Origin of the sequence: Saccharopolyspora karakumensis (assembly GCF_004349225.1) — a bacterium.
GTDB classification, from domain to species: domain Bacteria; phylum Actinomycetota; class Actinomycetes; order Mycobacteriales; family Pseudonocardiaceae; genus Saccharopolyspora; species Saccharopolyspora endophytica.
This window is the reverse complement of the sequence record NZ_SMLA01000008.1, coordinates 115,344-169,612: the sequence shown is the minus strand read 5'-3', so window position 1 is coordinate 169,612 and position 54,269 is coordinate 115,344. Positions and strand designations below refer to the sequence as shown.

46 protein-coding genes and 1 pseudogene (1 of these 47 only partly in view) are annotated in these 54,269 nt (G+C 68.3%); 11 read left to right on the top strand and 36 right to left on the bottom strand.

Features of this window, described 5'->3' with window-relative positions:
• Positions 1–81: 81 nt before the first annotated feature.
• Positions 82–273 carry a ferredoxin gene (locus tag E1202_RS08500; RefSeq protein ID WP_132682015.1) on the bottom strand — a complete coding sequence of 64 codons (192 nt, stop codon included), beginning with the start codon at positions 271–273 and terminating at the stop codon, positions 82–84.
• Positions 274–497: 224 nt separating this feature from the next.
• On the opposite strand from E1202_RS08500, the gene E1202_RS08495 reads away from it, so the two are divergent.
• On the top strand, positions 498–1,667 hold the full coding sequence (locus E1202_RS08495; RefSeq protein WP_132682014.1) for an NAD(P)/FAD-dependent oxidoreductase: 1,170 nt from the start codon (positions 498–500) through the stop codon (positions 1,665–1,667).
• A gap of 131 nt (positions 1,668–1,798) precedes the next feature.
• Here E1202_RS08495 and E1202_RS08490 read toward each other — a convergent pair whose 3' ends face one another.
• From E1202_RS08490 to E1202_RS08460, 7 genes are all read right to left on the bottom strand, one after another.
• Positions 1,799–2,554, bottom strand: coding sequence for an SDR family NAD(P)-dependent oxidoreductase (locus E1202_RS08490; protein WP_132682013.1), 756 nt, complete (start codon positions 2,552–2,554; stop codon positions 1,799–1,801).
• 183 nt (positions 2,555–2,737) lie between these two features.
• Positions 2,738–3,049: an EthD family reductase gene (locus E1202_RS08485; RefSeq protein ID WP_132682012.1), complete on the bottom strand. Its 312-nt coding sequence runs from the start codon at positions 3,047–3,049 to the stop codon at positions 2,738–2,740.
• Between the two features lie 530 nt (positions 3,050–3,579).
• Positions 3,580–5,889, bottom strand: a complete 2,310-nt coding sequence (locus tag E1202_RS08480) for an arylsulfatase (protein ID WP_132682011.1) — start codon at positions 5,887–5,889, stop codon at positions 3,580–3,582.
• A gap of 22 nt (positions 5,890–5,911) precedes the next feature.
• Positions 5,912–7,258 carry an MFS transporter gene (locus E1202_RS08475; RefSeq protein WP_165943788.1) on the bottom strand — a complete coding sequence of 449 codons (1,347 nt, stop codon included), beginning with the start codon at positions 7,256–7,258 and terminating at the stop codon, positions 5,912–5,914.
• A 164-nt stretch (positions 7,259–7,422) separates the two neighbouring features.
• On the bottom strand, positions 7,423–9,744 hold the full coding sequence (locus tag E1202_RS08470) for an arylsulfatase (RefSeq protein WP_132682009.1): 2,322 nt from the start codon (positions 9,742–9,744) through the stop codon (positions 7,423–7,425).
• A 164-nt stretch (positions 9,745–9,908) separates the two neighbouring features.
• Positions 9,909–10,703 carry an SDR family NAD(P)-dependent oxidoreductase gene (locus E1202_RS08465; RefSeq protein WP_132682008.1) on the bottom strand — a complete coding sequence of 265 codons (795 nt, stop codon included), beginning with the start codon at positions 10,701–10,703 and terminating at the stop codon, positions 9,909–9,911.
• A gap of 40 nt (positions 10,704–10,743) precedes the next feature.
• Positions 10,744–11,367 (bottom strand): nuclear transport factor 2 family protein, encoded by a 624-nt coding sequence (locus E1202_RS08460; RefSeq protein ID WP_165943787.1) that lies wholly within the window; start codon positions 11,365–11,367, stop codon positions 10,744–10,746.
• Positions 11,368–11,742: 375 nt separating this feature from the next.
• Here E1202_RS08460 and E1202_RS08455 point away from each other — a divergent pair, with 375 nt between their 5' ends.
• Positions 11,743–13,452 (top strand): flavin-containing monooxygenase, encoded by a 1,710-nt coding sequence (locus E1202_RS08455; protein WP_132682006.1) that lies wholly within the window; start codon positions 11,743–11,745, stop codon positions 13,450–13,452.
• A gap of 5 nt (positions 13,453–13,457) precedes the next feature.
• Entirely contained in the window at positions 13,458–14,549 is a 1,092-nt protein-coding gene (locus tag E1202_RS08450; RefSeq protein WP_132682005.1) for a Zn-dependent alcohol dehydrogenase, read from the top strand.
• Between the two features lie 10 nt (positions 14,550–14,559).
• Here the strand turns inward: E1202_RS08450 and E1202_RS08445 are convergent, their stop codons facing one another.
• Complete coding sequence (locus E1202_RS08445) at positions 14,560–15,450, bottom strand: LysR family transcriptional regulator (protein WP_165943786.1); 891 nt, start codon at positions 15,448–15,450, stop codon at positions 14,560–14,562.
• 444 nt (positions 15,451–15,894) lie between these two features.
• Positions 15,895–16,965: a metallophosphoesterase gene (locus E1202_RS08440; RefSeq protein ID WP_207918513.1), complete on the bottom strand. Its 1,071-nt coding sequence runs from the start codon at positions 16,963–16,965 to the stop codon at positions 15,895–15,897.
• Positions 16,966–17,215: 250 nt separating this feature from the next.
• Between E1202_RS08440 and E1202_RS08435 the strand changes: the two genes are divergently transcribed.
• Positions 17,216–17,977 (top strand): hypothetical protein, encoded by a 762-nt coding sequence (locus E1202_RS08435; RefSeq protein WP_132682003.1) that lies wholly within the window; start codon positions 17,216–17,218, stop codon positions 17,975–17,977.
• A 357-nt stretch (positions 17,978–18,334) separates the two neighbouring features.
• Here E1202_RS08435 and E1202_RS08430 read toward each other — a convergent pair whose 3' ends face one another.
• The 4 genes from E1202_RS08430 to E1202_RS08415 all read right to left on the bottom strand — a co-directional run bounded on the left by E1202_RS08430 (position 18,335) and on the right by E1202_RS08415 (position 23,362).
• A complete protein-coding gene (locus E1202_RS08430; protein WP_132682002.1) occupies positions 18,335–18,646 on the bottom strand; it encodes a GAP family protein in 312 nt (103 codons plus the stop codon).
• Positions 18,647–18,776: 130 nt separating this feature from the next.
• Positions 18,777–20,816, bottom strand: coding sequence for a bifunctional aldolase/short-chain dehydrogenase (locus tag E1202_RS08425; RefSeq protein WP_132682001.1), 2,040 nt, complete (start codon positions 20,814–20,816; stop codon positions 18,777–18,779).
• A 36-nt stretch (positions 20,817–20,852) separates the two neighbouring features.
• Positions 20,853–22,304: a xylulokinase gene (locus E1202_RS08420; protein ID WP_132682000.1), complete on the bottom strand. Its 1,452-nt coding sequence runs from the start codon at positions 22,302–22,304 to the stop codon at positions 20,853–20,855.
• Positions 22,304–23,362 carry an NAD(P)-dependent oxidoreductase gene (locus E1202_RS08415; RefSeq protein WP_132681999.1) on the bottom strand — a complete coding sequence of 353 codons (1,059 nt, stop codon included), beginning with the start codon at positions 23,360–23,362 and terminating at the stop codon, positions 22,304–22,306. Before E1202_RS08415 ends, E1202_RS08420 begins: the two co-directional genes overlap by 1 nt.
• Before the next feature lie 75 nt (positions 23,363–23,437).
• Here E1202_RS08415 and E1202_RS08410 point away from each other — a divergent pair, with 75 nt between their 5' ends.
• Positions 23,438–24,187 (top strand): DeoR/GlpR family DNA-binding transcription regulator, encoded by a 750-nt coding sequence (locus tag E1202_RS08410; RefSeq protein ID WP_165943785.1) that lies wholly within the window; start codon positions 23,438–23,440, stop codon positions 24,185–24,187.
• 10 nt (positions 24,188–24,197) lie between these two features.
• Here the strand turns inward: E1202_RS08410 and E1202_RS08405 are convergent, their stop codons facing one another.
• Positions 24,198–25,490: an MFS transporter gene (locus E1202_RS08405; RefSeq protein WP_132681997.1), complete on the bottom strand. Its 1,293-nt coding sequence runs from the start codon at positions 25,488–25,490 to the stop codon at positions 24,198–24,200.
• Between the two features lie 645 nt (positions 25,491–26,135).
• Here E1202_RS08405 and E1202_RS31325 point away from each other — a divergent pair.
• The gene (locus E1202_RS31325) at positions 26,136–26,294 is read left to right on the top strand and encodes a hypothetical protein (protein WP_165943784.1); all 159 of its coding nucleotides are present in this window, start codon (positions 26,136–26,138) and stop codon (positions 26,292–26,294) included.
• Between the two features lie 39 nt (positions 26,295–26,333).
• Here the strand turns inward: E1202_RS31325 and E1202_RS08400 are convergent, their stop codons facing one another.
• Positions 26,334–26,582 carry a hypothetical protein gene (locus tag E1202_RS08400; RefSeq protein ID WP_132681996.1) on the bottom strand — a complete coding sequence of 83 codons (249 nt, stop codon included), beginning with the start codon at positions 26,580–26,582 and terminating at the stop codon, positions 26,334–26,336.
• 259 nt (positions 26,583–26,841) lie between these two features.
• Here E1202_RS08400 and E1202_RS08395 point away from each other — a divergent pair, with 259 nt between their 5' ends.
• Genes E1202_RS08395 through E1202_RS08380 form a run of 4 tightly spaced genes read left to right on the top strand, consistent with a single transcriptional unit; the run spans position 26,842 to position 31,554 of the window.
• Positions 26,842–28,164 carry an MFS transporter gene (locus tag E1202_RS08395; RefSeq protein WP_132681995.1) on the top strand — a complete coding sequence of 441 codons (1,323 nt, stop codon included), beginning with the start codon at positions 26,842–26,844 and terminating at the stop codon, positions 28,162–28,164.
• Positions 28,161–29,366, top strand: a complete 1,206-nt coding sequence (locus E1202_RS08390) for a CaiB/BaiF CoA transferase family protein (protein WP_132681994.1) — start codon at positions 28,161–28,163, stop codon at positions 29,364–29,366. The genes E1202_RS08395 and E1202_RS08390 overlap by 4 nt, the downstream gene beginning before the upstream one ends.
• A complete protein-coding gene (locus tag E1202_RS08385) occupies positions 29,363–30,535 on the top strand; it encodes an acyl-CoA dehydrogenase family protein (protein ID WP_132681993.1) in 1,173 nt (390 codons plus the stop codon). Before E1202_RS08390 ends, E1202_RS08385 begins: the two co-directional genes overlap by 4 nt.
• A gap of 29 nt (positions 30,536–30,564) precedes the next feature.
• Positions 30,565–31,554: a LysR family transcriptional regulator gene (locus tag E1202_RS08380; RefSeq protein WP_132681992.1), complete on the top strand. Its 990-nt coding sequence runs from the start codon at positions 30,565–30,567 to the stop codon at positions 31,552–31,554.
• A 429-nt stretch (positions 31,555–31,983) separates the two neighbouring features.
• On the opposite strand, the gene E1202_RS08375 is transcribed toward E1202_RS08380, so the two are convergent.
• From E1202_RS08375 to E1202_RS08300, 16 genes are all read right to left on the bottom strand, one after another.
• Positions 31,984–32,943 (bottom strand): electron transfer flavoprotein subunit alpha/FixB family protein, encoded by a 960-nt coding sequence (locus tag E1202_RS08375; protein WP_132681991.1) that lies wholly within the window; start codon positions 32,941–32,943, stop codon positions 31,984–31,986.
• A gap of 30 nt (positions 32,944–32,973) precedes the next feature.
• On the bottom strand, positions 32,974–33,753 hold the full coding sequence (locus E1202_RS08370; protein ID WP_132681990.1) for an electron transfer flavoprotein subunit beta/FixA family protein: 780 nt from the start codon (positions 33,751–33,753) through the stop codon (positions 32,974–32,976).
• 198 nt (positions 33,754–33,951) lie between these two features.
• Complete coding sequence (locus tag E1202_RS08365) at positions 33,952–36,030, bottom strand: 3-hydroxyacyl-CoA dehydrogenase NAD-binding domain-containing protein (RefSeq protein WP_132681989.1); 2,079 nt, start codon at positions 36,028–36,030, stop codon at positions 33,952–33,954.
• Positions 36,031–36,126: 96 nt separating this feature from the next.
• Positions 36,127–37,101 (bottom strand): NAD(P)H-dependent flavin oxidoreductase, encoded by a 975-nt coding sequence (locus E1202_RS08360; protein WP_132681988.1) that lies wholly within the window; start codon positions 37,099–37,101, stop codon positions 36,127–36,129.
• A 174-nt stretch (positions 37,102–37,275) separates the two neighbouring features.
• Positions 37,276–38,439, bottom strand: a complete 1,164-nt coding sequence (locus E1202_RS08355) for a thiolase family protein (RefSeq protein ID WP_132681987.1) — start codon at positions 38,437–38,439, stop codon at positions 37,276–37,278.
• Positions 38,440–38,613: 174 nt separating this feature from the next.
• Positions 38,614–39,762, bottom strand: coding sequence for an acyl-CoA dehydrogenase family protein (locus tag E1202_RS08350; protein ID WP_132681986.1), 1,149 nt, complete (start codon positions 39,760–39,762; stop codon positions 38,614–38,616).
• Positions 39,763–39,832: 70 nt separating this feature from the next.
• A complete protein-coding gene (locus tag E1202_RS08345; RefSeq protein ID WP_132681985.1) occupies positions 39,833–41,020 on the bottom strand; it encodes a CaiB/BaiF CoA transferase family protein in 1,188 nt (395 codons plus the stop codon).
• Complete coding sequence (locus tag E1202_RS08340) at positions 41,017–42,339, bottom strand: MFS transporter (RefSeq protein WP_207918512.1); 1,323 nt, start codon at positions 42,337–42,339, stop codon at positions 41,017–41,019. Before E1202_RS08340 ends, E1202_RS08345 begins: the two co-directional genes overlap by 4 nt.
• 37 nt (positions 42,340–42,376) lie before the next feature.
• Positions 42,377–43,171, bottom strand: coding sequence for an enoyl-CoA hydratase/isomerase family protein (locus tag E1202_RS08335; protein WP_132681984.1), 795 nt, complete (start codon positions 43,169–43,171; stop codon positions 42,377–42,379).
• A 113-nt stretch (positions 43,172–43,284) separates the two neighbouring features.
• Positions 43,285–44,295 (bottom strand): LysR family transcriptional regulator, encoded by a 1,011-nt coding sequence (locus tag E1202_RS08330; protein ID WP_207918511.1) that lies wholly within the window; start codon positions 44,293–44,295, stop codon positions 43,285–43,287.
• Between the two features lie 243 nt (positions 44,296–44,538).
• On the bottom strand, positions 44,539–45,213 hold the full coding sequence (locus E1202_RS08325; protein ID WP_132681983.1) for a GAP family protein: 675 nt from the start codon (positions 45,211–45,213) through the stop codon (positions 44,539–44,541).
• A 34-nt stretch (positions 45,214–45,247) separates the two neighbouring features.
• A complete protein-coding gene (locus E1202_RS08320) occupies positions 45,248–46,960 on the bottom strand; it encodes a SulP family inorganic anion transporter (protein WP_207918510.1) in 1,713 nt (570 codons plus the stop codon).
• An 18-nt stretch (positions 46,961–46,978) separates the two neighbouring features.
• Entirely contained in the window at positions 46,979–47,422 is a 444-nt protein-coding gene (locus tag E1202_RS08315) for a DUF6069 family protein (RefSeq protein WP_132681982.1), read from the bottom strand.
• A gap of 75 nt (positions 47,423–47,497) precedes the next feature.
• Complete coding sequence (locus tag E1202_RS08310; RefSeq protein WP_132681981.1) at positions 47,498–47,893, bottom strand: DUF7144 family membrane protein; 396 nt, start codon at positions 47,891–47,893, stop codon at positions 47,498–47,500.
• 346 nt (positions 47,894–48,239) lie between these two features.
• A complete protein-coding gene (locus E1202_RS08305; protein ID WP_132681980.1) occupies positions 48,240–48,737 on the bottom strand; it encodes a DUF1269 domain-containing protein in 498 nt (165 codons plus the stop codon).
• A gap of 437 nt (positions 48,738–49,174) precedes the next feature.
• Positions 49,175–49,405 carry a LapA family protein gene (locus E1202_RS08300; protein ID WP_207918509.1) on the bottom strand — a complete coding sequence of 77 codons (231 nt, stop codon included), beginning with the start codon at positions 49,403–49,405 and terminating at the stop codon, positions 49,175–49,177.
• A 184-nt stretch (positions 49,406–49,589) separates the two neighbouring features.
• On the opposite strand from E1202_RS08300, the gene E1202_RS32540 reads away from it, so the two are divergent.
• Positions 49,590–49,721 (top strand): hypothetical protein, encoded by a 132-nt coding sequence (locus E1202_RS32540; protein WP_268952306.1) that lies wholly within the window; start codon positions 49,590–49,592, stop codon positions 49,719–49,721.
• A gap of 279 nt (positions 49,722–50,000) precedes the next feature.
• Here the strand turns inward: E1202_RS32540 and E1202_RS32955 are convergent.
• The 4 genes and pseudogenes from E1202_RS32955 to E1202_RS08280 all read right to left on the bottom strand — a co-directional run.
• Positions 50,001–50,426 (bottom strand): annotated as a pseudogene (locus E1202_RS32955) (aldehyde dehydrogenase family protein); the annotation flags it as partial.
• Positions 50,427–50,441: 15 nt separating this feature from the next.
• Positions 50,442–52,322 (bottom strand): alkyl/aryl-sulfatase, encoded by a 1,881-nt coding sequence (locus tag E1202_RS08290; RefSeq protein ID WP_132681978.1) that lies wholly within the window; start codon positions 52,320–52,322, stop codon positions 50,442–50,444.
• A gap of 2 nt (positions 52,323–52,324) precedes the next feature.
• Positions 52,325–53,842 (bottom strand): long-chain-fatty-acid--CoA ligase, encoded by a 1,518-nt coding sequence (locus tag E1202_RS08285; protein ID WP_132681977.1) that lies wholly within the window; start codon positions 53,840–53,842, stop codon positions 52,325–52,327.
• Between the two features lie 28 nt (positions 53,843–53,870).
• Positions 53,871–54,269, bottom strand: the 3' end of a protein-coding gene (locus E1202_RS08280) for an MFS transporter (protein ID WP_165943783.1). It continues 939 nt past the right edge of the window; the window shows 399 of its 1,338 coding nt (coding positions 940–1,338); the start codon falls outside the window, past its right edge — the gene reads right to left on this strand; its stop codon occupies positions 53,871–53,873.

Here is a 54,269-nt window from a genome sequence, read left to right as displayed (position 1 = left end):
CCCCCTCCCCCGCAGGCCGAGCGAGCGCGCCCGAACCGCCAGGCGGCGGACGACCCCGCGGGACGCGCAGCCCGCTCGGCGTCACTTCAGGCTGATCGCCCGCTCCGGGCACGCGTCCGCGCCATCGCGAGCCGCGTCGACCAGGGCGCCGTCGACCTCCTCCGCGATCGGGTAGGCGTGCCCGTCCTCGTCGCGCAGCGCGAACACATCGGGCGAGGTCATCTGGCACAGCCCGTGCCCCTGGCATTGGTTCGCGTCGACCTGAACTCGCATGGATCCTCCTCGACCAACTCGGCCTGCATCGTTGACAGCCGACCCATCTAGTATAACCATTATCAGGCCAAAGCGAAGGGCTGCGACGCGAAAGCATCGCAGGTCGACGGCTTCTCCGAAAGCCACCACCGAATGGGACCGCGCCGACCCGCAGAAGGAGTCGAGATGGGCTTGCAGAACTCCACCCGCGCTCAACAGCGCGCGCTGGCGACGGAGAGCGGTTCATGAACCGGATCGTCGTCGCAGGCGGCGGCCTGGCAGCGGCCCGGGTGTGCGAACAGCTCCGCGCGAAGGGGCACGACGGCGAGCTGCTGGTGCTCTGCGCCGAACCCCACCCGCCCTACGACCGGCCACCGCTGACCAAGGCCGCGCTCCTGGAGGAGCGCGACACGACCCTGCGCACCGATTTCGAGCTGCTCGAAGCCGATCTCCGGCTGGGCGTCGCTGCGACCGGCCTCGCCCCGGATCGGGACGTGGTGCAGACGGCGGAGGGCGAGATCCCGTTCAGCACCCTGGTCATCGCGACGGGCTCAGCACCCGTCCCGCTCCCCGGATCGGGCCCGCAGCACGTCGTCCGCACCGCGCAGGACGCGGCGAGGCTCCGCGCCGGACTGCGCCCGGGAGCCCACGTCGTGCTCGCCGGAGCCAGCTGGATCGGTGGAGAGGTCGCCACGGCGGCACTCCGGCTGGGACGCCGCGTGACCTGCGTCGAACCGGGCCCGGCACCGCTGTCCACCGCGCTCGGCGACGAGGTCGGCGCGCTGTTCCTGCCCTGGTGGTCCGACGTGGACCTGCGCCTCGGGGTGGGCGTCACCGAGGTGACCGCCACCGGCGTGCGGCTCGGCGACGGGTCGCACCTCACCGCGGATGTCGTGGTGGCAGGTATCGGAGTGCGCCCGCAGACCGACTGGCTGAGCGGCTCCGGGGTCGAGGTCGACCGCGGGGTGGTGGTCGACGAGCACCTGCGCACCACCAGGCCGGGCGTCTACGCGGTGGGCGATGTCGCCGCCCGGTGGTCGGTGCGGTGGAACAGGCACCTGCGCGTTGAGCACTGGGACGACGCGCGAACCGGTCCGGACGTCGCCGCAGCGGTGATCCTGGGCGGCGACGGCGGCCCGGAGCCGTTGCCGGTGCACGACCCGGTTCCCTACTTCTGGAGCGACCAGTTCGGGCACAAGATCCAGTACGTCGGCCAGCACGGCGCCGAGGACGCGGTCGTCGTCCGAGGCAGGGGTTCGGCGAAGTGGGGAGCGGCCTGGCTCGCACCCGACGGCACGCTCAACGCTCACCTCAGCATTGATCAGCCCAAGCAGATGATCCACGCCAGAGCGGCGATCGATGCCGGCGCGAAACCGGACCCGGAATCGCTGGCCGACCCGGATGCCTTGCTCTGAGAACGTGATCGTGTTTTGCGCGCTGTGCCGGTGGAGGAGGTCCGTCCCCGGACCCGGCCCATGCCGCAGCAGCACAGCACGCGGGGTCCTCGAGCGCACTCTCGAGGACCCCGCTGAAATCGACGGCAACATCAGCGAGCCAGGTACCCGCCATCAACGTGCAATTCCGAACCGGTCATGAACGAGGCGTCGTCACTGGCGAGGAAAGCGATGGCGGCGGCGATCTCGGACGGCCGAGCCAGCCGGCCCATCGGCATCACCGCGACCATGCCCGCTTCGATCTCGGTTCCCTTCACATTGTCGAGGATGGGGGTGTCCACGAACCCCGGATGCACCGAGTTCACCCGCACGCCGTCACCGACCCAGCGCATGGCGGTGTTCTTGGTGAGCAACCGGACAGCCCCCTTCGCCGCGTGGTAACCGGGCGAGGTGCCGAACCCGCCACCCACGCCGTAGATCGAACTGACGTTGACCACGGAGCCGTACCGGGACGCCTTCAACTGCTCCGCAGCCGCCTTCATGCCCAGGAACACGCTGGTCTGCGTGACGGCGATCGTTCGCTCGTACTGCTCCTTCGTCGTCTCCTCGAGCGGGGCGACATCCCCGATCCCGGCGTTGTTCACGAGGATGTCGAGCCCCCCGAACTCCGCGACGACGTGGTCGATCGCCTCCTGCCACGACTCCTCGGAGGCCACGTCGTGATGCAGGAAACCCGCCCGGACTCCGGAATCCCTGAGCCCGTCCGCGACTTCCTCACCGGCGGCGTCTTGGATGTCGGTGACGAGCACCGCAGCGCCTTCCTCCGCGAAACGCTCCGCGGTCGCCCTGCCGATGCCGCTCGCGGCACCGGTGACGAGGGCGACCCTGTCCTGCAATCTGTCCACCATGGACTCCTCGAGAGGGTATGTGCTCGTGGCCGAAACCTCAGGTTCGGCACCTCCGGTCGCCGTTCGAGAGCCTGGTTCTGAGCCCGCCTGGAGCTCGTCCCGTCAGCGCTGCGCGGACGCGTGCGCCACCTGCGCAGCGCGACGCCCGAGTCCGCACAGGGATTCCGGGGGCGGCGGCCGAACCTAGGTCGCCTTGATGACCTGGGAGAAGGACATCTGGAAAGCGTCTGGCGTGGTGAATTTCGCGATGTCAGCCGAGGCGGCTTCGCCCTCCGGCGACTGCAGGGCCGCCAAGGCGTCTTCCTTGCTGTCGAAGTCGAGGACCGCGACCAGGAAGTGCGCCGGCTTCGATCCGTCCGGAAGTTCGGTCACGCCCCATTCGTAGTTCCTCAGCTTCGGCAGCTTGGTCGCTAGAACCGCGTGCACTTCGCGGTAGTGCTTCAAGAACTTCTCGGGGTCGGACGGGTGATCGTAAATCGCCGTGAGCCGATACATCGAGTCGCCTTTCCATCTGGGGGGATTGCGCACGCGACAGATCTCCCGGCACCTCGGGAACCCGTAGCACCGGGCATACCAGTCCACAGTGCACGATCAGCGACGGACGGGAGAGCCGCAGGGCGTTATCTGCAACCAGGATCACCCGAGCCGCAGCAAGAGTCAAGACATCCCTGATATTCATAATCACTGTTTCTTCAAGAGTGGTCGCACAACCTTCCGGAACTGCGCTCGCTCGCCACTCTCGGCCGAGCGCACGCGAGGCCGTGCGGCCCCCGCGGACGTGCTCCACCGCTCGGCACGGGACTCCTCGCATCCCGATGGCCCACCGGTCGACCACGACATGATCAGCAGCCTGATCAAGGGTGACGCGGAGAAGGTGACCGAGGAGCGGCCTGGCGAGCGGTCCGGCGGCACAGCCACCTGGTCCTGGTCGACTTCGCCCTCGGGTCCACTAGTTCGTAGATACCTCAACTATGTGCGGTGCTCCCGTTCCGCAATCAGTTTCAACATCACCGGCGCCGGCAAGGTCACTGTTCTGGTGTCCCCGCCGGCTCGGCGAGGTCGATGCGGACCCAGTGGAGCCTGCCGGAGAACGCGTTCGCCGGACCCTGGGGGTACTCCTCGGTGACGGGGGTACCGCGGTCAGTGCCGACGTCGAGCGTTTCGTCGGGCGAGAAGAAGAACGGCACCGTGGCCTCGATCCTCCCAGAACCCACCTCGGTCCCGTCGACGACGAGGCGGCCCGTACCACCACGCCCGCTCCCACCGCCGTCATAGGCGAACTGGAATTCGACGGTGTGCTCACCGGCCTCGAGCGCGGTGTCGGCGGACACGGAGAACCGCTGCAGGCCGCAGAGGTTGTGGCAGTACCTCAGCCGGGAGTCCACGAGGTACAGCGACCAGCCTCCGAACCGGCCACCCTGTGCGACGAGCACTCCGTTGGCCGGCGCGTCGTCGACGGTGATGGCGGCGGTCAAAGAATGTGACGTGTTCTTGACGTTCGGCGCCGCGTCCTCCCGCAAGCCGGGAAGGTCCGGATACAGCGTGACGGAGCGCCGCCCGGCCATGAGATCTCGCCGTCCTGCGAGCGCAGGGTTCATCTTCTCGGTGAGACGATCGTCCAGTGGGAACACGTTGTGCCTGGCCGCTTCGACCACGAACCGGTTCTGCAGCTCCGCCAGACGCTCGGGATGCTTCTCGGCCAGATCACGACTCTGCGACCAGTCGGTGTTGGTGTCGTAGAGCTCCCACACGTCGTCGTCGAACGACGAGAGCACCGGCGCCGCCATCATCCACGGGATGCGGTGGCGCGTGACCGCGGTCCAGCCCTCGTGGTAGATGCCGCGGTTTCCCGCCAGCTCGAAGTACTGCGTGTGCCTGCGCTCCGGGGCGTCCGGGTCGTCGAAGCTGTAGTTGAACGACGTTCCCTCGAACGGAATCTGCGCTGCGCCGTCGACCTCGGTGGGTTCGGGCAGCCCGGCCGCCGCGAGGATCGTGGGCGTGACGTCGATGCAGTGATGCCATTGGTGGCGCACCTCGCCACGAGCTTCGATCCCGTTCGGCCAGTGCACGATCATGCCGACCCGGGTCCCGCCGTAGTGGGAGGCGACCTGCTTGGCCCACGGGTACGGGGTGTTCATGGCGAGTGCCCATCCGACCGGGTAGTGGGCGTACGCCATCGGTCCGCCGATCTCGTCCAACTGCTGGTGGATGCGTTCGGCGGTGTCGACGAACCCGTTGGCGGTGACCGCTTCGTTGAGCGTTCCGTCGATGCCGCCTTCGGCCGACGCCCCGTTGTCACCGAGCACGTAGATGATCAACGTGTCGTCGAGATGTCCCATCGCCTCGAGCTCGTCGACGAGCCGTCCCGTCTGCACGTCGGTGTGTTCGGCGAAGGCGGCGTACGACTCCATCAGGCGTTCGGCCACCTCCCGCTGGACGTCCGACAGCTCGTCCCAGCGTGGGACCCCGTCGCACCACGGGGCGAGTTCGGTGTCCGGACCGACGACGCCGAGTTCGCGTTGCCTGGCCAGGGTGCGCTCGCGTTGTTCGTCCCAGCCATGCGCGAACTCGCCGCGGTAGGCATCGCGCCACGATCGCGGCAGGTGGAACGGCGTGTGGCAGGCGCCGTAGCTCAGGTACGCGAACCACGGTTGGTCCGGGGTCAGCGTGTCGTGGGTGCGGACCCAGGAGACCACCTGGTCGACGAGGTCTTCGGAGAGGTGGTAGCCGTCCTCTTCACTGCCCGGCGGTTCGATGGGCGTGGTGCCGTCGACGAGGTTCGGCGTGAACTGGTTGGTCTCGGCGCCGAGGAAGCCGTAGAACTTGTCGAATCCCTCACCCGTCGGCCATCGGTCGAACGGACCCGCCGGCGTCGACTCGGCGCCCGGGGTCTGGTGCATCTTCCCGAACGCCCCCGTTGCGTAGCCGTTGGCCTGCAGCATGCGCGCCAACGTCGCGACTTCACGAGGGCGACGAGCGGTGTAGCCCGGAATCGAGGTGGCGATGTCCGGGAGCGACCCCATGCCCGCGGTGTGGTGGTTGCGGCCGGTCAGCAGCGCCTGTCGCGTCGGAGCGCACAGCGCCGTCGTGTGGAACCTGCTGTAACGGAGCCCGCCCTCGGCGAGCCGTTCCGCGGCGGGCATCCGGCACGGCCCGCCGAACGCCGACGAGGCGCCGAATCCCATGTCGTCGATGAGGATGAGCAGAACGTTGGGAGCACCGGACGGGGGACGGATCGGCTCCTCCGCGGGGTACGGCGGGTCCTGCGCCCGAGCATCGAGCGCGGGCGCGATGGTGGATTCGGGGTTCGTGATCGGTAGCGTTCGCCGGTTCAACGGATCGCTCCTTCCGAGCGGCTTAAGCCTTGTCGAGCTGCGGGGAGGGCTCGTCCGATCGGGACGAGCGCCGGGAGGGTGGGACGAGCATGATCGCGCCGCACAGAGCGAGGGCGGTGGTCCCGAAGATGTAGAAGTTCCACTCCGGTCCGACGGAAGCGCCGAGGACGAAACCACCGATCAGCGGGCCGACCACGCCACCGAGACGAGACAGGCCCATCGTCCAGCCGAGCGCGGTGCCGCGCGCGTAGCCGGGGTAGTATCCGCTCGCGTACCCGAAGATGAGGGCCGCCGACGTGAGCGCACCGAATCCCGCCGCCAGGATCAGCCCGTACACGAATCCGGTCGGCAGACCCAGGCTCAGCGCCAGAATGCAGACGCAGGCGACACCTCCGGCGATGACGATGGCCAGCCGTGGCCCCGACCGATCGGCCACCGTGGACAGAACGAGGTTGCCGAGCAGGCTCCCCGCGTTGAGCGCGACGAGGAACGCCAGCGACGAGCCGAGGCTGTAGCCGGAGCTCGTTAGGATCTCCGGAAGCCAGGTGTTGAGCCCGTAGGCGAGGATGAACGCGCAGAACCCGGCCACGGGGAACGCGATGCTCGCCAGCCGGTAGCCGGGTGCGGCCAGCGCACGAATCGCCACGAGCCGGTCGACCGATTCCTGCTCCGCCGTCAACGCCATCGCCTCGGCCCGCCGCTCGACCGCCTCGCCACCGAGCCCCATCGAGTCCGCGAGTGCGCGGGCGCGCTCGTGACGGCCGCTGGTGACGAGGTGGTCCAGCGACTCGGGCAACTTCCAGACGAGGAAGGGCAGCACGGCAAGTCCCATGAGGCCGCCCACGAGGAACATGGTGCGGAAGCCGAGATTCGGCACGACGAAGATGGACACCAAGGACACGAGCACAGCGCCGATGGCGTAACCGGCGAGCATCGTCGCGTTGTAGAAGTTGCGCCGTTCGGCCGGTGCGTACTCGGCGACCAGCGCGATCACCATCGGCAATGCCCCACCAAGCGCGAGGCCGACCAGGAAACGCAGCACGCCGAGCATGGCCGGACCATTCGCGGCAGCGCACAGCGCGGTGAGCACGCTGAACATCACCGCGTAGAGGATCAACGGCTTCCTGCGGCCGTATTGATCGGCGATGTAGCCCGACATGAGCGCGCCGATCATCAGACCGATCAGCGCGTAGCTGCCGATCGCGCCTCCCGTCTCCGGGCTCATGTTCCAGGACGGATCGGCGAGCAGGGAGGGAAGCACCGTTCCGTAGATGACCAGATCGAAGCCGTCGAGGAAGACGACGGCGAAGCAGAGGATCCAGACCGTGCGGGCGACTCGTGTGGCCGCGGTCGGTCGGTTCACTGTCACGCACCACCTTCGTTGGTGATCGCAGAACATCGTGGTTGTGCAGAAGTCGGGGAGAATCGAAGACCGGCCACCTGAAGCGGCCGTGGCCGATGACCGCCGGCGGGTGGAGCCGGAGAGCGCGGAAGCCCGGCTCCAGCTGTCGCGGCGTCAGTGCGCGAACGCGCTCATTCCAGGGCGCTGCCCACGGACCTCGCTTGTTCGAGCAGGACCTCGGGCGCATCGGGTGCCCGTTCGCCCGGTACGTAGGTCACCGTGTTGAGCGTCCCCGTGAACGGGAACGACCCCTCGCGTTCGTAGAGGCGCCAGCACACCGGTGAACGACGGTCGAGCCCGATGTCGATGCCTTCGAACGGCATGAACGAGAACAGTTGCGGAAGTCCGTCGGTGCGCGCGGCGGGCTCGCCGTTGACCCGCAGCTCGACATCCCATCGACCGCCTCCCGGCGAGTGCAGGTCGACCGCGACCGAGTCCGACCGCGCGGGCAGCCGCACGGCTTCCAGTGAATGCTCCTCACCGCACGAACTGATGAGGAACCTGAGTTCGTCCTCGTCGACGTAGAGGAGGTAGCCGGATTCCTGTCCGCCGTGGGCGACGATGATTCCGCGGTCACCGCGCTCGAATCGCCAGTCGACGGTGATCCGAACGGAACGCCCCGCGAGCAATCGGCTCGACCGGTACCGCTCCGTCGTCGGGTATCCGGGTCGGAGCACGACCGGCTCGTCGAAGGGCTTCTCCGTGTCCGGCCGGATGATGTAGTTGATTCCGCCGCCCTCGTACAGGGGGAAGACGCGGTTCCGCCACGCCGCGTCCTCCCACGCTTTCGCGAGTTCCGCCACCAACGCGGGATGGTCGTCGGCGAGGTCGCGGAGTTCGGTCGGGTCCTCCGCCACGTGGTACAGCTGCCAGCGTTCCTCGCGGAACGGGGTCATGGGGACCCGATACGTCAGCGCTTCCCAGCCGTCCCGGTAGTACCCGCGGCTGCCGAGGACCTCGTAGTACTGCTCGACGTGCGACGTGGGGGCGTCCGGATCGTTGAACGTCGCCGCGAAGGTCGAGCCGACCCAAGCGTCGGCAGGTTGTCCGTTCCGCTCGGTCGGCACGTTCAGCCCGATGAGATCCACCAGGGTCGGCAGTACGTCGGTGACGTGCGCGTACTGCATCCTGACGATCGAGTTCGGGTGGGTCGCCTTGCGAGGCCACGAGAGGATCAGCGGAACCTGATGGCCACCGGCGAACGTGGTCGTCTTGTAGAGGCGGAACGGGGTGTTGCACGCCATCGCCCAGCCGCGCGGATAGTGCGGCCAGGTGGTGGGACCGCCGATCTGGTCGAAGTTGTCCAGATCGAGCTCGAGGAAGTCCCTTCGCTGATGGGTTTTCCCGGGTTCAGGGGATCGTCCGCGGAAGTAGTGGCTCGATCCCCGCTCGTTGCCCTCCCTCGACGCGCCGTTGTCGCTGGTCAGCAGGATGACCGTGTTGTCGAGCTCGCCGAGTTCCCGCAGGCAGTCGACGATTCGGCCGACGCTCGTGTCCACGCTGTGCACCATCGCCGCGTAGACCTCCATGTACCGCGCGAAAAGACGTTGCTCGTCGGCCGAGAGGTCGTCCCAGGCCAGGACGTCCTCGCCGGGCTCGTCGTTGCGCGGGGGAAGTTCCGTGCCGGGCTCGACCACGCCCAGTTCCACCTGCCGCGAGAGCCTCTGCCGGCGGAGCTGGTCCCAACCCATGGCATAGCGGCCGCGGTATTTCACGATGTCGGCTTCCTTGGCGTGCAAGGGAGCGTGAACCGCACCGTGGGCGAAGTACATGAAGAACGGTGTGTGCGGATGGGACGCACGCAGACCGTGGATCATGCGGAGTGCGCGGTCGGTCAGGTCGTCGGTGAGGTAATAACCCTCCGGATACTGGTCGACGTCGACGACGGAATTGCCGTCGTAGAGCCGATGCGGGTGGTGCATGTTGGTCATGGCTTCGAGGAAGCCGAAGTACTCGTCGAAACCGCGCTGCAACGGCCACGACGAGCGGTCACCTGATTCGGACAGTTCGGAATCCCGTGTCAGATGCCATTTGCCGAGCATGAACGTCCGGTATCCGTTGGCGCGGAAGATCTCGGGCATGGTGGGCTGATTGGCGGGCAGCTCTGCGGCGTAGCCGGGGAATCCGGGATCGGCGTTGCTGACGTACCCCATCCCGGCGGCGTGCGAATTGAGCCCGGTCATCAGCGCGGCGCGCGTCGGGGAGCACAGGGGTGTCACGTGGAAGTTCGCGTAGCGCGTGCCCGCGGCAGCGAGCGCATCGACGTTCGGGGTGTCAATTTCCGAGCCGTAGCAACCGAGATCGGAGAATCCCAGGTCGTCGACCACCACGACCACGACGTTGGGGGCGTCGCGCGGAGGTTCGGTGCGCGGTGGCCACCACGGCTCGGAAGAGCGGAACGTCCGGCCGATCGTGCCGCCGAATCCATCGTAGGCGTCGAGTTGCTCCGGCATGAGCGATGCTCCCTCTTTCGACACACTTGGCCAGATCACGTTCGCAGCAGGCGATTCCGACGTCCAAGACGAAAAATCGGAGTGGGCCATTGAGCGTCCCTATGCGGAGGAATCCGTTGGATGAACGCCTCCGCCTCGGCGATGCGGTCCGTGGGAGGAAAGAGTCACAACGCCGTGTACCCACCGTCCACGGTCATCACCGAGCCCGTGACCCACGCGGATTCGTCGCTGGCGAGGAACAGGGCCATGTTCGCGACGTCGTCGGTGGATCCGACATGACCGATGGGGTACTTCCGCGTCATCCGGTGCAGTGCCTGTTCGGCGGCCGCGCCGGGATCGGCTTCGCCCGCGGCACGGCCCTCGTAGGTCGCCGTCACCAGCGGGGTCGGCACCGTGCCGGGGCAGATCGCGTTCACCCGAACTCCCCTGGGACTGAAGTCGAACGCCATCTGCTTCGTCATGGCGATGACCCCACCCTTGGCCGCAGCGTACGGGAGAACCTCCCCGACCCCGACCAGCCCGCCGATGCTCGCGGTGTTGACGATGCTGCCACCCCCGCGCTCGAGCATGTGCGGAAGTGCGTACTTGGCGGAAAGCCAGACGCCTTTGAGATTGATGTCGAGGACCCGCTGCCAGTCCGCTTCGCTGGTGCTGAGGGCGCTGCCGACGCCCGTGACACCGGCGTTGGCGAACAGCACGTCGAGACTGCCGAGCCTGCCCGCGGTGGTCTCGACCATCCGCTCGCAGTCGGCGGCCGTGGATACGTCGGCCCGCATCGCCACGGCCGATCCGCCGGCTTCGGTGACCATCGTGGCGGTCTTCTCGACCGCGTCCTCGTCGACATCGGCACAGCCGACGGCGGCTCCCTCGGAGGCGAAGCGCAGCGCCGCGGTGCGGCCGAAGCCGGATGCGGCACCGGTGATCAGCGCGACCTTGCCCGCCAGGCGTCCCTCACTCATCTGCGTGTCCTTCTCTCGCCGTCGTTCGGTCTTCCCCTTCTCAATTCCGGATCGCCGCCCAACCGGGCAGGGTTTCGGGATAGTCGGCGTCGCGGGATTCGGTTCCAGGCCAACGCAATCGATCCCGCGCGGTGAGCCCCTTCGCGAGCGAGTCGAACGGCATCGCGTACTGGAACCGGATCGATCGGCGGGCGAACCGCCACCGGTCGCGGACCCTGCGGTAGACGTCGTCGTAGCGGAACACGGCGGCTACGACGGTGCGCTCGTCGGCCAATTCCGCGTACCCGGCGACCCATCCGACGGCGTCGTCCGCGGAGGTCAGCTCGACGACGTGCGCGTCGACGCGATGAATCATGGTCCGGTACGTCCGCATCGGTGCGGCATAGGCGGCCCGAAGGGCTTCTCGGCCTTCGCTCGCGCGTCCGCGACGGTCGAACACTCCGTCGTCGGTGTACATGTCGACGACGACGTCCAGGTCGTAGCCGTCGACGGCACGTGTGTAGAGCAGTGCGAGGTCGCGGATGGCTTCCCGGTCCCGCACTTCGGCCAGGGCGGTGAGCTGACCCTGCAGGTCGTCAGCCGCGGGATGCCGGACGGTGGTTCGGGCGGCAACCAGAGCGTCGGGAACGTGCGGCAATCGGACTGAGTCGGTCTCGTGCGCCATGGGAGCTCCATCCATCAGTTGCTGTGGCTCACGTGGGCGGTGGGTGAACGACCCGGACGGGAGCCGATGGGCTCCGGGCGGGTGAACAGGCGATCACCTCCCCATTTCCAAGATAATCATTCGCATTGTTTTCAGCGGTTGTCAATGCGTGACCGTTGGTCGTGCAGGTCGCGATCATCGCGGCCGATCGTCGCTGACCAGGGCTGATAGCGACAACCAATGACGTGGTGAGGAAACCGGTATTTGCGGCACCGCGACGGAACCGTCACTCTGATCATCACTGTTCGTGATCGCCGAGGCTGAACGTGGACCGACGACGGCGGCGAAGCATCGGCCCGTCCGTCCACCGTGGAGCCGCGCTCCGGAGGGAGAGTCATGAGAGCGGACGAACGAGGTGATGCGATCGCCGATCTGGACGTCGTGGTGGTCGGCGCGGGGTTCTCCGGCCTGCACGCGCTGCACCGGATGCGCGGGCTCGGTCTCGCGACCCGGGTGTTCGAGGCTGGCGGTGGGGTCGGCGGCACGTGGTTCTGGAACCGGTACCCCGGGGCTCGGTGCGACGTCGAGAGCTGGGACTACAGCTATTCGTTCGATCCGGAGCTCGACCAGGAGTGGGAGTGGAGCGAACGCTATCCAGCACAACCGGAGATCCGCGCCTACCTGGACCACGTCGCCGATCGATACCGCCTGCGCGACGGCATCACTCTCGACACCCGGGTCACGTCGGCGCACTTCGACGACGGCACGGGGCTCTGGAGGGTGCGGACCGACCGCGGACATGACGTGACCGCGCGCTACGTGGTCATGGCGACGGGGTGCCTGTCGGCGGCGCGAATCCCGGATTTTCGCGGTGCGGAGCGATTTCGCGGTCGGACCTACCACACCGGCCAGTGGCCCGAGGACGGAGTGGACTTCCGCGGTTCGCACGTCGCGGTCATCGGCACGGGTTCCTCCGGGGTGCAGGCGATCCCCTTGATCGCCGAGCAGGCCACGAGCGTGACGGTGTTCCAGCGCACCGCGACGTTCAGCGTGCCGGCGCGGAACCGCGCCCTGAGCCCCCAGGAGCAGCGGCGGATCAAGGAGACCTACCCGGAACGCCGGCGCCTCACCCGGGACTCCCCGACCGGCACCACGGTTGTGCGTGGGGACCGCTCCGCGATCGAGGTGTCACCGGAGGAACGTCGAGTCGCGTTCGAACAGCGGTGGGAGCACGGCGGCTCAGGCCTGCCCGCGGCGTTCGACGACGTGTTGTTGAACCCCCGGTCCAACGACGCCGCGGCCGAGTTCGTTCGTTCGAAGATCCGCGAGATCGTCGAGGACCCCCAGGTCGCCGAACGGTTGTGCCCGCAGGGCGTGCCCATCGGGGCCAAGCGGCTGTGCGTCGACACCGGGTATTACGCGACCTACAACGCGGAGCACGTCGAACTCGTCGACGTGCGGGAGAATCCGATCGAGGAGATCACGGCTGAGGCCGTGCGCACGTCCGCGCGCACCCACCCCTGTGACGCCATCGTGTTCGCCACCGGGTACGACGCGATGACCGGCGCCCTCGCCCGCATCGACATCCGAGGGAGGAACGGGCTGTCCCTGCGGGAGAAGTGGTCTGCCGGGCCTGTGACCTATCTCGGGCTGGCGACGGCCGGCTTCCCGAATCTGTTCGTCGTGGCGGGACCCGGAAGCCCGTCGGTGCTGACGAACGTCGTGGTCTCCATCGAGCACCACGTCGAATGGCTCGGCGAACTGCTGACCCGCGTGGAATCCGGCGGGATCCGGCACGTCGAGGCCACAGAGGAAGCGGAAGCCCGGTGGGTCGAGCACGTCAACGAGCTGGCGGTCCGAACCCTCTACCCCCAGGCGAATTCCTGGTACCTCGGTGCCAATGTGCCCGGCAAACCTCAGGTTTTCATGCCGTACCCGGGAGGGCTCGTCGCGTATCGCGAGACTTGCGCGCGGGTCGCCGAGAGAGACTACGAGGGCTTCACCCTGACACCGGCGCCCGTGGGCCGGACGTGCGCGGATTCGGCCGCTCCGCTGAAGGAGGCGCTGCCAACGACCGCGGGTGGAGAGCGGGGAGGAACGAGGTGACGGCGATGCGTGCGGCGATACTCGAGGAGTTCGGTTCGGAGCTGGTGGTCGAGGAGGTGCAGGTCGACGAGCCCTCGCCGGACGAGGTGCTCGTCCGAACGGCAGCATCGGGCATCTGCCACAGCGACCGCACGATGCAGCTCGGGGCGAAGGAGCTGCCGCTCCCGTTGGTGCTCGGCCACGAATCGGCGGGGGTGGTCGAACGCGTCGGCTCGGCGGTGACGGCGGTCGCTGTGGGCGACCACGTCGTCGTGGCCGCGACCCCGTCCTGCGGCGTGTGCGAACGCTGCCTGCGCGGGGTTCCGCAGCAGTGTCCCGCGCCTCCCGCGCAACGCGGTGAAGGGATGCCGCCGCGGCTGGTTCGCGGTGGCGCCCGGGTCACCGGTTTCACCGGGCTCGGCGGATTCGCCTCACGGATGCTCGTCCACGAGAACGCCACCGTGGCGATCCCCAAGAGCATGCCGCTCGAACGCGCAGCACTCCTCGGCTGCGCGGTGCTGACGGGCGTCGGCGCGGTGACGCACCGAGCGCGCATCGAGGCAGGGGACACGGTCGCCGTCATCGGTTGCGGTGGAGTGGGGCTGAACGCGGTGCAGGGCGCCCGGCTCCACGGCGCGTCGCGGATCATCGCGATCGACGTGCTGCCGGCGAAGCTGGAGCGGGCGCGCCTCTTCGGTGCGACTGACGTCGTCGACGCCTCGGCCGTCGATCCCGTCGACGCCGTGGCGGAGCTGACCGGCGGCGGCGTGGACCACGCGCTCGAAGCCGTCGGCCGCGCGTCGACCATCGAACAAGCGTACGCGATGATCCGGCCGTTCGGTACCGCCACCGTGGTCGGATTCTCCGCCCAAGACGAGGCCGTGCGCATCCCCGCTCGCTCGATGTTGCAGGAGAAGCGCTTGCAGGGAAGCAAGATGGGATCTCGGCACTTCCGGCTCGCAGTTCCCCGCTACTGCCGGCTGTACCTCCAAGGTCGGCTGCTCCTCGACGAGCTGATCTCGGAGACGATCGGACTCGACGAGGTGAACCGCGGGCTCGAGGCCCTCGACGGATCCGACGGAGCACGCAGCGTGATCAGGTTCTCCGAGGGTGGCTGAACCGCCGCGGTCACAGGGTCGGGTCAGGCGGAGCCGTGAGCCCCGGCGTGCCGAGGATTCCGACGAGCGCCTCCGCCGCCGGGGTGAGCTCGCCCGGGCGCCACATCGCGGTGACCTGACGCGCGAGCGGAACCTCGAGCCGGCACACGACCGCCCCGCGGGTGCGGGCGTCTCGCGCAGCGCGGGGTGGCAGGAGTGCGGCGCCAACGCCGCCGAGCACGAGCGGCACGATGACCTCGCGCGCGGTCGTCTCGGCCGCGATGCGCGGAACGATCCCCTGCACCCGCATCAGATCGGCGAGGTAGACGCGGGATGCGGTGTTGACCACGAGTCCCACGGCGGCCAGCTGCTCCGGTGTCACCGATCCTCCGTGGGTGAAGCCGCGCTCGGGCCCGACCACGAGGTAGATCGGTTCAGGTTCGAGCGAACACGTTGTCAGGCCCTCGTCGGAGCGGGGAGTCCAAGTCAGCGCGATTTCGTGGGCGCCGGTGCGCACGAGGTCCGCGACATCGGCGCTGCCCGAATCGGCGATGTGCAGGACGACTCCGGGATGGCACGCATGATAGTGCGCGAGGACGTCCGACAGCGGGTCGTAGGCGACGGACGCGACGGCAACGACGTCGAGCCAACCCGTGGTGAGGTCCCGGACGTTGACGGCCGCCGCGGCGGTCGTTTCGAACCCGCGCAAGGTCTGCCGCGCCGGTCCGAGCATGGCCTCACCCGCGGAAGTCGGGAACGTCCCACGGGCCGTCCGATGAAACAGCTCGGCCTTGACCTCGTTCTCCAGGGCCTTGATGGCTTGGCTCAACGATGGTTGCGAGATCCGCAGCGCGTGGGCGGCGGCGGTGAACGATTCGTGCTCGGCCACGGCCACGAAGTACTCTAGATGTCGCCGATCCATCGGACCTCCTCGTCGCCGTCCACCGCGGCAAAGACGCCCGCGCTGCCGTTCTGCGGACCCAGCTCGGCCCGTCGGCATGCGCGCACGTTGCCCGAATCGGACGCCCGGAACCGATCCGGAGCATTCGGAGAGGAGTGCCTAATCGCGTCGTGACGGACACCACGCCAACCATCGCGACGCGTGCGGCCACAGTCAAGAGCGATCCTTATATTCATAGTAACTGAATCAAACGGAGAAGCCGTCTGCGGAAGGGCCGCCCTCAGAAGATCGCGTGTTCCAGCACCGAAAGCGGCCCGATGGACCGGACGGAGCCGAACACCGCGACCGAGACCAGCTCAATCAGCTCCGCCGAGCCTCGTCACGATGCCGATGCTGCGACCGTCCTGCGGCCGCAGCCAATACGGCACCCTCCGAATCAGTGCACTGCGCAAGCTGTCGTCGCGCTTAACCTCTGATGGTGTGGCTGAAGGCGTGGGTCGCCATCGCGGTGGCCGGGTCGGTCGACTCCACGAGGTAGGCGTCGATCACGACTGACTCAGCGCTGATGCCCAGCGTCATGAACCCGTGGCGGCCGAAGTCCTGCCAGTAGTACTCGTTGGTGATCTTGCTCTGGCCGCCTTCGGTGTGGGCGGCGGCGCCGCAGACGATCTGCTGGGTGCCCTGCACCGGGGCGAGGACCTGGGAGCAGTGGTCGTGGCCCGACAGGATCAGATCCGCCCGGCCGACCACGAGCTGCTCGTAGAGCTCCTTCAAGTGCTTGCCGCTGGCGTAGTCGTCCTGGGTGATCCCGTTGTACTCGCCGGCGTTGCCGTACGGACCGTTATTGATGTACGGGTGATGTGCCATCACGATCTTCCAGCGTGCCCGCGACTCGCTGAGCCGCGCGTCCAACCAGGCGCGCTGTTCCTGCATGAAGGATCCGTCCCACGCGTAGTAGGGGTTGCGCTGCGGCAGGAACGACGCAACGGGGTTGGTGTCGAGGGCGAAGAACTCCACCACCGGGGCGGGCGCCGCGCTCGGCAGGGGCACGGAGTAGTAGCGGTGCGGCATGTACCACCGTGACGAGTTCTCGTGGTACGCGACCTCGAAGTCGCCGCGCTCGGGTCCATCGCCACCACCCGGCATGAGGCCACTGGTGTCGTGGTTGCCGAGGATCATCAGCCAGGGCACGTCGATCCCGGCGTTGGGCAGCTCGAACTTCGTCTGGAACTCGTCGTCGTCGGAGCTCTCCGCCCCGTCCAGATAGAGGTTGTCGCCGAGCCCGAGCGCGAGCGAGTACCCCTTCTCCTGGGCCAACCGACGAGCCGCGGCGGCGACCGCGTACTGCGGGGGTTCTCCGGTACCTGCGTCACCGGTGACCAGCACCGTCAGGTCACCATTCGTGGGCATCGGGAACTTCCGGACCGCCGCCGAGGCGGTCGCCGGGACGAGCCCCGCACCCAGGGCGGTGGCGACGGCCCCGACCAGCAGTTCGCGACGGCCGAGGGACGGGAAGGAGTCATTGTCGATTCGCACGAGCGGCGAGACTATGCAGCCGGGGGCTCACCAACCGATCCCACCGGCAAACCACGGCTAACGAACACAGAAACACTCGCCCACCCCTCCGACACCCGAGGCCGCCGCCCGCGATCCACGCGCGCGACGCTCTGCGCAGCCGCCGCAACCGGCGCCACGATCTGCGAGGCCAACGCACCTAAGATCCGCAGCATCGTTTCTTCAAGAATTCGAGCCCGCTGAATTGGGGTGGTCGCGTACGGTCCAGCGCATGGGATTTGCCGAGGACCTGGTTGCCGGGCCACGGAGCCGACGGTTGTGCTTCAACATCGGCGACCGAGAAGGCGTGGCCGACTGGGAAGTGTCGGCGTTGTTGGCTCCGCTTGCGGAATCGGTGGACGCGGCCATGTACTGGCAGGAACCCGACGAAGTGGATCGGACGTTGGCTGCCCCGGACATCGTGCAGGAGTTGCTCCCGATCGCGCGTGCCATCGCGGCGGCGCCGGGCGTGCAGTGGTGGTGCGATCCGATCGACCTCGACCGGCAGTTCCACGTGGAGTTCGACCACACCGGGCCGCCGAGAGTCGCGCGGACGTCGGAAGAGTTGGCCGACTGGCGAGCGTCGGCGCCGTTTTCGGCAGTCTGGTGGTCCACGCCGTCGCGGACCGTGGTCCACACGACCCGCGCCTTGGCCGGAATGGGCCCGCTCGGGCTCTGCCTGGAAGAAGACGGCTTTGGGTCAAAGCGGGCGTGGTGTCGGTCAGTACGGCCGGCGCGTACACCCAGCGTCTATGAGATCACCGGTCCAACGGCCTGGAGTGAATTGGCCGAGCGGTATCCGCTGGAGGTTTCCCGGCACCCTCACTGGCGGAAGGTCACTGGCTGGGAAGGACGCTGGGTGGCTCCCGGACTGGATGGCGGTTGCCGCCGACTACGACGCCGTGCACCTGACCGTCGCTGGCTACGTGAGCACAGCGGGCCGCGCACTGCCGGTCGACGGAGCCTGCACGATGCTCGCGGGATGGGACCCTGACCAGACGTTCTGGCTCACCGGCACACTCGCCGTCGGCCCCGTCACCTTCTGGCATGGTGACCCCAACGATCTCACCACCTGGACGCCGACGGGACAGTCTCGGATCGAGTAATGCCCTCTGCGCCACCGGCTGCAGAAAAAGGAAGCATTACCGTCCATCGACAGTGCTACCAGCGTCGTTGATCTACTGGCGATCTGCGAGCGAAAGAATTCGGCGAGGGCCTTTACTGCCTCCTCTCCTTCCATTGCGTCCGAAGGCCATTTGTTCCAGTTGCCGCTATCCATGTGAACCAGGCGACCCCGGGCGCAACGGACGCACTCAGCGTGAACAAGAAGAGAGGAACCGAAGACTCCGATTCACCTTTCGGCGTGCACGCCGGCGGACAGGGTCAAGGCAAAGTTCTTCGGGTTGGCCACCGCCAGGATCACGGCGATGCCCGTTGCTTTCGCAGGGCTGAATGCATCGACCGCCGCCATCCAGCCGGGTAGCTGCGGTTCGTCACCCCCGCTGTGATCGGCGTGCCACCGACTCATGGCCACCACGAGCAGAATCACTCCCAACCCGAGCTTGAGCCACGAGACCGCGGCAGGCGGTGCCCCTCCCGACGCCAGGCCCGTCACCGCGGCGAGAACCCCGAAGACGAAGACCGCGGCGACGATGCCGCTCACCCAACCGAGCTAGAAGCCGCTGCTGGTGGGCCCCGCGCGAGGTGTCAACAACACGAGGACCACCGGCGATGACCGGAATCGGGTGGCTGCGGGGCCGAGTTTGTCGGCCCCGCAGCCGGTTGCGGTTCGTTCAACGTAGAAATGCGCCGACGACACCGGAATCGACGGGCACGTGCAGCCCGGTCGTGCGGGTCAGCTCACCACTGGTGAGGGCGAACACCGCCGCGGCGATGTGCTCGGGCAGCACCTCACGCTTGAGCAGCGTGCGCTGCGCGTAGAACGCACCGAGGTCCTCCTCGGCGACGCCGTACACCGCGGCGCGCTGCGCGCCCCAGCCACCGGCGAAGATGCCCGACCCGCGCACCACGCCGTCGGGGTTGACGCCGTTGACGCGGATTCCGTGCTCGCCCAGCTCGGCGGCCAGCAGCCGCACCTGGTGCGCCTGATCGGCCTTCGTCGCGCCGTAGGCGACGTTGTTCGGGCCCGCGAACACCGAGTTCTTCGAGGAGATGTAGATGATGTCGCCGCCCATCGCCTGGTCGATCATGGCACGCACGGCCGCCTGCGAGACCAGGAACGAACCCTTGGCCATGACGTCGTGCTGGAGGTCCCAGTCCTGCTCGGTGGTCTCCAGCAGCGGTTTGGAGATCGACAGGCCCGCGTTGTTGACCACCAGGTCGATCCCGCCGAAGGCCAGCGCGGTCGCGTCCACAGCGGACTGAACGGCGTCTCGGTCGGTGACGTTGGCGGTGACCGCGATCGCCTTGTCGCTGCCGCCGATCCCGGTCGCGACCTCGGCTGCGGCGTCGGCGTTGAGGTCGGCCACCGCCACGCAGGCGCCCTCGGCGGCGAGCCGTTCGGCGATCGCCTTGCCGATGCCCGAGCCCGCGCCGGTCACCAGCGCGATGCGCCCGGCCAGCGGCTTGGGCGCGGGCATGCGCCGCAGCTTCGCCTCCTCCAGCGCCCAGTACTCGATGCGGAACTTCTCGCTCTCGGGGATCGGCGCGTAGGTGGACAGCGCTTCGGCGCCGCGCATGACGTTGATCGCGTTGACGTAGAACTCGCCGGCCACCCGGGCCGTCTGCTTGTCCTTGCCGAAGGAGAACATGCCGATACCCGGGACTAGCACGATCGCCGGATCCGCACCGCGCATCGGCGGGCTGTCCGGAGTGGCGTGCCGTTCGTAGTAGGCGCGGTACTCCTGCCGGTATTCGGCGTGCAGTTCCTTCAACCTCGCCACGACGTCCGCCAGCGGCGCCGTGGCGGGCAGGTCCACCACCAGCGGTCGAACCTTGGTGCGCAGGAAGTGATCCGGGCACGAGGTGCCGAGAGCGGCGAGGACACCGAGCTTTTCGCGGGAGAGGAACTCCAGCACGGCCTCGCCGTCGTTGTAGTGCCCGATCTGGTGCTGGTCGGTCGAGGCCAGGCCGCGGACGACCGGGGCCAGCGCGGCGGCCCGGGCGTGCCGCTCGGCTTCCGGCAGCGGCTCGTACGCGGCGACGACCGGTCCGAGGGGCTCCGGGTCGCCGTGCTCGGCGATGTGGGCGGCTGCGGTGTCGATGATCCAGCGGGAGTTCTTCTCGGCCTCCTCGGAGGTCTCCCCCCACGCGGTGATCCCGTGGCCGCCCAGGATGCAGCCCTTGGCCTGGGGGTTCGCCGCCTTGATCTCGGCGATGTCCAGGCCCAGCTGGAAGCCGGGGCGCCGCCACGGCACCCACACGACCTGGTCGCCGAAGATGGTCTCGGTGAGCCGTTCGCCGTCGGCGGCGGTGGCGATCGCGATGCCGCTGTCGGGGTGCAGGTGGTCGACGTGGGGGGCGTCGACGAGTCCGTGCATGGCGGTGTCGATCGACGGTGCGGCTCCGCCCTTGCCGTGCAGGCAGTAGTCGAATGCGGCGACCATCTCGTCCTCGCGCTCGACCCCAGGGTAGACGTCGACCAGCGCACGCATCCGGTCCAGGCGCAGCACCGCGAGGCCCTTCTCGGTCAGGGTGCCGAGATCACCTCCAGATCCCTTCACCCACAGCAGCTCGACTTCCCGGCCGGTGACGGGATCGATCGCAGCGCCCTTGGCGGAGGTGTTGCCGCCCGCGTAGTTGGTGGTCGTGGGATCGGCACCCAGCCGGTGCGACCGCGCCAGCAGGTCTTCGACAGCGGGTTGCTCAGACACTCAGGAACTCCTCGAAGTAGTGGGAAATGCGCGGGATCACGGAGTTTCGGTCGCCCGCGCCCGGTTGAGCTCGCGAACCCGGCTGAAGTGCGCTCGCCGGTGTTCGTACCGCTCGTGCAACTCGGTGTCGGGGGTGAACTCGTGCTCGATGTCGGCGGCGAACTGCTGGAGCTTGCCGACGTCGTGAACGCCGATCGCGAGACCGGCGAGGTAGGAGGCGCCTTGCGCGGCGCCGTGCCCGCCCCGCGGGCGAAGCACGGGCACGCCCAGGGCGTCGGCTTTGATCTGCAACCAAGCCGTGGACGCCGAGCCCCCGCCGGTGCTCAGCAAGCGGTCCACGGCGAATCCGCGCGCACGCAGTTCCGCGACGTCATCGGCCAGCGCCAGGGCGTTGCCCTCGAGCACGCTGAGCATGAGCTCGACGCCGTCTGCGGCCAGATCGAGGCCGTCGATGATCCCCCGGGCCCGCGGGTTCCAGGTGGGTGTGCGCTCGCCGGCGAAGCTGGGCACCGTCGTCAACCGCGAGGGGCGGGAGCGGGCGAGCAGCGCGGCCGAATCCCGCAGGTCCTCCCCCGCCAGCCGGTTCACCCAGTCCACCGTCGCGCCCGCCGTCACCTGGGCCGTGATGAGCAGGTCCACGCCGGGAACGCAGTGCCGCTCGTGGATGAAGCCGGGCACGTGGGTGCCCGGGGGAACGGCCAGCATGGTGGCGCTGGAGAACCCGGTCATCTCCACCAGCGGCCCACCCACGTCGAGGATCCCCGCTTCCACGGCGGACCCGACGGAGTCGACCCCGCCGGCGACGACCGGGGCACCGGCCGGAATCCCGGTCTCCGACGCGGCGTCGGCCGTCACCGCACCGATCACGTCGGTGGTGGCCACGATCGGCGGCAGCAGCTCGATGCCCAGCCCGCGACCGAACAACCGCTCGTCGAACGCGTTCGCCTGCTCGTCGAAGCCCTGCATCAGCGACGCCGACGAGTCGTCGAGGGTGGTTCGGCCGGTCAGGCGGCCGGCGACGTAGCCGTTGGCCGAGACGACGTGGGCGGCTCGCGCGGCGACCTCTGGCCGGTTGCGCAGCAGCCACGGCAGCTTGGCAGTGCCGAAGAACGGGTCCGGACCGTTGCGGTGACCGGGCGCGATCCGCTCGATCTCGGCGGCCTCGGCGACGGCCTGCCGGTCCAGCCAGGTCAGCGCGAGACCCACCTCGCGTCCCCGGTCGTCTACCGGTACGAGGGTCGGAGCTTGGCTGGTCACGGCCACGGCCAGCACCCGGGCGCCCGCGACGACTCCTCCGGTGACGGAGGTGATCGCGCTCCACCAGCTGCCGGCGTCCTGGTCGGAACCGCGCCCGTCGGAGTCGACCTGGGTGTCGTAGCGCGCCGTCGAGGACCGCACCAGGCGGCCCTCGAGATCGGTGGCCACTACCTTGACCCCGCTGGTGCCGACGTCGATGCCGAGCAGGATCTCGGCGTCGCCTGATGCCATCACGCCCCCGCCTTCGGCCCGACCGGGTGCAGCGCCGCTTCGGCGTCGAGGTGGCGGCGCAGCTCTTCGGCCACCCCGGCGGCGGCCCGCCGAGCCGTCTCCCGGCTGGCGCCCGCGACGTGCGGCGCGAGCACCACGTTGGCCCCGTCATCGGCCAGGTCCAGCAGACGCAGGGACATGTCGACAGGTTCGGTTGGGAACACGTCGACCGCCACTCCGCCCAGGTGACCGGCGGCGAGCGCGTCGGCGAGAGCGGTGTAGTCCACGAGTCCGCCGCGCGCGGCGTTGACGACGATCGCGCCGGGACGCATCAGTGCGATGCGCTTGGCGTTGACCACCTGCTCGGTCTCCGGGGTCAATCGGGCGTGCACCGAGAGCACGTCGCTGATCGAGAACAGCTCCTCCAGGTCGGTGCAGCGGCGGGCTTCGGGCACGGCGCCGTCGGGCAGGTACGGGTCGTAGACGACGACCTCGGCGCCCATCGCGGCCACGCTCCGGGCCAGGTGCTGGCCGACGGCCCCGGCGCCCAGCAGGCCGACGGTCGATCCCGCGATCTCGCGTCCCACCTCGTCGTGGCGGTAGAAGTCCCCGCGCCACTCGCGGCGCAGCAGGCTCCCGTGCAGGATCGGCAAGCGCCGCAACGCAGCCAGCAGCAGCGCGAGCGTCATCTCGGCGGTCGCGACGCTGTTGCGGCCCGGCACGTTGACCACCCGCACGCCGCGCGCCGCGGCCGCGTCCAGGTTGATGTTGACCGGCCCGCCGCGACCCACGCCGACGAACTCCAGCTCGGGCACCGCGTCGAGGACCCGCTCCGTGACGGGCGCCAGCTGGGTCACCAGCCCGCGGTGCCCGCGCAGGGCCGCGATGAGCTCGTCCTCGGTGCCCGAAGCCTCGCCGACTTCAGCGATGCCGCCGAACGGTTCATCCGGCCACGGCAGCTCCAGCTCGGCCACCTCGGCGCGGGAGCCGAGCCGGTCGGTGATCTCCTCGCGGAAGAATCCGGGCTTGATGAACCGGTCTCCCGCCGCGAGGACGGAGAAGGGCGAGCGGGCAGACATGGTGGTCCTTCCTTCGGAGCGGGCTCCGAGTGGTGGTGCCGTGAACGGCGTCGAGTGGGTCATACGATGCAGAGCGTGAACAGTCTGGCCATGGAGGAACGCGTCGAGTGGCTGCGCGCCGAGTTGCGATCGACCGGCTCGGTCTCCCTCGCTGACGCCGCCGAGGCCCTCGGGGTCAGCGAGATGACCGTCCGCCGGGACCTGCGGCAGCTGGAGAACGAGGGCGTCGCTCGCCGAGTGCGCGGCGGGGCCCGCCACACCGAGCCGGCGAGCTTCCAGCGCCGCGAGAGTGCCCGTGCCGCCGAGAAGCGGCTGATCGCGGAGAAGCTGCTGCCGCTGGTCCCCGCGCAGGGCCTGGTCGTGCTGGACTCGTCAACCACGATGTACCGGCTCGCGGCACTGATCCCCTCGGCCGTGTCGCTGACCGTGTTGACCAACAACATCCAGACCTTCCAGGTGCTCCAGGGCCGGCCGGGGGTAACGGCCGAGCTCACCGGCGGACGGTTCGACGAGCGCAGCGACTCCTTGATCGGCCCGCTGGCCGAGGCCACGGTCGAGCAGCTCACCCCCGACGTGTTCTTCGCCTCCACCGGCGGCATCGACGGCGGGACCTGCTTCGAATCGACGGTGGAAGAAGCCGCGCTGAAGAAGGTCTGCGCCCGGGTGTCGCACCGGACCGTCCTCGGGGCCGACTCCGCCAAGCTCGACGCGCGCGACCGCGCCGCCTCGGTCGCCTTGGAAGACGTGACCACGCTGTGCACCGAGCTCGAGCCGGACGATCCGCAGCTGGAGGAGTACCGCAAGCGGGTCCGCCGGCTGCTGTGAGCAAGAGTGTTCATGTCGCCGACGCGCTCGCGGGCTGCTGGCGTGCGTCGGCGTCGGCCAACGCGCCCTGGTCGACCTTCAGCAGGAAGCTGAGGCCGAAGCCGACCAGGTAGGTCGCGGCCAGCGCCAGTACGGTGCCGGTTGTGCCGATGCGGTCCCACAGCACGGTGACCAGCAGCGATCCCACGAACTGCGAAGCACCGGCGGAGAGGTTGAGCAGTGCCACCGCCTGGCCGCGGCGCGACGGTTCCAACGCGGGCATCAGCGCCGACAGCGGCACGTAGGCCGCGATGGCGACGCCGAACAGGACCACGGCCCCGGCCGTCAGCAGCGCGTTCGGCCCGGCAAGCACCGGCGTGAAGTACAGCAGCAGCGTCGCGGCGAACATGCCGAGGCTGCCGAACCAGCGAACCGTCCGCACCCAGCCGATCCGGTCACCGATCACGCCCCACATCAGGTTGGTGAACACGGTGACCAGGTAGACCAGGCTCCACAGCTGCAACCACCGCTCCTGGCTGAAGCCGATGTCGCGGGTGAACACGATTGGCAGCATGACGATGAACCCGTAGAGCGCGAGCTGATTGATCATCCGCTGGACCATGCCGTAGGCGAGCTGGACGTTCTCGAACGGCATCCGGACGGTTTCAACGATCGTGGCACCGAGACCGCGCAGGGTGCGGTCACCGGAGATCGAAGGCCCACGGCCTCGCACGAGGAACGTCGCCATCACACCGCCGACGGCGATGAACGCGATCGCGCTCCACAGCGTGGCCACCGTCCCGATCCACGGGATCGTCAGACTCGGCAGGTACGAGCCGAAGACGCCGACGCCCAGCGAGTACGAGCACCAGAACCAGCCCATGGCCGACGACATCCGGTTTTGCGGCGCCGCGTAGGAGATCCACACGACGAACCCGAAGACGAACATCGGGTAGGCCACGGCCCGGATCGCGTACATCACCAGCATCAGCGTGTAGTTGTGCTGCATCACGCCGAAGGCGAGGAAACCCGCGTGGAACACGATCCAGCCGATCGTGGCCACCGCCATCACCCGTCGCGGCCCGACGTACTCGGCCAAGATGCCGGAGACGAACGCGGCGATCGCGACGACCAGGCCGTACACCGTGAGCAACGTGCCGGCTTGGGACGTGCTGAAGCCCGCCTGGGTGACCAGGTAGTCGGAGAGGAAGGCCTGTTCCAGACCGTCCCCGGTCATGAAGAAGGCGATGGCGACATAGCCCCACAGCAGTGCTGGGGACATGCCGAGGAACGAGCGGGAGGCCGACGGCGATGTCGGTGTCATGCAGGTGCTCCTTCTGGGGGTACGAAGCCGAGCGTTGTCACGCTGCGAGACACTGCGACACATCTTGTTAGAATTTGTTAAGAGGTGTTCGCAATGATTTTTGTGCCTGCGCACAGCAGCACCCCGACTTCTCGAGACCGGTTCGACCACCACAGCCCCTCCAGGAATCGGGGGCTGCGGACAGGCGAGGACGAACCGGGAGGCCTCCGCCGCGCGGTGAGGCCTCACCCTCACGACTCGTTCTGGGTAGATCGGCAGCCTTCGGAGGTCGTCGGCTGCCGCACGCAGTCGATGGCCACCGTGGATAAAGGGCGTTGAAGCCGCGGACCGGGAAGCCCTCTGGCCGTCGTGCAGTCCGGAATCACACAGTCGAATTCGGCGTGACCGGTTCCGAGGTTTCCCGACGGCGGGACCAGCGCAGGAGAAGCGGATTGCGTGGTCAGCGTGTGGAAGCTGGCCGAGACGACGATCGCACCGCAACGTCGGAACACCCGTCCCCGAGCACACCCTGGCTGGCTAGCACCGCCACCGACCCCTGAGATCGGTGTCCTGGCCAGACCCCGCGATCCTCGACCTCCGGAACCCAGCCCACGGGCTGGACTCGGGCTAGGTGTGCTTGTCACGAAAGGACAACCGGCAGCCGCAGTGCCCGCACAGTTGATCGAGGCTGGCCTGTCCGGTTCGGACGCCGCGGCTGACCTCGCGAAGCCGGTCGGTGCCGACCTCGGCGACTCCGAGCTCGCGCAGTTCGGCGACGGCCTGACCCGCTGGCCTCCTGCACTCCCTCGAGCCGAAGATCGTTGATCCTCAGCTCGTGCCTCTCGGCATCAGCGACGTGCGAATTCATCCCGCGCATCCGGCCGGATGGCCGACGGGCTCCCTCAGTCTGCTTCGGCGACGTTCCGATTCCCTCCCCACATCGTTCACCGTGCGCGGCAGCCCGAGCGAGTTCGCGTCGCGCAGTGCGGCTGGAAGCAGCGCGTCCGGGTAGTCCTGGTAGCTGACCGGCAGCAGGAAGCGGTCGATCGCCGCCGTCCCGACAGAGGTAACCCGTCCCGCGCGCTTGCCTGCGTGGGCGACGAGGTTCGGCAACCGCGACGTCTCGGGGTCGTGCCGGCGACGGTGCGTTCGCGGGCCGCGGCCGCGGGCGGCGGTGCGGCTGAGCGAGCCGGCGCTTGCTGGCTCACGTCCAGCCGCCGCTGCGGCGGTGGCTCGGCCATGCGGTGTGGGGACTATCGGCTCTGGCTATAAGCCTGACTCGAGATCCGGCCTTGTTGCCCCCGTCGATCACCGGTGAAGTTATCGCAGCGCAGCGCCTGTCAACGACGTCAAAGCCACGACGGAGGCTCACATGGCATCAGCCGAGATCAGGACACCGGTGGTGTCACCGCCGCTTCCCTATCGGGATCGCAAGGCCTGGGGTGTCGTCGTCCTGCTCTTCGCCTTCTTCACCCTGAACTTCGCTGACAAGGCAGCGGTGGGGTTGGCGTCGCAGCAGATTCGCCATGACCTCGGACTCAGCGCCGGCGACTTCGGTCTGATCGGCAGCGCGTTCTTCTGGTTGTTCGCCGTCGGCGCGGTGGGGTTGTCCGCAGCCATGCGCTGGATCTCCGCGAAGTGGGCCGCAGCCATCCTCATGTTCACCTGGGTGGCGAGCATGCTGCCGCTCGCAGTGCCCACGACGTTCGGCGTGCTGCTCGTGTCGCGGATCGTGTTGGGCTTCTTCGAGGGGCCTGCGCACGCGCTGTGCCAGAGCGTCGTCGCCGACCGATTCCCGAAGGAGAAGCGCGCGTTCGCCGGATCGATCGTCAATGCGGGGTCCTCGGTCGGCCCGCTGATCTCCGCGCCGGCGTTGACCTGGGTGATCGTCTCGCACTCCTGGCACGCCGCGTTCCTCGTGCTGATCGCGGTCGGCATCCTCTGGCTCGTCGTCTGGCTCTGCTACGTCGAGCGCCAGCCGCTGCGCAGGCGCCCGGTGGCCGAGGATGTCGAAGCGGACCCGAACGGCCACATCGACGTGCCGTTCCTGCGGTTGCTGCGGCTGCCCAGCTTCTGGGGACTGAGCCTCATGTCGTTCGCGGGCTACCTCATCACTTCGCTGAAGGTCTCCTGGTTGCCCGCCTTCCTCGGCGAAGGTCTCGGCTACTCGCCGACCACCGTCGGGTGGCTGGTCACCTTGCCCTACGCGACCGCGATCGTCGTCCTCCTGTCCAGCGGTTACCTTTCCGGACGGCTCCTCGCTCGAGGCTGGAGCTCACGAGCCGCTCGCGGCTACTTCAGCGGCGCCCTCATCGTCTTCGCGGGACTGAGCATGATCGCGTTCGCGCTGGTCGGACCGGGAACGCTCCAGCTGGTCCTGGTGATCTGCACCTTCTCCATCAACAGCGTCGCCTTCTCGGTCGCCTTCGCAGGCGCGTCCGACTTCCTCCCGCAACGCCAGCGCGCCGCGTTCTTCGGGTGCGTGATCGGGTTCTACAGCATCGCGGGAATCATCGCCCCCTACGCGCTGGGGCTCATCGTCCAAGCGGGACCGACGCCCTCCGCGGGCTACGCGAACGGGTTCCTCGTCGTCGGCATCGCCATCTGCGCGTGCGCCGCGGTCGGCGCACGCCTGCTGAACCCGGAGGCCGCCCGCCAGGCGCTGGAGGCCGAGACCGCGAGGAGGGCGTCATGATCGAGGCACCGCTGAGCGGGATCCAAGTCGTGGACCTGGGCCAGTACATCGCCGCTCCTGGGGCCGGACAGCAGCTGGCCGACTTGGGCGCCGAAGTGATCAAGGTGGAGAGCCTCACCGGCGACCAAGCGCGCTCCGTCGGTTCGTTCGGTGAGGCGATGCTGCACGCGAACAACCGCGGCAAGCGCAGCATCGCAGTCGACCTGCGTCGTCCTGAGGGCTTCCGGATCGTCGACGACCTGTGCGCAGGATCGGACGTGCTGCTGCACAACTTCCGGCACGGCTCGGCCGAACGCCTCGGCATCGGGCCGGAGCAGGCGCGCTCGCGCCACCCGCACCTGGTCTACGGGTTCGTCACCGGATTCGGCACCCGCGGCCCCTCAGCGGGACGAGCGGGCCTGGACATCGCGGCCCAGGCCGAGTTCGGGGTCATGCACACCACCGGCGACGCCAGCGGCGAACCGCAGCGCGTCGGCTTCACCATCGCCGACGTGCTCGCCGCGAACGCCCTCACCGCCGGGGTTCTCGCCGCGCTGGTCCGCCGCGGACGAACCGGTAACGGCGCGCTCGTCGAGACCTCTCTGATGGAAGCGGTGGTGGCGGCTCAGGCCACGCAATGGACGGGCTACCGGCTCACCGGCGAGGCGCCCCGGCGGACGGGAAACGGCCAGCCCGCGGTGGCACCCGCCGCGGATCTCGTGCAGACCGTCGACGGCGCCGTCGTGGTCTCCGCCTACACCGCCACCAAGTGGGCAGCTCTGTGCTCGGCGATCGGCAGACCCGAACTCGCGTCCGACCCGCGCTTCGCGGACAACGAGTCGAGGGTCTCGAACCGTTCGACGCTCAGGGAGGTCTTGAGCTCGGCGCTCGGCCACCTCACCCGTGCCGAAGCCATCGCACTTCTCGCTGCGCGCGGGATCGTGTGCGGCTCGGTGCGGTCGTTCGACGAGCTGGTGAAGGATGCGGACCTCTCCGCGTCGGGCCTTCTCGTCCAGCTGGACGAGCTCGGGATCGACGCCCCGGCAACGCCCTTTCAAGTCGACGGGACGGTACGCGGCCGGACATCGGCCGCGTACCGGCTGGGCGAGCACACCCGCGACGTGCTGCGCGAACTCGGGCGCAGCGAAGACGAGATCAACCGGCTCGCGGACGACGGCGTCGTCGGCAAGCCGGAGCAACCACGAGAGAGGGAGACACGATGAGCCGCAACGCACCCGACTTCGAGGACTACTTGCGCACGATCGCCGAGTTCACCGAGGACGAGCTGATCCCGTCCGAGCCCGAGATGGTCGCCGCAGGTGCGGTTCCGGATCGGCTCGTGCGGCGCATGGCCGAGTTGGGGCTGTTCGGCATCTCGATCCCACCCGGCTACGGCGGGTTCGGCTGGACGATGGAACAGCAGGTGCTGCTGACGTTGGAGTTCACGAGGGCGTCGTGCGTCTACCGCTCGCGCTTCTCGACCGTGATCGGGCTCTGCTCGCAGGCGATCCTCGATCACGGCACGGAGGAGCAGCGCCGCGAGATGCTGCCGGACATGGCGGCCGGCCGGCAGGTCACGTCGTTCGCGCTGTCGGAGCCGGAGGCCGGCTCGGACGCCACCAATGTGCAGACCACTGCCCGGCGCACCGGCGACGGGTGGGTCCTGGACGGGTCGAAGCGCTACATCACCAATGCGCACTGGGCGGACACGCTGCTCGTCTTCGCCCGCACCGACGACGCCGAGGTGTCCGCGTTCCTCGTGGACCGGAACGCGCCCGGCGTGTCGACCCGGATTCCCGACCTCATGAACGGCCACGCCGAAGGCCCCGTCGGCGAGATCGACCTGGACTCCGTGGTCGTCGCCGAGAACCGGTTGCTCGGCGGGGTGCCGGGCACCGGGGTCGCGGCCGCGATGCGCGGGATCAACCACGCCCGGCTTCACGTCGCCGCCACCTGCGTCGGCCAGGCGACCCGGATGCTCGAGGAGGCCACTCGACACGTCCAGGAGAGGCGCCAGTTCGGCGCACCGCTCTCCGAGCTCGGCGTCGTGCAGGCCCAGCTGGGCCGGTGCTACTCCGAGATGGAAGCCGGGCGCGCGCTCACCCTCGACGCAGCACGCGCGTTCGACGCCGGAACCATTCCCCGGCACCGGATCTCGGCGGCCAAGCTGTACTGCTCGGAAATGGTCGGCCGGGTCGCTGACCAATGCGTGCAGCTGCTCGGCGGGAAGGGCATCGTCGGACCGCACCCGGTACCCCGGATGTGGCGCGACGTCCGCACCCTGCGCATCTACGAGGGCGCCTCCGCCATCCACGAGCGGAACCTCGGCCGCGCGATGACCCGGTCTGTCGCGGCGGACGGAGTGCTTCCCGACAGCTACCGCGTACGTTAGGGCTGGTCCGCGCGATCGGAGGAGGGACGATGGAACTGCGCCAGATCGAGTACTTCCTGGCCGTGGTCGAGCACGAGGGGCTCAACCGCGCCGCCCAGCACCTCTACGTCTCCCAACCGGCGCTCTCCCAAGCGATCCAGGCGCTCGAGCGCGAGCTCGGCGTGGAGCTGTTCCAGCGGGTCGCGCGGCGCAGCCTGGCCCTGACCCCGGCGGGAACGCTGCTGGTTCCGAAGGCGCGCGCGATCCTCGACGACGTCGTCGCCGCCCGCGACGCGCTGAGCGCGGCCCGAGGCCTCGAGGCAGGCTCGGTCTCCATCGCCACGATGCCGGAGATGTCCAGCGATGCGGTCGCCTCCTGGATCACGTCGTTCCGCTCCCGGTACCCGGACGTGCGGCTGGACATCTCCGAGGTCCCCGGCGTCCGGGACCTGTGCGGCGAAGTGGTCACCGGACGCTACGAGCTCGGGTTCACCACCCGGCCTGTCCCCACCAAGAGCCTCGAATTCGTCGAGCTCGGGGTGCAGCGGCTGCTGCTGGTGATGCCGCCGGGTTCTCCGGCACCACCGAGCGGGACGCTACCGCTCGACGCCCTCAGCGACCTGCCGCTGACGATCTGCTCGCTCGCCCAGCGCGAGAACGACCGCGTCGCGACCGCGCTGCGGGACGTGGGGGGCGAACCGCGGCTGATCGCGAGCATGCCCAACCGCCACGCTCAGCTCACCCTCGTCCTCGGCGGCGGAGTGCACGCATTCCTCCCCCTGCGGATGGCCGTCCAGGCACGACGGCTCGGCGCCGTCGTGATCGAAACCGAGCCGCTCGTGTCGGTGCCCTTCGGCGTCGCGCACCGGCGTGATGCGCTGAGCCCGGCAGCCCAGGAGTTGGTGCGCCACTGCAAGGCCACCCTCGACACCTGGTACGCGGCCATCGCCGAAGCCCGGACCCAGGGGGCGGGCCTGATCGACGCGGCCGACGCCGCCTACGACGACGTGCACCTCCCGATGAATCCGGGTACTGCGTGATCTCCAGCGTCTGAGCAGCAACCCCGTCGTCGCGCTGCGGTCGAAAAAGACCTCGTCAAGGGCACGACCGGGTCGGTTTCGCCGCGGCTCCCCCGATCCAAGTCGCCGGGCTCAACGACCGTGGCGCGGACGCCGTGGACCTGGGCGCTTGTCGACGAGGACGACGGCAAAAAGGCCCTGTCTCAGTGCGCAATTCACCCTCAGGTTCGCGCCGTCCTGCACGGCAGCGCCACCGGGGAAGCCGAGGACCTTCCCTGCGCTCCGCACCCGACGGTGGTGGCGGCGGTCGCCGCCACCACCGGCCGGACCAAGGCGGGCAGGAAACCGAAGCGCCGCCGCAGCAACCCACCCCATCACCTGCCCCGTCCTGGCCCGCGCTGTGATCAGCAGACCAGCCGCATCCGCCACTGCGACGGGTCGCACGCTCTCTCAGCCCAGGCGCTCGGTGATCTCCGCGGTGAGCTGCGGGGCGACCTCGAACAGGTCACCCACCACGCCGTAGTCGGCGATCTCGAAGATCGGCGCCTCCGGGTCCTTGTTCACCGCGACGATCGTCTTCGACGTCTGCATGCCCGCCCGGTGCTGGATCGCACCGGAGATGCCCAGCGCGACGTACAGCTGCGGCGAGACCGTCTTACCGGTCTGACCGACCTGGAACTGGTGCGGGTAGAAACCGGAGTCCACCGCGGCACGCGAGGCACCCACAGCGGCACCCAACGAATCGGCGAGCTTCTCCACGACCTCGAACGACTCGGCCGAACCCACGCCGCGACCACCGGAAACCACGATGCTGGCCTCGATCAACTCCGGACGGTCCCCGGCCTCGACGGGCTGGCGACCGGTGATCCGGGCGGCTTTGGCCACGTCCTGGACGGGAACCTCGACGGCCACCTCGGCGGCGGCACCGTCGGCGGCTTCAGCCTCAATCGCACCGGGCAGCACCGTGATCACCGGGGTGCCCGTTGCGACCTTCGCCTTCGCGTCGTAGGTACCGCCGAACAACGAGTGCGAACCGACGCAATCACCGTCGAGGTCGACGACCCCGGACAGCAGGCCGGAACCGAGCCGCACGGCCAGCCGCCCGCCGATCTCCTTGCCGTCCACCGACGCCGGCACGAGCACCGCCACCGGGCTGATGCGTCTCACCAGGTCGGCCAGCACATCCACCTGCGGCGTCACCAGGAACCGCGACGCCTCCTCCGACTCCGCCGCATACACCTTCGCAGCTCCGGCCGCCGCCAGATCTCCGATGACCTTGTCCGCGGTGCCGGGCTCGCCGACCACCACCGCTGACGGCTCACCGATCCGGCGGGCTGCCGTCAGCAGCTCCGACGTCACCTTCTTGATCTCGCCATCCACGTGATCGACGAGGACCAGGACTTCAGACATGACGCATTCTCCTCGCAGCACGAACGATCTTCAGAGCAGCTTCTCCTCGACCAGGAACCGAGCGACCGCGGAGCCACCGTCGCCCTCGTCGGTGACCTTCACACCAGCGGCCTTCGGGGGCTTGGGCGCCGAAGACACCACCTTCGAGGCAGCGTTGCCCAAACCGACCTCGCTCGCATCGATCCCCACGTCCACCAGCGTCAGCAGGCTGATCGGCTTCTTCTTCGCGGCCATGATGCCCTTGAAGGAGGGGTACCGGGGTTCGTTGATCTTCTCCGTCACCGAGATCACGGCCGGGAGTTCCGCCTCGACGCCGACGATGCCCGCATCCGTTTCCCGTTCGACCGAGATCGCCGAACCGTCGGTGGTCACCTTGCGGGCATAGGTCAGCTGCGCCCACCCGAGCACCTCGGCCAACATCGCCGGCACCGCACCGACCCGTCCGTCCGTCGCCTCGTTACCCGCGATGACCAGATCAACCGCTCCGACCGCGCCGACGACCTTGGCCAGCGCCTTCGCGGTCTGCACCGCGTCGGATCCGCGCAACGCCTCGTCGCAGAGGTGCACGGCCTTGTCGGCACCCATCGACAGGCCCTTGCGGACCGCATCCGCCGCCGAATCCGGCCCCATGCACACGAGGGCGACTTCGCCGCCCTGGGACTCCTTGATCAACAGTGCCTCTTCCACGGCCCGCTCGTCGATCTCATCCAGCACAGCATCCGCCGACTCGCGATCCAGCACGTGCTCACCCGAAAGCCTCCGCTCCGAATTCGTATCCGGAACTTGCTTCACCAGCACAACAACGTTCATTCGAATTGATCCTCACCTTCGTTTCCCATGTCGGGTTTCCGGCCGCGCACGACCGCACTTCGGCTCGCAGCCGCGTCACGCAGTCCCAAAGTTCCCGGGGATCAACGAAAACGGGTTCTCCCCAGCCAGCACAGAGGGCGAGCGCCTCAGCGCTACAGGCTTGAGCAAGCGCTCGTCCCAGCATGAGCCGCGCGATCTTCAGCTCCCGTTGAACGTCTTGCCCGCAGCGGCCAGATCCTTCAACAGCTGAGCAGGTTCCCGGTTTCCGTCGGTGAATTCGCGCAACGCTTCGACCACCTTGTCCAGCCCGAAGGTGTCGGCGTAGAACATGGGGCCACCTCGGTGCCGGGGGAAACCGTAGCCCGACACGTACACCACATCGATGTCCGAGGCACGAACAGCGATGCCTTCGTCCAGAATCCGAGCACCTTCATCGACGAGCGAGAAGACCAGTCTCCGCACGATCTCGTCACGCGCGAGTTCCGTTGAAGGCGCTTTCTTCCGTTCGCTGTGGGCAGCCAGCAGCGCATCGACCGCAGGGCTGGGCTTCGGCTCTCGGCTACCAGGTTGGTAGTCGTACCAACCGCTGCCGGTCTTCTGCCCGAACCGGCCCATCTCGCACAGAGCATCGGCGATCTCATCCCGGGGGAAGTCGGGGTCCTCCGCGTAACGGCGCTTGCGCACCGCCCAGCCGATGTCGTTTCCAGCCAGGTCAGCCATCCGGAAGGGACCCATCGCGAAGCCGAAGTCCTCGAGCGCGGAGTCGATCTGCGCGGGGGTAGCGCCCTCCTGCAACAGCTGACTCGCCGCTGCGCGGTACTTGGCGAGCATTCGGTTCCCGATGAAGCCATCGCAGACGCCGGAGACCACGCCGGTCTTGCCGATTCGCCGGCCGACCTGCATCGCGGTCACCAAGACGTCGTCCGCGGTCTTCTTCCCGCGCACGACTTCCAGCAGCTTCATGACGTTGGCCGGACTGAAGAAGTGCATTCCCACGACATCGTGCGGACGACTCGTCAGTCCTGCGATCGCATCGACATCCAGGGTCGAGGTGTTCGACGCCAGGATCGCACCCGGCTTCATCACGTCGTCCAGCCGCGTGAACACGGAACGCTTGACGTCCATGTCTTCGAAGACCGCCTCGACGACCAGGTCGCACTGCGCGATGTCGTGGTAGTCGAGCGTCGTAGCCAGCATGCCCAACCGGTTCTCCGCGATGGCCGAAGTCAGCTTCCCCTTGTCCACCTGGGCCTGGTAATTGCGCCGGATGGTGGCAAGTCCCCGATCGAGCGCCTCCTGCGAGGTTTCCAGCACCGTGACCGGGATCCCGGCGTCCAGGAAGCTCATCACGATTCCCCCACCCATCGTGCCGGCACCGATGACCGCCACCTGGTCCACCGGCCGGGTCGGCGCGTCTCCATCGACGCCGGGAATCTTGCGTGCCAGACGTTCGGCGAAGAAGACGTGGCGGAGGGCATGTGATTCGTCACCCCGCACCAGTTCGAGAAAGGTCTGCCGTTCCGCCGCCACACCGTCCTCGAAGGACGAGGTGGTCGCCTTCTCGACGAGGTCGAGTGCTGCGAGCGGCGCGTGGAATCCCCTGCTGCGACGTTGTGCGCGCTGCCGCGCTGCGGCCAGGACATCCGCGCTGCCCTCGGGGACCAGGAGGTCACGGATCAACGGAACCGGCCGCACCGCCGCCACCTCGGCCGCGAACCGCACAGCCGCCACGACGACATCGTGGTCCACGAGTCGGTCGATCAGACGTTGTCCGGTGGCGGAGGCCAAATGCCGGGCCGTGTGCGGCGTGCCGCTGCTCATCATCTCAGCAGCAGTGGCGAGGTCCAGCACTCTCGGAAGCCGCTGAGTACCGCCGGCTCCTGGAACCAAGCCCAGTGTGACCTCCGGCAGGCCGAGCCTGCTCGTCGGAGCGGCAACGCGGTAGTGAGCGCCGAGGGCGAGTTCCAGACCTCCCCCGAAGCATGTTCCTTCAATCGCCGCGATCACCGGTTTGGCAGCGTTCTCCATCTCCGCGATGAGCGTTCCCAGCGACGGCTCCATCCCCGACTTCGGGGTACCGAATTCCGAGATGTCCGCCCCTGCGGAGAACGACCCACCCCCTCCAGTCAGGACAACGGCCCTGACGTTCGCGTCCTCGAATGCGGCGCGCAGGCCACGTTGGACATCCGTCCGGATGGCGTGCGACAAGCCGTTGACGGGAGGATTGTCGAATCGAATGATCGCGACCGCATCCTCGACGGAGTAGTGGGTGGTCATGCGTTGAACCTCTTTCAATTCATGGATGGGGCGGACTGGATACCCTTGGGAGGACGCAGGCGAACTCGGATGCTGAGCGCTCTCTGCCAACGATCCTCAGCGATACGGCTCATCGCGACGCAGGTTCGCCCACGCATCGGAGTACTCCTGATCGAGCCGTTCGACGACCTCCGCGGCATGGCGCACCGAATCGACGGCACCGATGCCGTGTCCCGATCCCCAGACGTCGCGCCACGCCTTCGCCTTGCCTGTCCCGCCGGCCCAACTCACCGACTTGCGCTCCACATCGGCGAGGTTGTCCGGGTCGAGCCCGGTGGCTTCGATGCTGCCACGCAGGTAGTTGCCGTGGATGCCCGTGAACAGGTCCGACCCGACGATGTCCGAGGCCGTTGAATCCACGACCATCTGCTTGTACTGCGCGTCGGCGTTGGCCTCGTGGGTGGCGATGAACGCGGACCCGACGTAGGCGAGGTCCGCGCCGGCGGCGCAGGCGGCGAGGACCGAGCGTCCGTGCGCGATGGCACCCGACAGCAGGAGCGGTCCGTCGAACCAGGCACGGATCTCCTGGGTCAATGCGAACGGCGACTGCGCACCCGCATGGCCGCCGGCACCGGCGGCGACGGCGATGAGCCCGTCGGCGCCCTTCTCGATCGCCTTTCGTGCGAACCGGTTGTCGATCACGTCGTGCAGCACGATCCCGCCGTAGGAGTGGACAGCTTCGTTGACGTCGGGGCGAGCACCGAGCGATGTGATCACCACCGGGACCTGGAACTCCACCACCGTGGCCAGGTCCTCCTCGAGCCGGTCGTTCGTCCGGTGCACGATGAGATTGGCCGCGTAGGGGGCGGACGGCGTTTCCGGATGCTCGGCGTCGTGCTTGGCGAGCGCCTCGGTGATCTTCGTGAGCCACGCCCTCAGCTCGGCTTGCGGGCGGGCGTTGAGCGTCGGGAACGAACCGATGATGCCCGATGTCGATTGGGCGATCACCAATTCCGGCCCTGAGACGAGGAACATCGGCGAGGCCACGACGGGCAGTCGCAGTCGATCGCGCAGGATCGGGGGCAGGCTCAACAGGAGCTCCTTACGAGGGTGGTCGGCTGGGGAGGGCAAGCGGGACATCAGGGCGCTTCAAGAGTTCGACCACTTGCCCGCACGTCGTCGACACCGTTGCCCGGCCTTCGGACTCACAGTTCCCAAACGGGGTTCGGCGAACCGGGACATGGCCACGCCGTCGAGCGGCATCACTCATCGGCCCGCCCTGAGGTTCTCGAACACGGTGGCGTTGGCCATGCCTCCGGCCTCGCACATGGTCTGCAGCCCGTAGCGCAAGCCCTCCGCTTCGAGGTGGTGCAGCAATGTCGTCGCCAGCCGCGCCCCCGATCCGCCGAGCGGGTGGCCGAGCGCGATCGCTCCGCCGTTGGGGTTGACCCGCTCGCGCGAGGCTCCGGTCTCGGCGAGCCAGGCTTCGACGACGCTCGCGAAAGCCTCGTTGACCTCGAAGGCACCGATGTCGTCGAGGTCGAGACCGGCCAGCTTGAGCGCCTTGGCGGTCGCGGGAATCGGGCCGGCGAGCATCGTGATCGGGTCGTCACCAACGACGGTGGCGGTGTGGACCCGGGCAACCGGGGTCAGGCCGAGCTCGCTGGCGCGCTCGCTGGTGGTGACGAGCAAGGCCGCGGCACCGTCGGAAATCTGGGAGGCGTTGCCCGCGGTGATCCGCCCGTTCTCGTCGAAGGCGGGTTTGAGGCCGCTGAGGGCCTCGAGCGTCGAGTCGCGCCGGACGCCTTCGTCGAAGGCGAACGTCGTGCCATCGGCCAGCTCGACCGGCGTGACCTCGTTGGCGAACCGGCCGTCGTCGGTGGCCTGCGCGGCGCGGTGGTGCGATTCGAGGCTGTACTCGTCCAGCCGGGTGCGGCTGAGGTCGTAGCGCCGCGCCAGGATCTCCGCACCCGTGCCCTGGTTGAACTCGAAGTCGTCGTATCGACGGGCCACCCTGGGACCGAACGGGAGTCCGGGGCCGGCGTTCCTGGCCGAGCCCATCGGCACCCTGGTCATCGACTCGACACCTCCTGCGACCACCACGTCGGCGTGGCCTGCGATGACCGAGGCAGCCGCGAAGTGGATCGTCTGCTGGCTCGAGCCGCACTGTCGGTCGATGGTCGTGCCCGGGATCCGTTCGGGCCACCCGGCGGCGAGCACGGCGCTGCGCCCGATGTTGGCAGCCTGTTCCCCGACTTGGCCGACACAGCCCCACATGACGTCGTCGACGACGGAGACGTCTAGGCCGGTCCGGTGGACCAACGCGTCGAGCACGATGGCCGACAAGTCCACCGGATGGATGTCCTGAAGAGTGCCCTTGCGTCGCCCCACTGGGGTGCGAACTGCTTCTACGACCACTGCGTCACGCATAGATCTGTCCCTCATGGATCGTCTGGGCTTGCGGATGAGGAGGCTCGGGGTTGCCGAACCGACTGGTACGCGCCACTCCGACAAGGCCGTCGGTCCGCGCGCGTCACGCGAATCGGGCGCCGCACCTCGATCTCGCGCGGATGCACCCGACGGTCTGGCTCCACCGGGCAGGGGTCAGAGCCCGAGCGACTTCGACACAACGCTCTTCATGACCTCGCTGGTGCCGCCGAAGATCCGGGTGACACGAGCGTCGGCGTAGAGACGCGCGATGGGGTACTCGCGCATGAAGCCGTAGCCGCCGTGCAGCTGGAGGCAGCGGTCGATCACCCGCGCCTGCATCTCGGTGCTGAACAGCTTCACCTTCGCCGCGTCGGCCGCGCTCAGGATCCCGGCGTCGAGCTCGGCAAGAGCGCGGTCGACGAGCGCCTGGGAGGCCTCGAGCTCGGTCGCGCACTCGGCCAGCACGAACTTGGTGTTCTGGAACTCGGCCACCGACTTCCCGAAGACCTTGCGGTCCTTGACGTAATCGGTGGCGAGCTTCAGTGCCGCGGCAGCGGTGGCCTGTGCCGTCACCGCGATCGTGAGCCGCTCCTGCGGAAGGTTGTTGAGCAGCATCGAAAACCCGTCGCCCTCCTTCCCCAGCAGGTTCTCGGCGGGGACGCGGACGTCGTCGAAGGACAGCTCAGCCGTGTCCTGGGCCTTGAGACCGAGTTTGTCCAGGTTCCTCCCCCGGGTGAAGCCCTCCATCCCCTCCTCGACCACGAGCAAGGAGAGACCGTCGCGACGGTTGTTCACGTCGTTCGAGGTCCGGGCGACCACGATGACGAGGTCGGCGTTGATCCCCCCGGTGATGAAGGTCTTCGCACCGTTGAGGACCCAGTCGTCGCCGTCCCGGACAGCTGTGGTGGCCATGCCCGCCAGGTCCGAACCGGTGCCGGGCTCGGTCATCGCGACGGACGAGACCAGGCTGCCGTCAGCGAATCCTGGGAACCAGCGGCTCTTCTGCTCGTCGTTGGCGTACTCGAAGAAGTAGGGCAAGACGGTGCTCAGGTGGACCTGAAGACCGCCGAGGGTGGCCGCGGCGTAGCCGATCTCCTCGATGACGATGGCGTTGAACAGGAAGCTCTCGATCCCTCCGCCGCCGTACTCCTCCGGGACCTGGAGGCCGTTGATCCCGATCTCAGCGGTCTTGGCGAAGAGCTCTCGCGGGACACGTCCCGCCGCCTCCCAGTCGGGGAGGCTCGGCACCACCTCCTTGGCGATGAACTGGCGCACGCTGTCGCGGAAGGCGTCGTGGTCGTATTCGAACAGGTCACGCTTCATGTGGTTTCCTCGCTGATGTGCGATGACGAGCACGGCGGTGATTCGCTTGCTGCTGGGACTAGCGGTGTGATCAGTTGGAGACGCGAACGACACCTGATGAGGCGAAGCCGTCGATCGCTCCGGAGGAGTAGCCCAGCTCGGTCAGCAGGGAGACCGTGTGCTGTCCCAAGTCCGGGGCGCGATTGGTCGAGACCCGGGAGATGCTGCCGAGTTTCCAGGGCGAGCCGAGGGTGGTGTAGGAAGCGCCCGCCGGACCGGTGGCTTCCAGGAAGATCCCGGCGGCCTGGACGTCGGGATTCTTGCGGACCTCGCCGTAGGAGCTGACGCGACCGGCGACCACACCGTTCGGCGTCAGCAGTTCCATGGCCTCGTCAGTCGTCATCGTGGCGAAGGACGCGCGCAGCTCGGTCAGCAGCGCCGCCCGGTTGGCGACCCGCGCCTCGTTGGTCTCGAAGCGCGGGTCACCGGCGAGTTCGGGCCGGTCGAGCAGGCGGCACAAACGGTCGAAGTGCACGACTGAGTAAGCCGACACGACGATCGCGCCGTCCCGGGTGGGCATCACGTCCGCAGCGGGGGCCACGGTGGGCTGCCCGTTGCCCTTGCGCATGGGTTCCTGCCCGGTGAGCAGGTAGTCGCCCCAGTTGGGGCCCTGCAGGTGCACCGCGACCTCGAGCAGAGAGGTCTCCACCATATCGCCCTCACCGGTGCGCAGGCGTCGAACGTAGGCACCGAGGATGGCCTGGGCGAACACGTGAGCCGCCGCGGCGTCCACCACCGGGAACCCCACGCGCTGCGGCTCTCCGTCGGCTTCGCCCGTCACCCACATGATGCCGCTCTCCGCCTGTGCCGCGATGTCCAGACCGGGCCGGTGCTTCGACGGGCCCTGCAGGCCGAACCCGCTCACGGTGGCGTAGATGAGGTGCGGGTGCGCCGCGCGGACGGCTTCCGCGCCGAGGCCGAACGACTCCATCACGCCGGGCCGCAGGTTCTGCACGACGATGTCCGCTCGTGCGACCAGTTCTTGCGCGATGCGCTGTCCTCGATCGTCCTTAAGGTTCAGCGCGATGCAGCGCTTGCCGCGGTTGTAGGTCCGGAGGATCGCCTGGCCGTAGAGACCGATCAGTCTCGAGGATTCCCCGTCCACCGGCTCGACCTTGATGACGTCAGCACCGAGGTCCACGAGGGTCTGCGTCGCCGCGGGTGCGGCGATGAACTGCCCGAAGTCGACCACCCGGACACCGTCCAAGGGCTTGCTCATCGCGCGTCCCCTTCCACTCGCGCAGCCAGCCGCGCCACGTCCTGCTCAGGTCGGACGAGGAACGTGGCGGCCGCTCCGCCGACGGCCATGAGGATGCCGGTGAGGGCGAAGCCGTGACCGTAGCCGGTGATCTTGTCCGCAGCGATGCCGACGAAGTGCCCGAGCACCAGGGGCGCGATGACCCCGGCCAGGCTGTAGAACGCGACGAGTACGCCCATCACGGGCCCGCGCTTGCGCGGGTGGACGACATCGGCCACGGCTGTGAACGCCACTGCGTAGGCCGCCGAATTGCAGGAGAAGGCCAGCGTGATGAACAGCATCTGCGCCATTCCCGCGGGCAGGACGGTGAACGCGAACATCGACAGACCCGAGACGACGACCAATCCGCCGGCGAGCAGTCCCCGGGAGATCCGTCGCGGCACTCCCCGCGAGGTGAGCCGGTTGGACAGCAACCCGGATCCGATCGCGGCCACAGCCGCAACGGCGTACGGGAGCATCACCAACCTGCCCGTCGTGATGGTGTCGTAGCCCAAACCGTCCGACAGGTACACCGGTAGCCAGGCGATCTTCAGCGTGGTCGACCAGTACGAGAAGAACGTCAGCAGGGCGATCCCCACGACAGTGCCCGTGGTGAACAGCAGCCGGTACGGAGCCTCGACGACTCGTGCGTTCTGGAGCGAGGACGCATTCGCAGCTGACGGGGCGGGCGCCTCCTTGCCGAGCAGCGCCCACACAACGGTCCAGACGACACCGGCTGCGGCGAGCACGCCGAACGCGGCGTGCCAGGACCACGTGACGATGACCCAGGTCAGCACGGGCGCGGCCAGCAACGGCCCGACCGACGCGCCGGCCGTGACCACAGCGCCGGGGAGCGCACGCTTCTCCGGTGGGAACCAGGAGTGCACGGCGTGGGTGGCCAGGGCGAAGGCCGGTCCTTCCGCGAACCCGAGGACGATCCTGCAGGCCAGCAGGAGCCCGAAGCTCAGCGGCCCGAACAGCGGAACCATGGTGAGGACCCAGACCAGCATCAGGCAGGCCAGCAGCCAGCGCAGGCCGATCCGCGAGGACAGAGCGCCGAGGACGACGGCACCCACCGCGAAGAGCCAGAAGAAGGCGCTCTGGAGGAGTCCGAACTGCTGCGGCGTGATGCCCAGGTCCTCCTGGATGGGCACGCCGGCGAACCCGAGGACTGCCTTGTCGGCGAAGTTGAGCAACATGAAGACGAACAGGAGGGCTGCGATCAGCCAGGCGCGCCCAGGTACGCGGTGCGCGCTCGCCGGTGCGACCGCCTCGTCCAGGGCGTTGGGGGTGTGAGACATGGAAGGGCTCCGATGGTCCGGGCGTGCGGGTCGGGTCTCAGCGGCCGGCGAAGACGGGCTCGCGCTTCTCGAGGAAGGCGGCGGCCGCCTCGCGGGCATCGTCGGAGTGGAAGCACTGCACCATCCGCTCAGCTTCGGCGAGCAGGTAGTCGCCGAGCGGTGTGACGGGGGCTCGAAGCAGGTTCTGCTTCATCGCCCTCAAGGCCAGCGGCGCTGAGCGGGCGATTCGTCGTGCGAGTGCGCGCGCGTCGTCGTGGAGGGACTCAGCGGGGGCGGTGGAGTGCACCAGCCCGAGCCGGTGGGCGTCGGCCGCGGTGAGCTTTCCGGGGGTGAGGAACAGCTCCCGGGCGCGGGCAGCGCCGAGCATGTTGGTGATCAGCCAAATTCCGCCGAGGTCGCCCGAGAGCCCGGCGTTGAGGAAGGCGGTGCTGAACACCGCGCGGTCGGAGGCGATGCGGAAATCCGCTGCTGCGGCCAGCGACAGGCCCGCCCCGGCACACGCCCCGTCGATGGCAGCGATGGTGACCTGGGGCATCTCGTGGAACCGGAGAAGCATGGCGCCGGCCTGCCGCAACCGAGTGGTGTCCCCGGCGACCGAATCACCGCGCAGGGTGCGGGACTCGGGAGGAGCGCCGAGGTCGGCGCCCACGCTGAAGTCCTTCCCCTCGCCGGACAGGATCACCACCCTGACCTCCGGAGAGCGCGAGATCGTGGCCAAAGCGGTCTCGAGCTGCTCGAAGATCGCGGCGGACACGGCATTGCGCCGACCGGGGTTGTCGAGCGTCACCAACGCCGTGGTGCCTTCGACTGAGTAGTGGACCTGCCCGGCCATAGCTCCTCCTCGAATGGTTCTGGCTGACCACCATGAGGTGGCGCGCATTCATTGAAGAGGCCATCGACCGAGTAGTTCAAAGACCAATTTCCGCCCGCATCGGGTGGGATCACCTATACGTTGGGGCGAACATCGGCGCTGCGGCGGTTGCGGTCCCGCAACCGCCGGTCCGCCTCGGTGCTCGCCAGTGACGCCGCCTCGATCACCGAATGCCCCTCGGCGATATGGCCCGCGAGAAGGTCCTGCCACCCCTGCAACGATCGTCGTGAATAGCCGAGGAATTGAGCGGTCGGAGCGGTCAGTCTGCCGGGCCGGAACACCACGCCGAAGCGGCGCGAGAACGCGGGCGAGAGCTCGCGGACCACACCGCCACGATGCCGGAGATCGAGCGCGATCCGGAGCGGGATGATCGCCGCACCACCGCCGGAAAGCACCATCGGCCCCACAGCGCCGCGCTGGGGGACCTCCAGCGCCACGCGCGGCTCGACCCCGTGGCTCCGGAGCGTCAACTCGATGTGGTCACGGGTGGCGGTCCCCTTCCCGCTCATGACCAACGGCACGTCGGCGAGCGCCCCCACCGGCGTGGGATTCGGCCAGAGGTCATCGGTGCCGGGCGGGCAGACCAGGACGAACCGCTGGCTGCCCAGTTCCTCGCTGTCCAACTCGCCGACGATGGGCGTGGGCAGGAAACCCAGCTCGCACGCCCCGGAACGAACGACGTCGACCACCTCGCTCGCCTCATCGCGCTCCTCGATCCGGAACCGCACGTTGTGGTGCCGCGCGCGGAATCTCGCCACCCACACCGACAGCGGATCCGTGGACATGTCGGAGAGCGCGGCAACATCGATGCGTCCGCTGCTCCCCTCCCCGATGCTGCGCACGGCGTTCTCAGCCGACTCCGCTTCCCGGAGGATGGTCCGCGCGGGCCCGATCAAAGCCTCCCCCGCAGGCGCCAAGACCAAGCCGCGGCCCACGCGGTGGAACAACTCCGTACCCAGCTGATTCTCGAGCCGACGAACCGCCTGCGACAACGACGGCTGCGCGACCCTCAACGCCGCCGCGGCGCGATTGATCCCTCCATGGTCGACAACCGCGAGGAAGTACTCCATCTGACGCAGGTCCATGGGAGAACGTTAGGGCCTGACCTACGGATCTCGCCTACCGCCCGAGGAGAAACGCGGGATGCGGTTTTCGGCAACTCCCCGGCACCTCGTTGTCGGCCCGATGTCCGCCACGATCAGCGCCGCCCCAGCAGCCATGAGAACACAGAGACCAACATCAAGGACCAGCAGGACGCGGGCGACGCCGGGGAGTTGCCCGTCCTCTCCACCCACCTGCAAAAAGCCGGCTCGCGGCGTTGTCTGGCACTAGAGCAGCCCGCCGAGTCCCTTGCCGATGAGCACGAAGCTCAGCACCACGAGGACCACGGTCATGATGGTCTTGTTGTCACGGATGAGTCGCGCCTTCAGCTTCGCGAGCAGTTCAGCCATCGCGTCCTTGACCACGAGGTATCCCAACACGGGTGCCGCGACGGTAGATGCCGCGATGACCGTGAAAGCAGCGCCCGCGACCACGTTTCCGGCAGGCTGCAGCCCGGCATTGCTGGTCGTCAGCCCCGCGGCCAACATCAGCGCGAGGTTCTTCGGATTGGCCACTGCCAGGATCATCCCGAGGCCCGCCGCTTTCACGGGACCGATGGAATCGATCGCCGCCATCCAGCCAGGTAGCTGCGGTTCGTCACCCTGCCGGAGCCCGGTGTGGCCCTGATGCGCGGCGAAGACCAGCATGATCACTCCCAGCGCGAGTGTGAGCCAGGAGACTGCTGCGGGTGGTGCACCAGCCGCCCCCAGGCCCGTGACCTCGGCGAGAGCCCCGAACGCTACGACTGCCGTGACGATGCCGCCCGCCCAACCGAGCAGGAACCCGCTGCCCGTTGCGCCTGCACGCGGTGTCAGCAGCACGAGGATCACCGCGATGATCGGAAGCGGACTGATCGCCACGCCTGTGGCGAGCGGCAACAGTTCACCGATCACCCCACCCATGCCATCACCCCCTCACCGCGCATCCGGTTCCCGTTCAATCGGCATCGCCGCCGGAACCGGTCGACGGCCGCCTCGCGGTGACCTCGCGCACAGCGGTGTCGAGATCCGGGTGTACGTCGTGAACGAGGTCCGCGGGACCTGCGCTGCGCAGCACGTCTCGCACCTGTCCGACGTCGCGGGCCAGCAGCAACCGGACCCCCTTCGCGTCGAGATCGCGTGCGAGGGCGGCCAGCATCCGCGCAGCGGTGACATCCACGAACGGGACCGTCTCCACGTCGAGCACCACACCGCGCATGCCCGGTTGCTCCCCGACCTCTCGGATACCGCTTCGCACGTGCTCGGCGTTGGCGAAGAACAGGCCGCTCTCCACCCGGATCACGGACACCCCCTCGGTCTGCTCGGCTCCGGGATGGCGCGCGACATCCGCCCATACCTGTGTCTCGCCCGGGATGCGTCCGAGAATCGCGAGGTTCGGACGCGAAGCGCGGTACAGCAACAGCAGCGCGGACATCGCGATGCCGACGAACAGGCCGGCGAGCGTGCCGAAGACCAGCACACCGACCAACGCGGCCAGGGCCGCCAGGAAATCCGCCCGCGCGGCCACTCCGTAGATCGAGCCGAGACGGCGGGTCCAGACCCGGAACAGCTCGCGCAGGCCCCCCACATCGACCAGTTCGATGACGGCGGCGATCACCACAGCGGCCAAAACCGGTTCCGGCAACTGTTCGAACAAGGGCGTGAGCACCAGCAGCGTCACGATCGTCAGCCCGGACACCACCAGTCCGGACACCTGCGACCGGGCTCCGGCGGTTCCGTTGACCGCCGTTTTGGACAGGCTGCCGTTGACGACCATGCCGGACATCAGCCCTGCTCCGAGGTTGGCCGCACCGAGCCCCAGCAGCTCCCGGTTCGGGTCGACGTCGTACCCGGCTTTGGCGGCATAGGTCTTCGCCGCACCCAGGCCCTCGGAGAAACCGACCAGGACGATGCCCGCGCCACCGGCCACGAGCGCGAGGTAGTCGCCCAGCGCCAGCGCCGGAACACCGATGCTCGGCAGCCCGGGCTCGATGTCACCGACGACCGCCACACCGCGGTCCTCGAGTCCGAGCAGCACTGCCGCCAGGACACCGCAGGCCACCACGATCAGCGACGCCGGGACCAGCGGCAGGTAGCGCATGAACACGAGCACCAGCAGCAACGCCGGCACACCGACGGCCAGCGACCACCCGTTGACCTCCCCGAGATGACCGATCAGCGCCCACAGCTTCTCGAAGAACTCCCCGTCGCCACCGTCGACGCCGAGGAGCTTCGGCAGCTGGCCGACGATGATCGTCAACGCAAGTCCGACGATGAACCCCTTGAGTACCGGCTCCGAGATGAACCCGGCCAGAAAACCCAACCGCAGCAACCCCGCACCGACCGCGATCACCCCGGCCACCACCGCCAGCCCCGCCGTCAACACCACCGCGTCACTTCCCGGCCGCGAAGCAACCCCGGCGACGACCGCCGCGGACAACGCCGCCGTCGCCGACATCGGTCCCACCACCAGATGCCGGGAGCTGCCGAAAGCGGCGTAGAGCACCAGCGCCGCAGGCGCCGCGTACAAGCCCACCACCGGCGGGACACCGGCGATCGTCGCGTACGCCAGGGCTTCCGGGACCAGCACCGCCCACACCGTCATCCCGGCGACGACGTCCTTGCCCAACCACGCCGGCCGGTACCCGGTCAGCGACCTGAACACCAACACGGCCCCGATCCGAGTCGTTCACCAGGACCGGCGTCGCGTCACCGCGACACCGGAGATCATCGCGGTGATGGTCCACCCGATCACCAGGTTGAGCACGGCCGTGGCGATGCGCGTGTCCAGGCTCGCGTCCAGGCTCAACGGCAGCACGACCGCGATCACGACGAGCAGCAGCATGATCCACTGGAAGAACGAGAGCGCACGTGGCGTCGTGCGGAGCAAAACCTGCAGCAGCGCCGTGGCCACCACCGCGAGACCAGCCGAGCCCAGCGCATAACCAACGGTGCTGGCATCACCCCACGCACCGGCTTCCTTCGGGGCCAGCACCTGAATCCCGAGAAGACGACGAATCACGAGGATCCCGACGACGGCCGTCAGAGCCGCCACCACCGCCGTGGCCAGACCACCGGACCACAAGCGCCGACTACTACCGTCCCGGTATCTCGCTTCCGCTGATCCACTCATGACGCTTCCGTTCGTCCGCAGGCCCTGGTCTGCGATTCGTCCACGGCTCACCGGCCACGTCGGCTTTCGCCTGGTTCAGGCCCTGGCGTCCTTGTCAGGAACGACGAGTGCGTACATCACCAGCACCGACAGCGCGATCGAGGTGAGACCCCAGAACGGGAATGCCGCGAGGAACATCACGTGCCCGATCGCGGCCAGGCCGGCCAGTCCGATACCGGCGATCCGCGCCCACTGCTGGCCGCTCAGGCAACCCGCACCGGTCAGGACCTGGACCAAACCGACCGCAATCCAGATCCAGCCCCACGCGGTGAAGTCGAACACCAGCAACTCGCCCGCCGCGACCACGTAGTAGTCGGGCCGGAACAGGGACGTGAGACCGGCGATGATGTTGAAAGCACCGGCGAGAACGAGCATCCAGCCGCCGAAAGCCAACCAACCCGACGACCCAGCCGACGATCGGGCCTGCGACACCGACCATTCCCCACCCTGCTCAGGTGCCTGCCGCTCGGTCCGCCCCGCGCCGCTGGACGCCCCTTGCTCCTCCGTACCCGGACTGGACATCTGCCTCGCCCCTCCGTCGCAGTGTTGTGCGGACCAGCATCGCCCGGCCCTGGTCATCTCGCAGTTCGGATCAACGGCGCTGCCGGTCGATGAAACGCGCCGCCGGCGAGCACACCTCCGTTGAGAATCGCGCCGAACGGGGTGAGCTCGACGGCCTTCGCAGCATCCGCGATCAGGGAGAACAACGAAGAACAGCCCCAGGAACCGTGGTCCGCACCGCGCGTCGCGACCTGGCAACAGCGGTCTTCTGCTTCGGTCAGGCGACGTCGTGATCCTCGAACACCTCGCGCAGCGCCTTCTCCTGCTCGTTCGACAGGTTCGTGTGGATCAGCTCGAAGTGCTCGCCCTCGAACCGCTCCTTGATGCGATCCAGCACCGCGTCGGCGGTCAGCAGGAACAGCGCGGAGGTGCCCGGAACGACCTTGTCCTGAGTCTTGCGGATGAAGTCGTCGTCGATGCCGACGTCGGTGAGCGACCCGGCCGCCGCCCCGGCCGCCGCGCCGAGGGCAGCACCGAGGATCGGCACGAAGAAGATCATTCCGAACAGCAGGCCCCAGAAACCACCGCTCAGCGCGCCTCCGGAGGTGAGGTGGTGCAACTGCCGGGTCTTCGGTTTCGAGGCCGACTCCGGCCAGGACACGGTCGCCGCGTCGTAGAGGGTGATCAGCTGCTCCTTCTGCAATTCCTGCAGCTTCTCCGAGGCGTCTTCGGCCCCGGCCGCGGTATCGAACTTCCAGACGGTCATCGTAGCCATCAGGGACTCCGTTCCGATGTTCGTCGACAGCGATGTTGCTCCAAAGCGTAGGTACGCCCGGTGGTGTCGCACTCCGAGACCAACGCGACCGGCTGGTCGACCAGGTATTTCACCGCTGAACATTCACCCGGTCGTGGCCGCTGGGATGCTGCGCACCGGGTCCGCAGGTGTCCTGCCGGAACAGATCGACCCGGAGCGCGAGTGCGGTCGAAGGGTCCGCTCAGGCCGAACAGCGAGGATCCACCATGGTGCCATCACGTCGTCGGAACCCGCGTGGGAGAACGAGTTCCGCCAACGGCACCGTCCTGTCCTCGAAGTTGTCCATAGCGGCATCGAGCGGGTGTCCGGCGAGCTGTTCTTGGCCGACCCCGCTCAGCGCTCCGCCTTCTGGGTCCTGCTGGTCGATCTCGCTGGTCCCCCTCTGTCCGTCGTCGGCCTCACGCTCGAGTCCGGCGCGTTCGCAGGAGAACCCCGATCAACAAGCCGACAGCTACCGAGATCACCAGGATCAACCACAGCGGTGCGGAGATCGTGAGGGTGAAGATCTCGATGCTCGTGCTCGCCCTGTTCTGCAGGATGAACACGAGCGCCAGCACCAACAGGGCGAGGGCGAACCAGACACGTGCGGGCACCGCGCGGAAGCGCTGGAGCATCGAAGAGCTGTTCACGAGACGACCTCCTCATCACGGGGAGCGCGCCACCGAACCGGCGCCGCGGCTGAGCGAGCGTGCCCGCTACCGATGGTCGCTCCGCAGCGCGCTCCCCGCTCCTCCGGTGACGTCCGCCTGCGCAGCCGGTGACGACGTCCTTCCGCCGCGCACCGGAACTGTCAGGATCCGAACAGGAGGCGTGATGTCCCGGAACTCCGGCGCGCGCACATCCGGGGATCGTCGCCAAGAACGCCTCGGTGCGGGGACGGTTCCCTTCGACGACATCCGCGACCTGGACAACGCCCGTCCGAGGGTTCCTGCGCACGGCGCCTGAGCCGTTGGTCCGCAGCTCCGACGGCGCCGTCATGTAGGACCCGGAGACCTACGGCCCTGGCGGTGACCGCCCAATGACCGGTGGCCTCTACACCCACAGCCACGCCGACCACTTCGGCGATGCCCGACAAGGGCAGCGCAGAGATCACCGGCAACGCAGGCGGCATCGCCGAGCTCTTCGCCTACCTCAGCGATCCCGACCCGAACTTCCGCACGGGGCGGGTCGCGGTCAACGGCGGTGCCTTCAACCCCACCGCCCCGTTCGGCGGGGCCGGAGCGGTTACGGCCGCGAGCTCGGCCGGTTCGGAATCGAGGAGTTCACCAATCCGACCTCGCTGCAGCTGTGATGGTGCTCTGAACCGCGCCCGGCGCGGTCACTGCGCCTGCCGTTGGCTAGACCGATGTGGATCAGGTCGTCAACTGCATGGGGTTTGGTCGGGTGGTCAACGCGTGGTCGTTGACCACCCGACCGATCTTGAGGTGTCGAGTGCCTCGTGCGCGGACCGTGCGAATCAAGGTGTGACGATGGTGGACCGAAGACCTCCTCCTGCTCGATCGTGGTCCCGGCCTCAGCGACGAGCACGGTTGGTCGCACGAAGAAGCCCCGAGGCAGACCGTCGGGCTGGGGCACGCCACCGGTCACCAGCTTGGCCCCCTCCTGCAGGGCGCCCTGGATGTAAGCACGCACCCGTTCCTGCTGCACTTTGCTGACGGTAGGTGTTCAGGGCGTGACGATGGGAAAATCCGGCCGGAACCGGTCGCACAGGCCGAAAAGCACGTGCACGGCCTCGCTGTCACCGCTGATGTCCATGTCGTCCGCGGGATCGCGCGTGCCGAGTGCGAGCGCGGCCAGGACCGTCCGATCCAGCCGCACCGTCGCGTCGTAGCCGTCGGACGGCACGCGGGAACTCCGCACCAGCACACCGTTGGCGACGTGCACGAAGCGCAGCTCATCGGTGTCGGTCACCTCGAACAGCAGACGCAGGTCCTCGTGGGCGGCCTTCGGCCCGTTGAGGCGAATCGCGAGGTAGCTCAGCAGCATGTCGGTGGTCATGGCACCGAGAACGTCCTCGGTGACCGACGTCGTCGGCAGTCTCAGCGCACCTGTGCGCAGCTCGAGGGCACCGGTGAGGTAGAAGTTGCGCCACGGCGCGGATTCAGCTTGATATCCGAGCTGTTCGAGCGCGTCGGCTTGGAGCTCGCGCGCGGCGCGGTTGTCGGGCTCGGCGAACACCACGTGTTTGACCACCTGAGCGACCCAGCGGTAGTCGCCGTCGTCGAACGAGCGCCGCGCCTTCTCCAGCACAGCCTCCGAGCCACCCATGAACTCCAGGTACCGCTCGCCTGCTTCGACGGGCCCGTGCGGGTGGAGGTTCGCCGGGTTGCCGTCGAACCAACCCAGGTACTTCTGGTACACCGCCTTGACGTTGTGGTTGAGCGCCCCGTAGTAACCGCGATTCGCCCAGAACGTGGCCAGGTTCTCCGGCAGCTCGACCTTTTCGGCGATCTCGACCATGGTGTGGCCGTGCGCGGCCAGGCGCAGCGTCTCGTCGTGGACGTAGCGGTACAGGTCCCGCTGCCGTTCGAGGAATTCCTCGATGTTCTCCCTGCCCCACACAGGCCAGTGGTGGCCGATGAACATCACGTCGCTCTCGTCGCCGAACAGCTCGAGCGCCTCGTGGATGTAGTCGCTCCACGCGGCAGCGTCGCGAATCTCGGCGCCCCGCAACGTGTACAGGTTGTGCATGGTGTGCGAAACGTTCTCGGCCATGCACAGGGCGCGCAGGTCGGGCAGGTGGAAGTTCATCTCCGCGGGTGCCTCGGCACCTGGGGTGTACTGGAACGCGAAGCGCAGCCCGTCGAGCACGAGCTCCGTGCCGGACTCGCTGACCAGGTCGGTCGGTGCGAGCAGCGTCGTCGTCCCGTTCGACAGGCTGACTCCGAGCCCGGTGGAGACCTGGCCGAGCGGACCGGGCGGGATCCCGACGCCGTACATGTACTGGGCACGACGGGACATCGCGATGCCCGCGTAGACGTTCTCGCTGATCGCGTGCTCGAGGAAGCCGGTCGGTGCGACGACGCGCACCGCGCCGGAGGCGACCTCGTCGGCGGACACGATTCCCTTGATCCCTCCGAAGTGATCGGAGTGGCTGTGGGTCACCACCACCGCAGTGATCGGTTTGTCGCCGAGGTGCTCGCGCACCAGGCCCATCGCCGCGGCGGCCGCTTCCGCGCTCAGCAGCGGATCGACCACGACGTACCCGGTCTCGCCCTCGATGACCGTCATGTTGGAGAGGTCGAAGCCGCGAACCTGGTAGATCCCGTCGATCACGCGGAAGAGCCCGTGGTTGAGGTTGAGGCGCGCCATGCGCCACAGGCTCGGGTTGACCGTGCCGGTTGCTTCGCCGTCCAGGAAGTCGTAATTCCTCAGGTCCCACACGACCTGCCCGTCGGCACCGGTGATCACCGGCGGGTCCAGAGTCGCGATGAACCCGCGGCGCGCATCGTCCTGGCTCGGGTCATCTGCGAACGGCAGCCGGGAGAGGTCGGCGCGGTTGGCGGCCGCGGTGATCGCCGACGCGGGCTTGGATTCCGCACTCATGGTCAGTTCCTTTCCGCAGCCGCAGCGACCAGTTCGCGCTTGAGGATCTTTCCGGTGGCGGACAGGGGAAGGGCCTGTCGCAGCTCGACCAGGCGCGGGTACTTGTAGGCCGCCATGTTCGCCTGGCACCACTCGACGAGCTCCGCCTCGCTCGTCGAGGCTCCTGCCTCGGGCACGACGAAGGCCTTGATCTCCTCGCCGTGGGTGGGGTGCGGCACCCCGACCACCGCGACCAGGCTGATCGCGGGGTGGGTCATCAGGACTTCCTCGAGTTCCCTCGGGTAGACGTTGTAACCGCCCCGGATGATCATTTCCTTGGCGCGGTCGACCACCGAGAAGTAGCCGTCGGCATCGCGGTAGCCGATGTCGCCGGTGCGGAACCACCCGTTGCGCAGCACCTCCGCGGTGGCTTCGGGGCGTCGGTAGTAGCCCTTCATCACGTTGTGCCCGCGGATCACGATCTCGCCGCGTTCACCGTCGGGCACGGCGTTCCACTCGTCGTCGACGACTTTGACCTGCACACCCCAGACGGGCAGGCCGACGGTGCCCGGTTTGGCCGGCCGGTCGACCCGGTTGAAGGTCGCGACCGGGCTGGTCTCGGACAACCCGTAGCCTTCCAGGACCTGCACGCCGAACCGCTCGGCGAACCGGCACAACACCTCGACCGGCAGCGCGGAACCACCCGAGGTGGCCACCCGCAACGACCGGGCGATGGCGCCGAAGTCGAGCGCGCCCGTGGAGTCCTCGTGACCGAGCAGCGCCCAGTACATGGTCGGGACCCCGGAGAAGACGGTCACCCGCTCGCGCTGCATCAGTTCGAAGGCCTCACCGGCGTCGAACCTCGCCTGCAGCACGACGGTGGCGCGCGTGAGCATTCCGGTGTGGAGCTGGCAGGTCAGGCCGAACACGTGGAACAGCGGCAGCGCGATGAGGTGCACGTCGTGCTCGTGCGGGCCGAACATGCCTGCCGTCACCTGCGCGTTGTGAACGAGGTTCGAGTGCGTGAGCTCGGCGCCCTTCGGTCGTCCGGTCGTGCCACTGGTGTAGAGGATCACCGCGGTGTCCTCCGGCGCGGTCTCGACGCAGTCGAAGGTCTCCGGCTGGTCCGCAAGCAGCTCGGCGAGGTCCTCGACGACGAACAGGTGCTCGCACCCGTCCACGTCGGAGAAGGCCGCAGACACCTCGTCCGCGCCTGCGCGTCCGCTGGCGAACAACACCTTGGCGTCCGAGTCCCGCAGGTGGTAGGCGATCTCCGATCGCTTCAACAGCACGTTGAGCGGAACGACCGCACACCCGGCCTTCAACGCTCCGAAGTGGACGATCGGGAACTCGACGGTGTTCGGGCACCGCAGCGCGACGTGATCACCACGTCGAACTCCCCGGGAAATCAGCAGATTGGCGACCTGGTTCGCCGCGGCATCGAGCTCGGCGTAGGTCATTCGCTTCTCGCCGCTGACGATCGCTACGCGATCGGGCTTTTCACGGACGCTGTCCTCCAACAGGGCAGCAAGATTCAACATCAGTTTCTCCTCGAAAGCGTCAGATGGATCAGCGAAGCCGGTTGACGTCGCGAGCGTGGAGCCGAGCAGCATCGCGTTCCGGCCTGATCAGCGCCACGGCGGCCACTCCGCCGATGACGACGATCGCGGCGGTCAGGGTGAAGGTCGTTTCGTAGCCGTCCGCCGGAGCCGCGCCCGCGGCACCGACGAGCCGACCGGCGACGAGCGGCCCGATCATGCCTGCCAACGAGTACACGGCGACGAAAGCGCCGAGCACCGCTCCCCGGCGCCGCGCGGGGGACACCTGCCCGCACGCGGTCGTGGCGACCGTGAAGATGACGCCGGAGATGCCCAGACCCAGCGCCATCAGAGCCAGCTTCAGAGGGCCGGCAGGCACCTGGACGAAGGCCCACGTGCACACTCCCGAGACGATCATGACCGCCCCGCC

Bases quoted from the DNA above. Each gene is read 5' to 3' on its own strand.
- E1202_RS08500 (WP_132682015.1), bottom strand. From the start codon at position 273: ATGCGAGTTCAGGTCGACGCGAACCAATGCCAGGGGCACGGGCTGTGC.
- E1202_RS08495 (WP_132682014.1), top strand. From the start codon at position 498: ATGAACCGGATCGTCGTCGCAGGCGGCGGCCTGGCAGCGGCCCGGGTG.
- E1202_RS08490 (WP_132682013.1), bottom strand. From the start codon at position 2,554: ATGGTGGACAGATTGCAGGACAGGGTCGCCCTCGTCACCGGTGCCGCG.
- E1202_RS08485 (WP_132682012.1), bottom strand. From the start codon at position 3,049: ATGTATCGGCTCACGGCGATTTACGATCACCCGTCCGACCCCGAGAAG.
- E1202_RS08470 (WP_132682009.1), bottom strand. From the start codon at position 9,744: ATGCCGGAGCAACTCGACGCCTACGATGGATTCGGCGGCACGATCGGC.
- E1202_RS08465 (WP_132682008.1), bottom strand. From the start codon at position 10,703: ATGAGTGAGGGACGCCTGGCGGGCAAGGTCGCGCTGATCACCGGTGCC.
- E1202_RS08460 (WP_165943787.1), bottom strand. From the start codon at position 11,367: ATGGCGCACGAGACCGACTCAGTCCGATTGCCGCACGTTCCCGACGCT.
- E1202_RS08455 (WP_132682006.1), top strand. From the start codon at position 11,743: ATGAGAGCGGACGAACGAGGTGATGCGATCGCCGATCTGGACGTCGTG.
- E1202_RS08450 (WP_132682005.1), top strand. From the start codon at position 13,458: ATGCGTGCGGCGATACTCGAGGAGTTCGGTTCGGAGCTGGTGGTCGAG.
- E1202_RS08445 (WP_165943786.1), bottom strand. From the start codon at position 15,450: ATGGATCGGCGACATCTAGAGTACTTCGTGGCCGTGGCCGAGCACGAA.
- E1202_RS08435 (WP_132682003.1), top strand. From the start codon at position 17,216: ATGGGATTTGCCGAGGACCTGGTTGCCGGGCCACGGAGCCGACGGTTG.
- E1202_RS08420 (WP_132682000.1), bottom strand. From the start codon at position 22,304: ATGGCATCAGGCGACGCCGAGATCCTGCTCGGCATCGACGTCGGCACC.
- E1202_RS08415 (WP_132681999.1), bottom strand. From the start codon at position 23,362: ATGTCTGCCCGCTCGCCCTTCTCCGTCCTCGCGGCGGGAGACCGGTTC.
- E1202_RS08405 (WP_132681997.1), bottom strand. From the start codon at position 25,490: ATGACACCGACATCGCCGTCGGCCTCCCGCTCGTTCCTCGGCATGTCC.
- E1202_RS08395 (WP_132681995.1), top strand. From the start codon at position 26,842: ATGGCATCAGCCGAGATCAGGACACCGGTGGTGTCACCGCCGCTTCCC.
- E1202_RS08390 (WP_132681994.1), top strand. From the start codon at position 28,161: ATGATCGAGGCACCGCTGAGCGGGATCCAAGTCGTGGACCTGGGCCAG.
- E1202_RS08385 (WP_132681993.1), top strand. From the start codon at position 29,363: ATGAGCCGCAACGCACCCGACTTCGAGGACTACTTGCGCACGATCGCC.
- E1202_RS08380 (WP_132681992.1), top strand. From the start codon at position 30,565: ATGGAACTGCGCCAGATCGAGTACTTCCTGGCCGTGGTCGAGCACGAG.
- E1202_RS08375 (WP_132681991.1), bottom strand. From the start codon at position 32,943: ATGTCTGAAGTCCTGGTCCTCGTCGATCACGTGGATGGCGAGATCAAG.
- E1202_RS08370 (WP_132681990.1), bottom strand. From the start codon at position 33,753: ATGAACGTTGTTGTGCTGGTGAAGCAAGTTCCGGATACGAATTCGGAG.
- E1202_RS08365 (WP_132681989.1), bottom strand. From the start codon at position 36,030: ATGACCACCCACTACTCCGTCGAGGATGCGGTCGCGATCATTCGATTC.
- E1202_RS08355 (WP_132681987.1), bottom strand. From the start codon at position 38,439: ATGCGTGACGCAGTGGTCGTAGAAGCAGTTCGCACCCCAGTGGGGCGA.
- E1202_RS08350 (WP_132681986.1), bottom strand. From the start codon at position 39,762: ATGAAGCGTGACCTGTTCGAATACGACCACGACGCCTTCCGCGACAGC.
- E1202_RS08345 (WP_132681985.1), bottom strand. From the start codon at position 41,020: ATGAGCAAGCCCTTGGACGGTGTCCGGGTGGTCGACTTCGGGCAGTTC.
- E1202_RS08340 (WP_207918512.1), bottom strand. From the start codon at position 42,339: ATGTCTCACACCCCCAACGCCCTGGACGAGGCGGTCGCACCGGCGAGC.
- E1202_RS08335 (WP_132681984.1), bottom strand. From the start codon at position 43,171: ATGGCCGGGCAGGTCCACTACTCAGTCGAAGGCACCACGGCGTTGGTG.
- E1202_RS08330 (WP_207918511.1), bottom strand. From the start codon at position 44,295: ATGGACCTGCGTCAGATGGAGTACTTCCTCGCGGTTGTCGACCATGGA.
- E1202_RS08325 (WP_132681983.1), bottom strand. From the start codon at position 45,213: ATGGGTGGGGTGATCGGTGAACTGTTGCCGCTCGCCACAGGCGTGGCG.
- E1202_RS08315 (WP_132681982.1), bottom strand. From the start codon at position 47,422: ATGAGTGGATCAGCGGAAGCGAGATACCGGGACGGTAGTAGTCGGCGC.
- E1202_RS08305 (WP_132681980.1), bottom strand. From the start codon at position 48,737: ATGGCTACGATGACCGTCTGGAAGTTCGATACCGCGGCCGGGGCCGAA.
- E1202_RS32540 (WP_268952306.1), top strand. From the start codon at position 49,590: ATGTCCCGGAACTCCGGCGCGCGCACATCCGGGGATCGTCGCCAAGAA.
- E1202_RS08290 (WP_132681978.1), bottom strand. From the start codon at position 52,322: ATGAGTGCGGAATCCAAGCCCGCGTCGGCGATCACCGCGGCCGCCAAC.
- E1202_RS08285 (WP_132681977.1), bottom strand. From the start codon at position 53,842: ATGTTGAATCTTGCTGCCCTGTTGGAGGACAGCGTCCGTGAAAAGCCC.